Source organism: Actinomadura litoris (genome assembly GCF_009733595.1).
Taxonomy (GTDB): Bacteria; Actinomycetota; Actinomycetes; order Streptosporangiales; family Streptosporangiaceae; genus Spirillospora; species Spirillospora litoris.
In genome coordinates, this window is record NZ_WOFH01000001.1 from 339,983 (window position 1) to 395,977 (window position 55,995).

Below are 55,995 nucleotides of genomic sequence, written 5' to 3' on the forward strand. Positions count from 1 at the left end.
GACGTGCAGCAGGTGGTGCTCCATCGTCGTGACCGCGCCCGCGGAGGGGTCGACCGAGTGCGTCACCGGGTCGTCCAGGAAGCGGCGGACGAGCGTGTCGACGTTCCGGTCGAGCGTCGCGGAGAACAGCATCCGCTGCCCGCCGGGCGGGGTCTGGTCGAGGAGCCGGGTGACCTGCGGCAGGAAGCCCATGTCGGTCATCTGGTCGGCCTCGTCCAGCACGGTGACCGCCACGTCGCCGAGATGGCAGTCGCCGCGCTCGATCAGGTCGGCGAGGCGGCCGGGCGTGGCGACCAGGACGTCGGCGCCGCGTTCGAGCGCGGCGGCCTGCCGCCCGATCCCCAGCCCGCCGACGACGGTGACGAGGCGCTGCCGCAGCGCGTCCGCGTACGGGGTGAGCGCGGTGGTGACCTGCTGCGCGAGCTCCCGGGTCGGGACGAGCACCAGCGCGAGCGGGCGCCGGGGCGCGGCGCGCCGGCCGTCGAGGCGGGCGAGCGTGGCGAGCCCGAACGCGAGGGTCTTGCCGGAGCCGGTGCGGCCGCGGCCGAGGACGTCCCGTCCGGCGAGGGCGTTCGGGAGCGTCGCCGCCTGGATCGGGAACGGGTCGGTGACGCCCTCGCGGGTCAGCGCCGCCAGCAGGGCGGGCGGCAGTTCGAGCTCGGCGAAGGACGAGACCGGGGGCAGGACGGGACGGCGGGCGCGGGTGGCGCTTCGGGGCATGGAACCTTCCTCAGTGATGGCGCGTGTCGAGGAGTGCTCCGCTGCGCGGGACCGGCCGGAGGGCCGGGCGAAGAAATCTCAAGAACGAACCGGGAGACGATGGGCGCGGGAACGGCGCGGACGGGCCGAGGGCCCGCCCGCGCCGTGCCGTGCAGGGTGTCAGGCGGGGACGATGTTCTCCGCCTGGAGGCCCTTCTGGCCCTGGGTGACGTCGAACGACACCTTCTGGCCTTCCTGGAGCTCGCGGAAGCCCTGCGCCGCGATGTTGGAGTAGTGGGCGAAGACGTCGGCGCCTCCGCCGTCCTGCTCGATGAAGCCGAAGCCCTTTTCGGCGTTGAACCACTTGACGGTGCCGGTGGCCATGGTGATCTCCTTTTGGCTCAGTCCGGGTCCCACACCCTGTGGGCCCGCGGACGCCGCGATGGCCCATCCGGAAGATCCGAACAACAAAAATGCGCCTGAGGTGGAACCAGCAGGCGCACACAAATGTCTATGGGAACCGCAACGTCCCGGACACTACCACATGACCCCGGGCCCCCACCGCCGGAGCGTCATGGAAGTGCCGCCGGGACGCCTCGGACGCAACGAATTCGCCAAGCGGTCACCGATCGGGGCCCCGTCAGGGTCCGGACGGGCGCATACTAGCGCTGATGAGACCCCCGCGAGCCGCGCAGCGGCGACACCTGCCCACCAGTCCCTTCAAGCCACCGCCACCGGCTCCGCCCGCCAAGGAGTTCGCCGTGGAGGACCGCGTGACCCACGACAAGTACGGCCTCGGCCGCGTGGTCGAGGTCGAGCGCGACGCCGTCTTCGTCGACTTCGGCACCCGCAAGGTCCGGATCCCGGCGCCGTACGCGAAGCTCTTCCCGCTCTGAGGCCGGGCCCTTCCCCGTTCGGAGGTCCCGGCCGCCGGTACCGCGCCGCGCGCTCAGGAGAACGTCCCGGGCGCCGGGGCGAGCCCGGTCGCGCGGCGTTCCTCCGCGAGCTCGATCAGGCGCGCCGACATGTCGGCGAAGAGCATCAGGTCCCGCGCCACGGCCGTCGTGAACGGCGACGCGCCGGGCCGGTCGACGACGGCCAGCACCCCGCGGGTCGCCTCGCCCGTCTCCAGCGGGAGCATGAGGATGGGGCCCGGCGGAAGCTCGCTGAGCCCCTGGTCGACGGCGACCCGCGACGAGAGGGCCCGCCGTGAGCTGAACACGCGTCCGATCATCGACCGGCCGCGCCGGACGGTCAGCCCGCGCAGCCGGTCACCGCCGGCGCCGACCGCGACCTCGATCCGCAGCGTGTTGCCGCCGTCCTCGGCGGGCAGCGCGACGAACGCCAGCGGCGCGCGGGCCATGGCGCGGGCGTGCTCGGCGACCAGGCCGAGCGCCTCCGCGGGCTCGGCGCCGCCCAGGATCGCGGCCATGAGGTCGAACGACGCCGCGAGCCGGTGCCCTTCCTCGGCGGGCCGCGGGGCCCGCGCCGGCCGCCAGGTGATCGGCGGCACGCCCGCGGGCCCCGCGCCGTCCCGCGGCGTCGCGGGCGGGGGCACGGGGCCGTGCCCAGCCTCGCCGTGCCCAGCCTCGTCGTGCCTGGCCTCCTCGCGCCGGGCGTCGCCGTGCCGGGCCTCGTCGTCCGGCCGGGCCGCCTCGTGCGGCGTCCCGGTCCCCGGCGGGTTCAGGCCGCGGCCGATCCGCCGCCGGGCCCGGCGAGCCCGGCCGCCTCGACGGTGCGGTGCACGCTGAAGTACCGGTCGAGACCGCTGATCTCCAGCAGCCTCGCGAGGTGCGGGCGGGGGGCGGCGAGCACGACGGCGGCGCCCTCGCGCTCCGTCCGCCGCCGCGTGCCGACGAGCAGGGCGAGGCCGGAGGCGTCGCAGAAGGTCACGTCCGCGAGGTCGATGACGACGAGGGCGCCCGGGTCGCGCAGGGCGATCCGCAGGGCCTCCCGCAGCGCTGGCGCGGTGGCCATGTCAAGTTCGCCGCGGAGGGCGACGACGGTGGCTCCCGGGCGGCGCTCGCGGCTCAGCCCGGTGGGGGGTGCGGGACGGTCGGCGCTGGTCATGCTGGTGTCTCCGATCCGGAGTACGGGGCCGCCGGGTTCGGACGCCATGGCGCGGGCGGGGTCGCCCGCGTCCGGCCGAGATGGTGTCGAGGCGTCATGGGTGCCGGACCGATCCGGACCCTTCAGGAGGCCGCGTAGTGGCGAACCAGGGGGAAACGGGCTTGGCCGCCCGCGTCGAGAACCCCTTGTCCACAACCGAGCCTACGCCCTCCGGGCCGGCGGCGCGGGCCGCGCGGGGCGGGGCGGCCCGCGCGACCGGGAGGCCGCCCGTTTATGCTCACGCAGGCGGGACGCGGTTTCGGTGCCGCGTACGGCATGTTTCCTGGAGCGAGGAGAACCGGTGGAGTCTCGATGAGCGCGCCCGACACACCCGGCGCGGGGCGGGTCATGACCGTGACCGGACCGGTCGCACCGGACGCCCTCGGGCACACCGTCACCTCCGTCCACGTGGTGAGCGACCTGCCCGCCGGCGAGAACGGCGGGGACGTCGACGAGACCCCGGTCGGCCTCGGGCTGCTCGGCGCGCTCAGCCTGGGCGCCGCGAACCGCGACAACGCGCGGCTGACCGAGGAGGGCGCGGCCGCCGAGCTGGCCGACTTCGCCGCGCTCGGCGGCGGGACGGTCGTGGACGTGACCGGCGCCGGCCGCGGCCGCGACCCCCGGGCCCTCGCCCGGCTCGCCCGCGCCACCGGCGTGCACGTCGTCATGGGCGCCTCCGGCGGTGTCGCGGAGGAGATCGTCCGCGAGGTCGTGGACGGGGTGGACGGCGTCCGCGCGGGCGTGATCGGCAGGATCGGGATGCTCGACCCCGACCGCGCGGCGCACCGGGCCGTGGCGGCGACCGTCGGGGAGGCCGCGCGCGAGACGGGCGCGCCCGTGCTGCTGGACCGCGCCGCGACCTACGAGGCGACGCACCGCGTCCTCGACCTGCTCGACGGGGTGGACCCGGCGCGCGTGGCCGTGGGCGCCTGCGACGCGTTCGCCACCGACCACGAGGCCCTCGCCTCGCTGGCCGAGCGGGGCGTGTCCGTCCAGTTCGACCGGCTCGGGCGGCTCACGAACGTCTACACCGAGGTGGACGACCAGGACGTCGCCGCCGCCGTCCTCGCGCTGGCGGAGCGCGGCCACGCCGAGCGGGTGCTGCTGTCCCCCGGCGTGTCCCGCAAGATCGACCTGAAGGGCTTCGGCGGCGGCGGGTACGGGTTCGTCGTCCAGCAGTTCGTCCCCTTCCTGCGGTTCCAGGGCGCCGACGACGCGCTCGTGCACGCCCTGACCGAGGCGAACCCGGCGCGCTGGCTGACGATCACGGAGGAACGCCGATGACCATCCCCAACCTCGCCGGCCAGGTGCTCACGGTCGCGGGACCGGTCGACCCGTCGGCGCTCGGCCCGACGCTCATGCACGAGCACATCTTCCTCGACCTGCGCCGCCCGGCCCACGCGCTGCGTCCGGGCGAGGACTCCCCCGAGGCGCTGGAGCCGCTGACGCTGGCCAACCTGGCCCGGACGCGGCACGGCGGCGTCAACGCCGACAACGACGTCCTCGCCGACTTCGCGGAGATGCTCGCCGAGGTCGGGGAGTTCCGGCGCGCGGGCGGCGGCACGATCGTGGAGGTCACGAGCCTCGGGATCGGCCGCGACCCGGAGTCGCTGCTGAAGATGGCGCGGGCGAGCGACCTCAACATCGTGATGGGCGCGGGCTGGTACACCCCGACGTTCCAGCCGCTCGACATGGACGACCGGTCCGTCGAGGAGTTGGCCGAGGGCATCGTCCGCGACGTCGTCGAGGGCGCGGACGGCACCGGGATCCGGGCCGGGATCATCGGTGAGATCGGCGCCGAGACCGCGCCGCTGACGCCGAACGAGCTGAAGAGCGTCCGGGCGTCGGGCCGGGCGAGCCGGATCACCGGCGCGCCGATCTCCTTCCACGTCGGCGGGGTCGGCGAGGAGAAGTTCGCCGTCCTCGACATCCTGGACGAGGAGGGCGTCGACCCCGCGAACGTCGTCTTCGGCCACGCCGGGGACATGGCCGTCGACCTGGACTTCGCCCGGCGGATCCTCGCGCGGGGCGTGTTCATCGAGTTCGACTTCCTGACCTCGCCGGGCAGCCCGTGGGGGCATCTCGTGCTGATGAGCGACCACAAGGTCGCGCGCGGCATCGCGAACCTCGTCGCGGAGGGCTTCGCCGGGCAGATCGTGCTCGGCCACGACGTCTGCCAGAAGATCCAGCTCAAGCGGTACGGCGGGCAGGGCTACAGCTACATCCCCGACCACTTCCTGCCCGCGCTGCGGCGGCTCGGCGTCGGCGAGGACGCGCTGCACGCGATCATGGTGGAGAACCCCGCGCGCGCCCTGACGTTCACCGCGCCGGCCCCCTGACCGGGGTCAGGCGATCGCGCGCAGGCGGACGCCGAGCGCGCCCCGCGTGATCTCGCCCGCGGCGCGGGTGGCGAGCGTGCGGAGCGCTCGTCCGGGCGGGCCACCGGGGGACGCCGGGCGGGCGGTCCGTACGCTGGCACCGTGTCCGAGCAACGGATCTTCAGCCCCGGCGTCGACGCCGCCGCCGACGGCGACATCGGGTGGGTCACGGTGCGCAACCCGGCGCGGCGCAACGCGCTGTCGATCGCGATGATGGACGCGCTCGGCCGGGCCCTCGACCGCCTCGACGCCGACCCCGGGGTCAAGGTGATCGTCGTGCGGGGCGAGGGCACCGCCGCGTTCGCCGCCGGGGCCGACATCTCCGAGTTCGAGGCGGAGCGCTCCACGGCGGAGGCGCGCCGCCGCGCGGACGGCGCGATCACCGACCTGTTCGGCGTGCTCGACCGGCTCGCGACCCCGCTCATCGCCATGATCCACGGGCACTGCCTCGGCGCCGGGCTGGCGCTCGCGCTCGGCGCCGACATCCGGATCGCCGACGACCGGGGTCGGTTCGCGATCCCGGCGGGACGCCTCGGCCTCGCCTATCCCGTCCCGCTCGTCCACGCGCTGGTCCGGGCGGTGGGGCCGGGCCAGGCCGCCGAGATCCTGTTCACGGCGGCGCCGCTGGGGGCCGCCGAGGCGCTCCGGACGGGGCTGGTCAACCGCGTCGTCGCGCCCGGGGAGCTGGAGGAGGCCACCCGCGCGACGGCGGAGCGGATCGCGGCCAACGCGCCGCTGTCGGTGCGGGCGGCCAAGACGGCGATCAGGTCGGCGGCCGATCCGGCGCTGGCGGCGGCGGCCGAGCGGCTCGCCGAGGAGTGCGCGGAGTCCGGCGACGCCCGCGAGGGGCGGCGGGCGTTCATGGAGAAGCGCCCCCCGCGCTTCACCGGCCGCTGAACCCCCTCATCGGCGCCGGTGCGCCGATGACCCCCGAACGGCTGTCATGACAATTCCGTCAGCATGATCGAATAATGGAGGGGCCCGCCGAGGGGAGCGCGGGCCCGGCCGGTACGGGGGGTCGGGGCCGTTCCCAGGGTTCTCCGGTTCGGCGTTGGAGAGCACGGCGACGGGCATCGGACCGTCCCCCTGAGAAAGGGCCGTGACCCAATGTGCGAACGCTGCCGGACGTCTCTCCGAACGGTTCGACGGGCGGGCCGATGAGACTACGGGAACGCGTGCCCAAGATCGGGCCGACCCGCGAGGTCGTCGCCGCTAGGACCCTCGACAGGGTGACTCCGCTGCTCCGGACGGTCGGCGTGACACGTGTCGCCGACATCACCTGGCTGGACCGCGTCGGCATCCCCGTCTTCAACGCGATCGTGCCCCGCTCCCACGACCTCCTGTCGGTCTACAACGGCAAGGGGCGGACGCGGGACGACGCGCGAGCGTCGGCGATCATGGAGGCGGTGGAGCGGTTCGCCGCGTGGCAGCCGAGGACGCCGGACGTCGTCGCCTCCTGCGCCGAGCTGGAGGCCGCGGGACGTCCGGTGCTGAACCCGGCCGACCACAACCTGGCGCCGGGTCACGCCTACCGTCCGGACAGACCCATCTCCTGGGCCACGGGGTTCGACCTGCTCGGCGACGAGGAGGTCCTCGTGCCGCTGTGCCTCGCGGGCTACTACGTCGACTTCCACGAGCCGCAGCCCTTCTCCGTCAGCACGAGCAACGGGCTGGCGTCCGGGAACTCGCTGGAGGAGGCGATCTGCCACGCGCTGTGCGAGGTGATCGAGCGGGACGCGCTGACGCTGGCCGACCTCGTCAGCAACCGGCTCCGGCACATGGTGCGCGACAAGCTGGGCGACCGCGTCCCGCCCGGCGTCGAGGAGCGGCTGGAGGACCGGCACCCGAGCGTCGACCTGGACACGCTGCCGGAGTCGGCGGCCTGGTTCGCCGGGCGGATCGTGGACGCGGGGCTGCCGCTGGTCGTCCGCGACCTCACCTCCTCGCTCGGGATCGCCACCTTCGCGGCCGTCACGCACGAGAGCGTCGCCGAGACCTTCTCCCCCGGGCACTCCGGATACGGGACGCACCCGAACGCCGAGGTGGCGCTGGTGCGGGCGCTGACCGAGCTGGCGCAGAGCCGCGCGGTGGACATCCAGGGCATGCGCGAGGACATCACGCTGCCGCAGGAGCACAACGGCGAATGGGCCGAGCACGTGTCGCGCGGCGGGTCGGTGGACGGGTCGGTGTGGCCGTGGCGGGAGTCCGCCCGGCCGGTGCGCTTCGGCGACGTCCCCGACCATCCGAGCGACGACGTCGTCGCCGACATCGACCTGATGCTCGGCCGGTTGGAGCTCGACGGCCTGTACCGGGCCGTCGTCGTGGACCGGACGCCGCCGGGCTTCCCGGTGCACGTCGTCCGGGTGATCGTGCCGGGGCTGGAGTCCTGGGCGGTCGACCAGAGCAGGCTCGGCCGGCGGGCGGGCGCGTGCTGGGAGGCGGCGCTGAACGAGGCCCGCGGCCGCGGGCGGGAAGCGAGGACGGCATGACGCGCGCCGTGGTGTTCGCGGGGCCGAGCATCGACAGGGCCGCGATCGCGGAGCTGGCGCCGGTGGAGGTGCGCCCGCCGGTGAAGCGCGGCGACCTCGACGCGCTGCTCGCCGAGCCCGACCCGCCCGGCGTGGTCGGGATCGTGGACGGCCAGTTCCTGCACGGCCTGATGATCTCGCCCAAGGAGGTGCTGCGGGCCCTCGACCGGCACCCGCGCCCGGTGCGGGTGCTCGGGTCCTCCAGCATGGGCGCGCTGCGGGCCGCCGAGCTCTCGGAGGAGGGCATGGTCGGCGTCGGGCGGGTCTTCGAGCTGTACCGGTCGGGCGAGGTGGACGCCGACGACGAGGTCGCGATCACCTTCGACCCGGACACGCTGCGCCCGCTGTGCGAGCCGATGGTCAACATCCGGATCGCGGTCGCGGCGGCGCGGGACCAGGGGGTGGTCTCGGCGGAGGCCGCCGAGACCGTCCTCGCGGCGGCGAAGGATCTGTATTTTCCGGAACGCTCCTACGAACGGATCCTGCGGCTGCCCGCGGTGCGGGAGCGCGTCGGCGCGGACGAGCGGGACGCGCTGCGCGCCTTCCTCGACTCGCCCGCCGCGCCGGACGCCAAGCGGGAGGACGCGGTGGCGCTGCTGCGGCTCATGCACGGCCGATAGCGAGGGCCGACAGCGGGGGCCGGTGGCGACGACCGGTGGCGAGGCGGCTTCACACCAGGGGGATGTGCCAGTGTCGACTCAGCTCGCGGGCCCGGAAGCGCCCGCCCATTTCCTGCCCTGCCGGGCGATAGTGATCGAGATCGTGAGCACCACGCCGCTGCTGCGGCACGGCCTCGCCGAGCTGCTGCGGAAGGTCCCGGGGTTCCAGGTGCACGACGCCGACGCGCCGAGCCCGGAGCTCGGCGCGGGGACGCGGCCGTGCACCACGATCCTCATCACCGACGACGACGAGGACGCGCCGGACGCGCTGGTGGAGCCGATCCTGTCCGCCTCGCCCCGGTCGAAGGTGATCGTCCTGACCGACTCGGGCGACCACCTGTTCCTCGGCAAGGTGCTCACCTCGGGCGCGCACGCGTGCCTCGCCAAGCGCGTCCAGCTCGACGAGCTGGTCTCCACGATCATGACCGTGCACCGCGAGGACGGGCGGTTCGTCCTGTCGGCGCCCGTCGAGGCCGTGCGGCGGCTGCGGCCGGGGCCGGCCGGTCCCGGCGCGCTGACCAACCGGGAGACCGAGATCCTGCGGCTGGTCGCGGCGGGCATGCGGAACCGGCACATCTCCCGGCGGCTGTTCATCACCGAGGCGACCGTCAAGCGGCACCTCACCAACATCTACGGCAAGCTGGAGGTGACCTCCCGGGCCGAGGCGGTCCGGAAGGTCGTGGAGTCGGACCTGCTGCGCGACTAGCCGTCGGGCGGTCGGCCGTCAGGCGAAGGCGGCGCCCACGGACGCCAGCGCCGTGTGGACGCTGTGCCCTTCGGCGGCGGCCTCGACCTCGAAGACGCTCACCGACGTCGGCGGGTATCCGATCAGCTCGATCGCCCTGCTGACCTGGGCCGGGCCGCTCATGTGCTCGACGGTGTCCCACAGGTAGACGGCGCCCCAGACGCGGCGTTCGGGGTTGGCGAACCAGACCTTGAACCGCATGCCGGGGAGCTGCGAGTACGCCTCGACGGCGTAGTCCCTGAGGTAGGCGCGCAGGTCGTCGATGGAGACGTCCGACTCGGCCAGGTCCCAGACGACGAGCTGGAGGTACATCGCTTCGGCTCCTTGCGAGGGCTTACGGGAACGGGTGGGGGTGCGGGTTGGCATCGGACGGCTCCAGCGGCGCGTCCCGGTATCCGAGCCGGTGCGGCACGTCGCGCAGGCGCGGGATGCCCTCGACCCGGCGCTGGTCGTGGCCGAACGTCATCGGCAGCGTCCCGGGGATGATCACCTTGACGCAGGACAGGTCGAACGCGCGGTGCTCGGGCGTCGTCTGGTCGACGACGATCACGTCCAGGCCGGCGTCGAGGTAGCGGCGCGCCAGCTCCCGGAGGTCGTCGCCGAGGTCGGTGTGGCGGAGCGCGGCGGGACGCCGCATGTCCGCGAACCGGACCGTGCGCGGCGTGTCCACGAGGAAGTCGAGGCGGGAGAACGCCTCGCGCGTGCCGTAGAGGAGGGAGTGGTCGGCCATCTCCCTGACGCGGGAGGGGTCGTCCACCATCGCGCGGGCCCGGTCCCGCTCCGCCGGGTAGCGGCGGACGAGGTCGGACAGGATCGACCCCAGCTCGCTCAGCGCGTTCTCCACGGCCGACTCGGGATCGAGGTGCGATCCCGCCGCGCACACCGCCGCCGGACGGTCGTCCCGGGACGAGGGGTCGACGGCCATGACCCACGCGCAGGGGATGCCCTGTTCGAGCGTGGTGTCGAACGCCATGACGTCGTATCCGGTCTCCGCGCGGATCGCCTCCGCGATGAGCGGGACGGTGGGTCCGCGCGCCGAACCGAGGTCGATGCGCGGGACGGGCATGCGCGCGTACCAGGTCATCAGGAACGCGTCGCGCTCGGCGACCTCCAGGACGCCGTGCAGGATCGCCTCCTCACGGCACCCGCCGAGCGCGCACCCGTTGGAGATCTCGTAGACGAACCGGCCCTTCCCGGAAGCGTGCACGCGGTAGTAGGCGTAGGTCTCCGGCACGAGGATCGGCGCGTCCCGCCGGAACGAATATCCCCACACCCAGTCGTATCGGCGATCGGGGTCGAACGGCTCGTAGCCGGGCGGCTGCCGCTCGGGCGGGTAGAGACCCAGCTCCACCGGGTCCAACGCGCGGTCGCGGAGTTCGGTGTGGCTGCCGCGGACGGCGGTCCGCCTGCCGCCGGGGAACATGCCGCCGTGCCGCTCCAGCGCTTCGAGGATCGCGACGAGCTCGCTGCTCTCGTAGCTGCGGGTGCGGCCGTAGCCGCCCTCGGTCGCGCCGTCCCGCAGGCCCATCCACGCGGCGGCGATCACCGATCCGGCGTCGCTGTCGCGGGCCAGCAGCCGGATCAGCCCGCACTCGGCGTCCACGTACGTCGCGGCGAGCGCGTCCCGGTGCGCGGCCAGGTCCCGGACGCGGTAGCGGCCGGGCGCGAGCTTGCGCCTGGGCCGCGGCACGATCCGGGCCGCGTCCTCGGTGTCGTCGTCCAGGCCGCCGCACACCGGGCACATCGGGTCGGGCAGGAACGCGTGCCTGGTCACCTCCAGCGTCCGCAGGTCGAGGTAGAGCAGCGCGTCGGACGTCCGCGCGCGGCCCCGCGCCGACCGGTCGATCTCGTCGGCGACCAGCGCGGCGACGGTGTCGGCGGCGAGGCCGGTGAGCCACGCCGACGGCCTGCCGCCCAGCTCGTCCCGGTGGTCGGCGAGGACGGTGTCGTGCGCGCGGGAGTGCAGCCGGTTGGCGCGCCGCCGCTGCTCCGCGCAGTCGGCGCAGCCGGGTTCACCGGGGCGTTCGAACGGGCCGATCACCACGCGTCCCAGCTCGGCGCGGACCGGGATCCAGGGGATGTTCCGTTCCCGGCTCAGGGAGCGCGCCCGGGGATGGTCGGCGGTGCTCCAGGTGTCGGCCGCGCTGACGACCACCGAGGCGCCGCCTGGGCCGGTCACGCGCGTGTCGCGCGCGACGGCGTCCGCGAGCGTGCCCGCGCCGAGCAGCAGCACGTCAGGCATCGGCCATCACCACGTGGACCGTGTAGGGCATCACGGCGCTCACCTCCGGGTCGTGGTCGAGGGGGACGACGACGGGCTCGTGCCCGCGCGCGGCCAGCGCGGCCACGACCGTGTCGAGATCGCATCGGCCCGCCGGAGCCGGCCGGAGCGGGCCGTCCGCGGGCAGGGGCGGGACGGGCGGCGGGGCGTAATCGGGCTGCCCGTGCAGGCGCGACTGGTGGTCGAGGATCGCGGCGCCCAGGGCGTCGCGCAGCGCGCCCGCCATCGACAGGCCGCTCGCGCAGCCCCGCGCCGAGGCGCCGATCTGGCAGTGCACCGTCGGCGCCGGGAAGTCGCCGCCGAGCCGGTGGAGGGTGACGTCCTCGCCCAGCGCGTCCAAGATCGTCAGATAGCGCGAGGTGACCGGGTCGTGCGGGACGTCCGCCACGTCGACGCGCGGGGCGTCGCCGGGCGCCGCGTCGAGCGCCAGCCGCCGGACGCAGGCGAGGACGCCCGCCGTCACCGCGTCCCGCCGCGAGTACGCCGAGACGATCTCCGGCGGGACGGCGAACGGCACGTCCGCCGACCGCAGCGCGGGGAACGCCCTCGCCACCCGGACGAACCGCTCCCGCCCGCTCGCCGCCGCCCGCCCCGGCACGTACACCTCGCGCCAGGCGCCGTCGCGGAGCAGGGCGAGGGCGTGGAACGGGTCGTCCTCGCCGGGGAAGGCGGGCTCGCCGTCGGGGCCGGTGAGCCGGCGCGGGTCGATCATGAGCGAGCCGTAGGCGGAGAACGCGGCGAGCGCGGCGGCGAGGCGGGCGGCGGCGAAGCCGAGGCCGGCGCCGGTGGCGCGCGCCGGGCGGGCGCCGGGCCCGAGCAGCCCGACCGGGTCGGACACCTCCATCTCGCACACGTGCAGGGGAAGCTGGACGAAGTCGCGTTCCGTGGGCGGCCCGAAGACACCGACGTGGTCGTCGACGAGGCGGGCGGCCCGGCGGGAGAAGTCGTCCTCGTCCAGGCGGGCGTCGCCGCTCTCGGTCGGCGGCGGCGAGGTGGAGTCGAAGGGGTGCGGGACCACCGTGTGCGTCCGGCGGGCCAGCGTGCGCGGATCCAGCCGCGTGACGGTGCCCGGCTCCGGCCGTCCGACGCCGGTCAGCGACCGGAACACCTGGTGCATGAGCTGCGCGGAGGCGACCCGGCCCGGCACGCCGTCCCACGCGGCGGGTGCGGCGGGCCCGGGGCGGCGGGCCGCGCGGCGCAGCTCGATCGAGGTGGCGCCCGGCCCGTCGCCGACGCGCGGGCCCGTCGCGGCGCACCACAGCGAGCCGTCCAGGACGAGGCCCAGCACCAGGTCGGCGCCCGCCTCGGCGCAGGCCCGCTCCATCTCGGCGGCGGACGGCCCGCCGAGGTGCACGACGAGCCCGGCGCCCTCGACCGGCCCGCCCTCCACCACGCGGACGGACGCGATGCCCGACCGGCGCGCGGCGTCGGCCATGGCGGCGGCGGAACCTCCCGCGCCGACGATCAGGACCCGCTCGTCCTGGTAGGCCCGGAACGCCCGCTCGGCCCGTTCCCGCGTGTCGTGGAAGTAGCCGAGGAAGGAGACCTCGTCGCGCCGCCCGTTCACGGCGTCATCGGCGGGCTCCCCGTCCCGCTCCGGGACCTGTTTGATCGCCCCCCTGCGCACCAGCGCGGCCAGCAGCCCCCGCACCATCTCGCGCCGCTCGCCGGACAGGTTCTCCGTCAGCTCCGCCAGTGAATGGCGGCCGTTCAGATAGGGCGCCAGCCTGACCAGCAGAGGATGGACGGACGAGCCTCCGAAAATGACCGGCCCGTCGTGCGTCAGCATGTAGAGGCCGTCGCCGGAACGGGTGTAGTAGACGTCGGGACGCAGCAGCAGCGCCCCGGAATCCCGCGCCTCGCTCATGGCTTCTCCGTGTGGGTGGAGGCGGGACGGCTGCCGAGCATGAACTCACCGACGGCGCCCTCCTCGGTGAACCCGGTGCCGGTCACCGCGTTGAACGTCCGGGAGTCGCCGCCGCCGAGCCCGCACGGCGCCAGCCCCATGGCGGTCGCGACGAGGTACATCGTCTGGTAGAGCACGCCGACGTGCTTGAGGATCAGCGAGTACGGCATCTGCTCGTAGGCGCGCATCAGCCGGCCGAAGCGGGCGGTCACGACGATGAGCACCTGCGGGGCCGCGCGGACGAGCGTCCCCTGCCGCGCCGTGGCGAGCAGCCGGGCGGTCTCCGCGCCCGGCTCCCGGACGCGCCGCAGCACGTGGTCGTGGCCGTCGTAGTGGTAGGCGCCCGCGTCCAGCCCGGACGCCAGCCGCACGACCGGATACAGCTCCAACTCGTACGCGGACCCGCCCGACGGATAGGGCCGTCCGGTGAGATGCCCGCCGTTCTCGGATGAGACCGTACGGATCCGCGCGCACCGGTAGAGGAATTCGCCGAGTTCCTCCAGCGTGATCGGTGCGGCGTCGTCATGGACGCGCACCGACCGCCGATCCTCGACCACGGCGCTCAGCGTCGGATCGCCGTGCCGGAGTTCCGCCAGGTCGGGGCGGTAGAGCGGAATCGGCTCTCCCGGATAGGGCTCGCGCCGGAACGGCGGCTCCTCGTAGACGCCGTCCGCCCAGCGGGTCCGGCCGTAACCGCCCCCGAGACGGTCGCGGTCGCCCAGGCGGCTGCGCCGGTGGAACCACAGCTCGTGGACGCTCCATTGGCGGAGTCGCGCCTCGTCCTCGTCCTCGTCGCCGGTCACGGCCAACCCCGTCCGGAGCAGGTCGCGCTCCAACCGCCGCGCGGCGGGGCCGCCCGCCCCGACCCCGCCCACGACCCCGAACAGCGCGGGATCGTGCAGGTGGACGCGGCCCCACGACAGCGGGGACTCGACGACCAGGTGGCCGTCCTCCCGGTGGACGACCGCGAACCGCGACAGCACGGCCTTTCCGCCGGGCTCCGCGCGGGACTGCACGTTCGGGACCGCCTCGGGGCGGCCGGTGGGCTGCACCGCGTACAGCGGCACGCCGTCCCGCAGGACCTCGGTCGTCAGCCACCCGCCCTCCCGCAGCCTCCCGACGAGTTCGGCCTCACGGCCGTCCGCCGCGTCGGCGGCGCCGGTGACCAGGCGCTTCAGCAGTTCGCTTTTCCAGGGTTCGGCGGGGCCGAAGTCCTCGAAGCGGGAGCCGATCACGAGCCGGAGCCGCCCGTCGCGGGCGATCGCCCTGTAGACCCCGGCGACGAGCGCCAGCCGTTCGGTGAGCACACCCGGGGCCTCGGGCGAGCCGATCATCTCCGCACCTCCCCGACCGGGGTGCGGGCCAGTTCCGCGACCGAGACGCCGAGCGCGTCCTCGACCGCGCGGGCCGCCATGTCGCAGAGCAGGAACCGTTCGACGGGCTTCACGCCGAGCCGGGTCAGGTGGAGATAGGTGCAGTTCAGCATCAGCTTGTAGCCGAGGAACCAGTCGGCCGCCTTGACCTGCTCGTTCCACACGTCGCTGCCGAACAGCTCGCGGTGGAAGGGGCTGACCCTGGTCAGGTCGGTGATGCCCAGGGAGTCGGCGCCGGGCGGCGGTCCGTCGTCGGAGAGCAGGCCGTCCGCGACGGCGCGGTCGCGCAACGGCAGAAGGGTGTCGACCCATTCGCGGACGTGCGGGACGTGCCCGCCCCCGCCGTCGAGCGCGGAGGCCACCGCCCGCACGCGGCCGGTCAGCGCCGCCGCGTTCCGCCGGTAGTGCTCGTCCCACCCGGACGAGAGCCCCCGCCCCTCGGGAAAGCCGTGCAGGAACGCGTCGGAATGCGAGCGGTAGGAGATCGCCCCGCGCGCGAGCCCGACGCCCGACAGCGTGTGCGCGGTCGCGACCATCAGGTCGAACGCGGCCGCGAGCCGCTGCCGTCCGGCCGCGACGGCCTCGGTCATCGCGAAGGCCAGGCCGCTCGTGCCGGAGTAGAAGTCGGCCTTCAGCGCGTCGATGTCGAAGGTGCCGGTGAACCGGATCGTGTTGTCCCATCGCCAGGGCAGCAGGTCCTCGGTCTCCGACTCCAGCTCGGCCAGCCGCCGGTGCATCGGAAGGTGCTCCTCCGGCACGAGCCGCCGCGTGGACGGGCATTCCAGCAAGAACCCGCCCACCGACTCGGTGACGGCGGGTCGCACGACGGTCTCCAGCGCGTCCCGCTCGCACCGGACGCAGATCCGCACGTGCGGTCCGTGAATCCAGTGCCGGAGGAAGAACGCGGCCTCGACATCTCCCGCGAAACGCTGGAACGCGGGCCTGATCCCGTCGAGGATCAGCGCCTCCTTGTCGTCGGCGTAGTAGTAGATCCGGAAGCCGTACCACCGCATCGCCTCAGCTCCCCTTCTCGGTGATGGACTCCAGCGCCGCGACGGCGAGCCGCCGCAGCCCGATCTCCGCCGGGAGGTCGACGGCCAGCCGGTTGCAGACCAGGTGCGCGCAGATGTCGACGACGGTCAGCACGGACAGGTCGGCGACGACGCGTCCCGGCCCCTCCCACCCCGACGGGGGCGGGCGGAGCGCGCCGCGGTCCAGCTCCTCCTGGAGCGCGCCGCGCAGCGTCCGCACCGACCGCAGCCACTCGACCAGCAGCCCCTTCCCCGGGTGACCGGGATCGAGGGTCGTCAGCGCCCGCATCCGGCGCGCGACCGCGACACCCTTGTCCAGCCGCTCGGCGTCCGGCTCCGGCGGCGGAGCGAGCGGAGCCGCCGGGTCCTCGCGGCGCGGCGCCGAGCTGATCCACCCCACCAGCCGCGCGGGATCGGGCTCGCAGGTCAGCCAGGCGAGCAGCAGCATCGCGAACGCGGCCGTGGAGCGCTCCCCGGCCGAGGCGCCCGACACGAGCAGCCGCATCGCCAGCTCGCTCGAATCGGTGAAATGCCGCTCGACGGCCTCGATGGCCGCGCCGTACCCGTAGCGGTCGTGCTCCCGCCGGTACGGGACGGGGACGACGGTGTCATTCGGCTGAAGGGTCGCGAATCCCGGCTCGACCTCCTCCCAGGAGGCGAGCATCTCGGCCGTCCGCGCGTATTCGTCCTCGCCCATCGACGGCTCGGACGGGTGGTCGCGCAGATACGCGCCGACGTGCTTGGTGAAAGCCTGCTCGATCTCCTCCGGCGGCGTTCCCGCCGAGGGCAGCGCACGCAGCCGGACGTGCGGCCCGCCGTCCCAGTAGCGCAGGAAGAACCACCCGGCGATCCGGCCGCCGTCGGTCAACTCCCGGGCCAGCGGCGCGACCGCCTCCCTCAGCAGCCGGTCCTGGTCGCCCTGGTGGAAGGCGTGCAGGCTGACCCAGCCGTGCTCGCTTCCGTGCTCGCTTGCGTGCTCGCTCATCTCACGCCACCCCGCCGGAGATCTCGACCAGGAACTCCGACACGAAGCCCCCGGCCGCACCGGCCGCGGTCGGCTCCGGCAGCGCCTCCTCGAACACGATCACCGGTCCCGGCGTCTTCAGCATCCGTTCGAAGACGGCGACGAGATGCCAGATGGCGAAGTCGATGTAGACGGGCTTCCGCGATTTGTCGAGCACCCATTTTCCCCAGTTGTTGTCTTCGGCGTCGTCCTGCCAGAGGCCGTCCGCCCACATGCGCACATAGCAGCGGCCGGGAATCCCGTTCGCGCGCAGCCAGCCGACCAGCCTCACCAGGTGATCGGCGTCGGACTCGGCCTTGCGGCGCGCCGGGACGAGGCCGGTCGGGACGCTCCACCGCGCCCGCCGCAGCACGACCCGTCCCGCCTCCACGCGGGGCGCGGCGACGATCGAGGTCGGCGGCTCCCAGTCGGGCGCCAGCGGGGAGAAGCTCGGATGCAGGTAGTAACTCGCCCCGAAAGCCCAGGTCAGGAAGCGCGCGACGGGCGGCAGCAGGACGTCGGCCATCATCCCGAGGTGCAGCGGGACGACCCGCTCCCCCAGCCGCCGCGACACGAGGTCCGCCAGCCCGGTGCGCGGGTCGTGCACCATGTCCAGGTCGCCCAGGGGCAGCCGCTCGGACGCGGGCCGCGCGGAGACGGTGTGCGGATAGTCGATCTCGTATGCGGTCCCGGGGGCGCGGGCGTTCAGCGCGGACGCGAACGTCCCGCCCAGTTCCGCGAACACCGTGCCGGGCGGCGCGTCGAAGGGGCGCTCCGGCGGAACCGCGCCGCCCGCGAATCCGGTGAGCCGCCGGATGCGGCTGCGCCCGCGCCCGTACCCGGCGTGCGCGACGTTCAGCGTGATCAGGTCTCCGGCCCTCTGCACGTAGCAGCCCATCGAGACCGGCGCGCCGATCCACTCCGGGGAGCGCGCGGCGAGGGCGCGCAGCCGCGCGACCGGGGCGCGGACGACGCCGTCCGCGTCGGCGGGGACGAGCACCGCGCGGCGCGCCGCGTCGCGGATCCGGCCCAGCTCGCGCAGCCGCTCCAGCGGACTGCCCGCGAGCGCCGCGTCCCCCGCCATCGGCGACGCGCGCAGGAACCGCACCAGTTCCCGCGCCGCGCCGGGCGCTCCGTCACCCCGGTTCATCTCCTCGTGGACGGCGCGGAACAGCTCCAGGAACGGCACCCGCGCGCCCGCGCCGAACCGCTCCCCGCAGAACGCGCCGAGCGCGAGCCGCAGCGGCAGCGCCGGGTCGAAGACCGCCAGCCAGTGCCGGACGGCGTCCAGGTCGTCCAGCAGGGGCCGCCAGCCCTCCACCGAGCATTCGGCGGGCACGTCGCCGAAGACCGCGTTCTCATGGAAGACCGACTTGCTGAGCCCGGTGACCGGGAACGGCAGCCCGAGCCGCTCGACCAGCGCGGACGCCGCGTCCCGCAGCCGGTCCTGGCGGGCGCGGTGGCCCTCGACGTCCTCGACCGGGACGGGCGGCACCACCTCGCGGCGCAGCCGTTCGAGCAGCGGGACGACGTCGGCCGTCTCCTCGCCGCCGCGCGCCGCCCACGCCGACAGCTCGCGCAGCGGGTCGGCGGCCTGGTCGGCGACCGGCGGGTCGAGGATCAGCAGCCCGGCCTCCACCAGCGCGGCGAGGAACCCCTCCACCCGCTCGCGGTTCCGCCCGCCGGGGGCCAGCACGTCCGCCAGAGCGGCGAGCGTGCCGGGCGGCCCGGCCGCGAGGAGCCGCAGGCACGCGCGGACGGCGGGCGTCTCCGGCAGCGTCACGATCGGCTCGCGCGGCGGCGGGCCGGGGAAGGAGACCCGGCCGTCCGCGACGACCGCGCCCGGGTTGGCGCGCACGGTGAGCGTGGCGCGCAGCGCGGGCACCTCGCACAGCGCGCGGACGATGCTCCGCAACAGGAACCCGTCCAGCTCGACGACCCCGTGGACGGGCTGCTCGGCGAACTCCTCCCGCTCGCCCCACACCGCGAGGCCGCTGATCGTGAAGGTGCTGTAGGGGCTGGTCTTGGCCGCCGCCCGCGCGACGTACTTCACGAGCCGCGCCATCGTCTGCGGGCGCGGGCGCCTCCTCGGATCGTCCAGCCACTTGGCCAGCTCCCCGTACAGGGCCGGGCTGGCCTGCGACAGCGCGCGGCGCAGGCACGGGTCGGAGGCGACGCCGCGCAGCACCTGCTCCCGCTCGGCGACCTCGGCGGCGAGGACACCGGGCAGCCGCGCGGCGAGCCGGTCGGCCTCGTCGAACCGCGCCAGCCACTCCCGGACGCGGCGCGCCGCCTCCGGCCCGAGCGCGCCCTCGACCTCCGCGTTCCACTCCTCCGGCCGCGGCCGCCGCGACCGGAACACCGCCCGGCGCAGCCCGACCAGCCGGGGCTTCGGGCCGCCGTCCCCCACCGCGCCGATCTCGGCGAACAGGACGTCCGACAGCGCCGCGCCCTCGGCCGCCAGCCACGCGCGCAGCCGCGCCAGCTCGCGGGCGCACCGGTGGGCCTTCTCCGTGCGCAGCACGTCCAGGGCGGCGGCGGGCAGCCCCGCGCGCCGCAGCACCAGGGGCGCGTCGGCCCGCGCGCCGCCGTCGAGGGTGATCCCGCCGGATACCGTGCCGAGGTTCTCGCTCATGGCCCCTCCTGCCCGAGGCCGTGCCGCCGGCGCGAGGCCGGCGGCACGGCGGTGAAGGTTCGTCAGCTGCAGCAGCTGCACGTGGCGCTGCACGAGCAGAAGGGCAGCGAGGCCCCGTGCTCGGGCATGCCGTGACCGGCCGTCAGCGACTCGATGGTGAGCCCGCTCTCGGCGAGGTCGAACACGTCCATCGGTACGTCCTGGAGATCGAAATCGAGCTCCTCAGGAGCGTTCATGGGATTCTCCTTTCTTTCGTCTTCGTGGGCTGGAAGACCTTCCGGGACGAAACGTAAACGGCGGAGAGGCGCCGCCGACAGTGGCGGTGCGGAATTGCGGAACAACTCCGACGAAGGTGAAAGGCCGGCTACGACCACCGCGTACACCCGGGGTCGTAGCCGACTGCGCCCCGGTCGCGTGCCCCTTGCGGGAAAATGGCGGGGAAGAACATCATGGCGGCGATGAAGATTCGCGACGACGCCCGCGGAGGCGGACAATGAAAAGCGCACTCGGCCGCCTCTCCTCCCAGCCCGACGGCTTCGCCGAGCGGTGGCCCGACGAGCCGCGGGTGCACCACGGCGACCCGGCGGAGGCGGCGCGGCTGCTGAGCGTCGGCGACCTCGACCGGGTCATCGCCGACCAGGGCCTGCCCGCCTCCTCGGTCACGATGGCCAAGGACAACGTCATGGCGAGGCCCGGCAGCCTCACCGCGCCCGAGCTGGCCGCCTTCCCCGGCACCGCCGGGGCCGTGGACGCGCGCCGCGTCGGCGAGCGGCTCCGCTCGGGGCACACGCTGCTGGTGATGGGCCTGCACCGCACCTGGCGCCCGCTGAGCGAGTTCTGCCGGCTGCTGACCGCCGAACTCGGCCACCCCCTGTACGCGCACGCCTTCCTCACACCGCCGGGCAACCAGGGCTTCGCCCACCACTGGGACACCGAGGCCGTCTTCATCCTCCAGACCACCGGCCACAAGACCTGGGAACTGCACGAGCCGGTGCTGGCCGACCCGCTTCCCCGGCACCGCTGGGGGCGGACTCCCGTCCCGCCGGAAGAGCGGGAGCGGTTCGAGAAGGGCGAGCCCTTCCTGCGCGTCCGGCTCGCGCCCGGTGACGCGCTGTGGATTCCGCGCGGCTGGGTCCACAACGGCTACGCCGAGGACGACACGAGCCTCCACATCAGCCTCGGAATCCTCCAGCTCACCCGGCACTGGGTCATCGAGAGACTGCTCGACCTGGCCGCGGGCGACCCGCGGTTCCGGGCCGCGCTGCCGCCGGCGCTGAACGAGCGCGGCATCGACGAGGCGGCCGCCGAGGCCGCGCGGTGCTTCGCCGCGTGGCTGTCCGACCTCGACCTCGACCGCGCCGCCCCGGCGCTGCGCGCCGAGCAGTTGCGCGCCCAGGGCGGCCCGCGCAGGGCGTCGGTGACGGCGGCCGTGCGCGCACCCGGGGAGGGGGGCGCGGTCGCCGCCGTGCCCGGCGCGGTGCTCGCGACGGGCAAGGGCGACGGCGGCCTCGTCCTGCACCTCGGCGACCACGACGTCCAGGTCCCGGACGCGTTCGCGGGGACGGTCGAGGCGCTGCTCGGCGGCGCGCGCCTGGAGCCCGGCGAGCTGCCCGCGCCGCTCGTCGGGGAGCTGCTCAGGGAGGGCGTCGTCGCGCCCGCCGGGTGACGCTACTCGCGCAGGATGCCGTCGCGGCGCGCCTCCCGGTAGAGGTCGACCCGCGTCGGCGCCTCGCGTCCGGCCCTGGCGTACTTCTCTCTGGCCCGCTCCAGGTACTGCTTCACGGTATGCTCGCTGATCCCCATCTGGCGCGCGACCCCGGCGCGGGTGAGGCCGCCCAGCCACAGCCGCATCGTCCGCAGCTCCTGGTCGGAGAACCTCGGCTGCGCGAGCCCCGACGCGAGCCCCGACCCGAGCTCGGACGCGCCGAGCATCGCGGCGGCCTGCGTCGGCGAGGTGTAGGACTCGCCCGCCGCCACCGCGAGGATCGCCTCGATGAGGTGCCGCCGCCCCTCGCTGGTCTCCTTGGTGATGTAGGCGCGGGCGCCCGCCAGCTCCGCCCGGTAGATGATCTCGGGCTCGGAGTGCTGGGAGAACACCACGATCCGGCGCCCGCGCGCGGCCAGCTCCGCGATCTGGTCGAGCACCAGAGCGCCGTCGATGCGCAGGTCGATGACCAGCACGTCGGCCTTCGCGGCCGGTCCGCAGTCGACGTCGTCCAGGTGGGTCGCGGTGTAGATGATCTCGACGCGGCGGAGCGGGTCCTCGGAGATCCAGGTCTGGATCCCGGAGAGCACCACGTCCTGGTCGTCGATGACGGCGATGGTCACGTCCGGTGCCACGAAACCTCCACCCACAGCAGTTCTCCGTCGTGGTCGCTGGTGACGGTGACGTCGCCCCGCACCTCGAACCGGGGGACCGCCGCGTCGGTGCCCGCCAGCACCGACACGCTGACCCGGTCGGCGCCCTCGGGGACGATGGTGACGCGGGCGTGGCCGCGCGCCTTCGCCAGCACGGCCAGCGGGACCTCGGCGATCGCGGACGCCGTCCGCTCGTCGATCCCCATCCCGGTCAGCTCGCCCACCCGGACGACGTCGACGACCACCCCCCGCCGCATGACCTCGTCGATCCCCGGACGCAGCGCCTGGAGCAGCGGGTCGGGGATGTCCTCGTGCTCGGCGAGAAGCTGCCGCAGCATCGCCTCGGCGGTCGCGCACCGGCCCCGCACGGCGGGCTCGGCCGGATCGACCACGCCGGCGGCGAGGTCGCGCAGAATGGGCGCGATCAGCCGCCGCACCTCCTGGTAGCGGTCCTGGCGCGCCCGCGCGACCTCGTTGATCACGGCCTCGCGGCTCGCCATCCGCCAGCGCGCCGCCGCCGCGGTCGCCGCCATGCCGCCGCTGTAGCGGAACACCCGCGCCCCGGCGATCATCGCGAGCTGGATGCTCCCCGAGGCGTACAGCAGCGTCACGAACCCGGCGACGCTGTGCCGGTCGCAGGTGCCGGTGGCCAGCAGCACGGCGAGGACGGTCCCGCCGTTGGCCGCCTGGAACGCCACGATCCTGCTCACCGGCCGGTGCAGCAGGAGCAGCACGCCGATCAGCCCGGTCGTCGCCCACCCCCAGTTCACCTTCAGCAGCTGGGCGCCGGGGCAGTTGACCGCCATCGCCAGGCCGCTGACGAGGGCGACCGCGACCATCGGGCCGATGACGGCCGGGCCGTCCTTGCCGCGCAGCAGCGCGACCGCGCCGACGACGATGACCAGCAGTTGCAGCCCCCACACCGCCACGCCCACCGCCGGGGAGCGGTACTCGCCGAGGTAGACCAGCAGCGCGGCGCCCGCCGCCCCCAGATGCCACAGCGCGACCGTGATGACGGTCGCCACGTCGAACGCGCGGTGGAAGCCGGCCGCGAACGGGGCCGCCGCCACGGTGTCGCCGCCCGCCGAGCCGTGGTCGGCGGCGTCCGCGCCGTGGTCGCCGCCGTTCGCGCCGTTGACCGCGCCGTTGGCCGCGAGTCGGGCGAATATCGCCATCTCAGCCATGGGGCCACCGCAACGTGACGACGGTTCCCTCGCCCGGACGGGAATCCACCAGGCCCGTACCGCCCACCATCAGCATGCGCTCCCGGATCGACCCCCGGATGCCGTGCCGCCCGCCCGGGACGAGCGACGGGTCGAACCCGCGCCCCCGGTCGGCGACCGTGACCGTCATGACCCCGCCCGCCCGCACCTCGGCGCGCACCTCGGCCCGCGCGACGCCGGAATGGCAGGCGACGTTGCGCAGCGCCTCCCGCGCCGCGCCGGTGAGCGCCACCGCGACCGGCTCGGGCACCATGAGCGGCACGCCGCCGGTGGTGATGTCCGCCGCGACGAGCGAGGCCATCTCCACCGCCAGTCCCTCCAGCCGCTCGCCGAGGTCGACCGGCGGCGGCTCGCCGGTCAAGGGGGATACCGAGAACTCCTCCAGGACGTCCAGCGCGGCCTGCGCGTTGCGTGACAGCACCGGCGATCCGCCCTGGACGGCGCCCGAGGCGACCATGACCAGCGTGGCGAGCACCGAGTCGTGCATCTCCGAGCGGTGGTGGCGCTCGTCGGCCCGGCGCGCCGCCTCGACCATCGCCTGCCGCCGCTCCCGGTCGCGCTCGGCGACGATCGCGTCGGCCCGTCCGCCGCCCCGGCGCAGCAGCCACATCAGCGCGTTGACCACGACGGTCTGCACGAACAGGATCCGGACCTGGCTCGTCTCCGCCGGGACGCCGGTCATGTACGCGGCGGTGACGGCCACCGCCATCGCCAGCCCCGCGGGCTGCGACAGCGCGAGTTGCGCCACGTAGATCGAGGTGCTGGCCAGCATGATCGCCCAGGTGGTCTCGTCGACCACCGCGTCCACGGCCACGAGCCTGTCCTGGACGAGCAGCACCAGCGACACCGCGAACGTGTCGGCGGCCACCAGCCCGAACGTCAGCCCCCGCCCGACGGCCCGCGCGGCGAAGAACACCGCCCACGCCGCCAGCCCGCCGAGCACCCACGCCTGCCAGACGCGCGATACCCCGGCGCCCTCGCCGATCACCGCCGCGATGATCGCCGCGAGCACCCCGCCGCAGCGCAGCGAGATCGTGAACCGCAGCACCGTGCGCGTCAGCGCGTAGTCCGACGGCCCCGGCCTCGCCCTCGGCCGTTCACCGGCACCCGGCCCGACACGCCATGTAACCATCAGCCACGTCCGAACGATCGTCCTGATACCTACGCAGTAGGCCCACGGGGGGCATACGCAGTATGCCTCCTCGATGCGCGGTCTACGCGTCGATCATCGAACAAATGGCCACAATTGGCACCCGAGGTCCCGGTGATAAACCCCTGCCGAACCGTCCGCAACGGCCTCAGCCGGACTGGAGGGCGCAGGAGTCCAGGTAGGGGCCGAGTTCGCGGGCGACGGTCCGCAGCGGGCGGACGTCCCGCTCGGCCCGCGCCATCAGGATCGCGCCCTCCAGCGAGCCGACCATCAGCGTCGCGAGCCCGGCCGCCCGCCGGGACGGGACGCCCATCGCGGCCAGCTCGCGCGCGATCGGGCGGCGCCAGGCCGCGAACGCCTCGGCGGACGCGGCGCGCGTGGAGGCGACCGAGTCCGCGCAGTCGACGGTCGCCGCCGCGACCGGGCACCCCCGCTCGAAGCCCGCCGAGGTGAACTCCTCGACCCACTGCCCGACCATCGCCGCGAACAGCCGGGACGGCGTCGGGCGCGGCATCGCGGCCACGAACCGGGCGACGCGCTCGCTCGCGTAGCGCCCGGCCCACTCCACGGCCTCGTTCACGAGCTGCTCCTTGCCGCCCGGGAAGTAGTGCTGGAGCGATCCGCGCGGCGCGCCCGCGTGGACGGCGACGTCGCGCAGGCCCGTCGCGGTCACCCCGTCGCGGCGGATGAGCTGCGCGGCGCTGAACACCATGCGCTCGCGCGGCCCCCGCTCCCGCTCCGCCATGGCCGCCCCCGCCCGAGAAGAAAGTTCCGAAGGCTATTGCCGCCTTCACCTGGGCCATTATCATGACCGTTGTCATAACTCGCAAGGAGGCGGTCCGGATGGGCGTCGATCCCGCCGAGCGCGTGGGCTTCATCGGGCTGGGCGTCATGGGGCAGCCCATGGCCCTCAACCTCGCCCGCGCCGGAACCCCGCTGACCGTGTGGAACCGCACCCCCGCCAGGTGCGAGCCGCTGCGCGCGGCCGGAGCGGAGGTCGCGGCGGGCCCCGCCGAGGTGTTCCGGCGGGCGCGCGTGGTGTTCCTCATGCTGGCGAACGGGCCCGCGATCGACTCCGTCCTCGGACGCGGCGCCCCGGAGTTCGCCGCGAACGTCTCCGGCCGCGTCACCGTCCACATGGGGACGACGTCGCCGGAGTACTCGCGGGGCCTGGAGGCCGAGATCCACGCGGCGGGCGGCGCGTACGCGGAGGCGCCGGTCTCCGGCTCGCGCGGCCCCGCCGAGGAGGGGCGGCTCGTCGCGATGCTGGCGGGCGACCCGGCCGCCGTCGCCGCGACCCGCCCGCTGCTGCCGCCGATGTGCCACGAGACCCATCCGTGCGGGCCCGTCCCGAACGCGCTGCTCATGAAGCTGTCGGTCAACATCTTCCTGATCACGATGGTCACCGGGCTCGCCGAGTCGTTCCACTTCGCCGCGCGGCACGGGCTGGACGAGCGGCGGCTGCTGGACGTCCTGGACGCGGGCCCGATGGCGAGCACGGTGTCGCGCGCGAAGGGCGGCAAGCTGCTCGCCCGCGACTTCGGCGTCCAGGCGTCCATCGCCAACGTCCTGGACAACAACCGCCTCATCGCCGAGGCCGCCCGCGCCTCCGGCGTCGCCTCGCCGCTGCTGGACGTCTGCCACGCCCTCTACCGCGAGACGCTCGCCCTCGGGCACGGCCGCTCGGACATGGCGGCCGTCCTGCACGCGCTCGAATCCCGGACCTCCCTCACCGGACCGTGAAACCGGCGCGGCCTGTTACACCGTTCCCGACTCCCCGGCATCCCGGCCGTGTCATGTTTGGTCTCCCACATTTCATGTGACGGGTGGGAGGTTGCCGTGGCCGGCGACGACTCGTTCCTCTGGCACGCCGCGGAAAATGATCTGATGACCGGGATCGACATGTCGATCCCGCATTCGGCGCGAATCTGGAACTACTGGATGGACGGCAAGGACAACTATCCCGTCGACCGGGAGGCCGGCGACCGCTTCTCCGCGATCTATCCGGGAATCATCGACATGGCGCGGTCGTCCCGGTACTTCATCATGCGCGTCGTCCGCCACCTCGCCGCCGGGGGCGCGCGACAGTTCCTCGACGTCGGAATGGGACTGCCGAGCCACGACAACACCCACGAGGTCGCGCAGCGCGTCGCGCCCGACGCGCGGGTCGTCTACGTCGACAACGACCCGCTCGTCCTCGCGCACGCGCACGCCCTGCTGACGGGTCCGGACGCGGGCGGCACCGACTACTTCGACGGCGATCTCAACGACCCGGAGCGGCTCCTCGCCAAGGCCCGCGCGCGCCTCGACTTCACCCGTCCGGTGGTGCTCATGCTGATGAACGTGCTCGGCCACATCCCCATCACCGAGGACGACGGGCGGGCGCTGTCGATCGTCGCGGCGCTCAAGGACGCCCTGCCGCCCGGCAGCCACCTCGCGCTCCACGACGGCACCGACACCGACCGCGCCCACGTCCAGGCGTGGCGCCTTTACAACCGGGGCGGATCGGCGCCCTATCATCTGCGCGGCCCCGAGCGACTGCGGCGTTTCCTGGACGGGTTCCAGCTGCTTTCTCCCGGGTTCGTCCCGATCCCGCAATGGCGGCCCGACCCGAGCCCGTTCCGGACGGCCGGGCTGTGCGCGGCGTGGGGCGGCGTCGCGAGAAAGCCGATCACGGCGACCGGCGGCGACCCTGGGAAGGCGGTCATTTGACCGCGCCCTGACCCAATTCTAATCTCGCTGCAATGACGGCGCAGACGACCGAAGAGACCTTCACGTTCCAGGCCGAGGTGGCGCAGCTTCTCGACCTGATGGCCCACTCGCTCTACAGCAACAAGGAGATCTTCCTGCGCGAGCTGATCTCGAACGCCTCCGACGCGATCGACCGGCTGCGCTTCGAGCGGTTCTCCCACCCCGAACTCGCCGAGGACGGCGACGACGACCCGCGGATCCGCGTCGGCTACGACCGCGACGCCGGGACGATCACCATCTCCGACAACGGCATCGGGATGAGCCGGGACGAGGTGATCGGGAACATCGGCACGATCGCGCGCTCCGGCACCGCCGAGTTCCTGCGGAACCTGAGCGGCGACCAGCGCGGCGACTCCGCGCTGATCGGCCAGTTCGGCGTCGGGTTCTACTCGGCGTTCGTCGTGGCCGAGCGGGTCGTGCTGACGACGCGGCGGGCGGGCGCGGCGGCGGCCGACGGCGTCCGCTGGTCCTCCGACGGGCGGGGCGAGTACACGCTGGAGTCCGTCGAGCGCCCCGAGCGCGGCACCACGATCGTGCTGCACCTGCGCGACGGCGAGGACGAGCTGCTCAACGGCCACCGGCTGCGGACGATCGTCCAGCGCTACTCCGACCACGTCAGCGTGCCGATCGTGATGCCGTCCGAGGACGCGGACTCCACCGAGGAGACGACCGTCAACCAGGCGTCGGCGCTGTGGGCGCGGCCGAAGGGCGAGCTGACCGAGCGCGAGTACCACGACTTCTACCGGCACCTCAGCAACGACTTCACCGACCCGCTCGCCTACGTCCACGCCAAGGTGGAGGGCCGGTACGAGTACACGCTGCTGCTCTACGTCCCCTCGCAGGCGCCGTACGACCTGTGGGTCCCGCAGGCGCGGCGCGGGATGCGGCTGCACGTCCAGCGGATCTTCATCCTGGAGGACAGCGGCCAGCTCATGCCCGCCTACCTGCGGTTCGTGCGCGGCGTCATCGACTCCAGCGACCTGCCGCTGAACGTCTCCAGGGAGATCCTCCAGGGCAGCCGCGCGGTCGACCACATCCGCTCCAGCGCGGTCAAGCGGGTGCTGCGGCTGCTGAAGGACATGGCCGCGAACGAGCCCGAGAAGTACGCGACGTTCTGGCGGAACTTCGGCGCCGTGCTCAAGGAGGGCATCGCCGACGACTACGCCAACCGCGACGACATCGCCGAGCTGCTGCGCTTCACCACCACCCGCTCGGCCACGCAGGAGGCGGACGTCTCGCTGCGCGACTACGTGGGCCGGATGAAAGAGGGCCAGGACAAGATCTACTACCTGCTCGCGCCGACCCCGGCCGCCGCGTCCGCCAGCCCGCACCTGGAGGTGTTCCGGGAGAAGGGCATCGAGGTGCTGCTGCTCGGCGAGGCCGTCGACAACTGGGTCGTGACCGGCCTCGTGCAGGAGTTCGACGGCAAGCGGCTCCAGTCGGTCGCGCAGGGCGTCCCCGACCTCGGCGACCTGGAGGACGACGCGGAGAAGGAGGCGGCGGAGAAGGCCGGCACCGAGTTCGCGCCGCTGCTGGAGCGGCTGAAGGCCGAGCTGGACGGCCAGGCGCACGACGTGCGGGTGACGACCCGCCTGACCACCTCGCCCGCGTGCATCGTGGGCGACGAGGCGATCACCGACCTGGCGCTCGCGCAGCGGCTGCGCGGCTCCGGGCTGCCCAACCGGCCGGTGCTGGAGATCAACCCCCGGCACCCGCTGATCGAGCGGCTGAACCGCCGCCAGGACGACCCGCGCCTGGCCGACTGGGCGCACGTCCTGTTCAACCAGGCCGTGCTCACCAGCGGGGCGCTCGTCGAGGACCCGGCCGCGTTCGTCGGACGGCTCAACGACCTGCTCGTGGCGCTGGCGGCCGACGACACGCCCTGAACCCCGGGCGCGGGCCTCCGCCGGGGACCCCCCGGCGGAGGGTCAGCCCTCCACCCAGCCGTACTTCTTGGCGAAGGCGAGCAGCCCGCGCCGCAGCTTGACGATCTGCGCGCCGGTCAGCTCGGGGTCGTCGCGCAGCAGCAGCTCGGTCAGCTCCTGCGTGAACTCGTCCTGCGACAGGACGTCGCACAGGCCGTCGTCATCGTCCCTGTCCAGCACGGGGCCCCGGTCGAGCGAGCGCGCCGGGGGCCGGGACACCGGGTCGGCCTCCAGCGCGCGCACGGCGAACGCCTTCAGCCCCCGCTCCCCCTGGGTCACCTCGAACTCGACGGGCGTCCCCGGGGAGAACACCGCCTTGTCGTCGAGCAGCTCGTTGGCGTGGACGAAAACGTCCTCTCCGCCGCCGTCCGGCACGATGAATCCGTATCCGCGGAAATCGTCGAACCTGAGAACCTTGCCCGTCTGCGTCATGACCACCCCTCCGCAAAACACACGACGCCTGCCCGTCCACTACACAGCCGGAACCGTCCAGACGCCGAATCGGTGCTCCCCCGTTTACGCCGGCGCCGCGGTGCCCCCTGGAGACGCCCCCCGGGCATCACGCCGATATCCTAAGCCACCCTCCCGCCGTTCGAAGCGTTCCCTTCAATCGGGCTCTTCACTCAAGCGGGCGGTGATGCGGGGCGCACGGACGGTTCCGTTGTCGGCCGGTCGGGGCCGCAGAAAGCACCGGAGAATTCGCCCTTCCTCCAACACCTTCGGACGAATCACCGGCGGGCGCCGCCGGGCCCACCAAGATCCATTCTGCTCATCCGGCGGATGCCGGCATGCGGAGCCGGCATGCGGAGCCGGCACGGTAATGGCCGGCGCGGGATCAGGAGCGCTTCACCTTGCGCCAGGCGGCGGCCAGGTAGCCGCGAACGCGGTCGTTGACGCGGCGTGCGGCGGGGAACTCGGTGCCCAGCAGGCCCAGCCCGGCGAGGATCGCCACCACGCCCGGCCCCGGCAGCACCAGCATCACGACGCCCAGAACGATCAGGCCGAGTCCGGCCACGGCGACCGCCGCCTTGCGCAGCAGCCGCAGCGGCGTCCTCGCCTTGGCGGCCGGGACGACGTCGGCCCCGGCCGTCCGGTCGGACATGTGATCGGACATGTGATCGGACATGGTCGCGGTCATCTGGTATCTCCTTGATCGCCGGCCTTACCGTGTCCGACGATCGGGACGCCGCCATCGACCCCGGATGTGTCCAGTGCCACAGCCGCCGGCGCGAGGCCGCCGCGGACGGATCGACGGCGCCACGCGCCGGCACTGGAGCGCGGCCCCGAGGGCCTGAAGTCCGCGATCTACCAGGCCGCCGGCCAGGAGCAGGGCCGCCACCGGATGGGCGGCGGCCGGTGCGCCCCTAGCCCGCAGGGGCCGGGCGGGGCCGGAAGGGCTCCAGGCCCGGGTACCGGCGGCCGGTGATGATCTCCTCCGCGAGCAGCCGCCCGACGAGCGGGGCGAGGACGACGCCGCTGTGGCTGACCGCCTCGTGGTAGCCGGGCAGCTCGGGGACCGCGCCGATGCTCGGGAGCCCGCCCTCGGGCAGGACGCGCTGCCCGATCCTCGGCCGGACGACCGCCGCGTACGCCAGGTGCGGCAGCACCCGGGCGGCCCTCGCCAGCAGGTCCTGGGTCAGCTCGCGCAGGTCGGAGCCGTCCTCCAGGCGCCGGTCGACCGGGCCCGACCTGATCAGGACGCGGCCCGGCCCGTCCGGGCGGATCGACACCTCCGGCGAGTGGACGATGTGGCGCAGCGTCTCGCCGGGGATCGCGACGGTCAGCAGGAGGCCGGGGCCGCGGGTCAGCGCCAGCGACGTCCCGGCGCCGGCGGCGATCGCGGGGGCGCCCTGGCCCGCCGCGTTGACGACGACGTCGGCGCTGAGCACGCGCCCGCCCGCGGTGGTGACCGTCCAGCTCGCGGCGCCCCGGGCGAGGCCGATGACCGGTGTCTCCGGACGCACGACGGCGCCGTGCCGGGTCGCCAGCTCCAGCAGGTGGCGGGTGAGCGTGACCGCGTTCACCCAGCCCTCGGTGGGGGCGTGGAGCACGCGGGCGGGCAGCCGCGCCACCGGGCCGAGCCTGGTCTCCGAACGCCAGGCGAGGGGGTATCCCCAGGCTCGGTAGCGCTCGGCGCGGCGTCTCAGCTCCTGCTCGTCGTCGGAGAGCAGGACCGTCCCGCAGGGGTGGTACCAGTTCGACAGCGGGGTCTCGGCGGCGAGCCTGGCGTGCTCCTCCATCCCCGCGCCGTTGAGCCGGAAGTAGTCGTGCGGCTCCTTGTCGAACGCGCTCAGCCGGGAGAACGTGACGCCGGTCGCGCCCCGGGACGGACGGCCCGCCTCCACGATCTGGACGCTCGCGCCCGCCCGCGCCAGCTGGTGGGCGACGGCCGCGCCCATGATCCCCGCGCCGACGACGACCGCCTTCACCGCACCACCCGGGGGCGGTCGCGCCTTGTCAGCCGGGTCACCGAACCTATTCCGTTCACCGCCCGGATCATGACCGGGAGCGGCACATGTTTACGATCCGTACATGAATGACTACCATACGTGCATGATACCGAGGCGACGGCTTGACGCAAGACGTGACGGGAGAGGCGCCGGCGACCCGGGTGCCGGTGGGCTGGAGCGGCGTCCCGGGCGGGACGCGGCGTCCGGAGCGGACCCGGGCGCCGCGTGCGAGGTCACCGGTAGGGGTCGCCCTTGGCGAGCACGCGCCCGGCGAACTCCGTCAGCGCCTGGAGCGCGAGCCGGTAGGGACGCGGACCGTACGACACGCGCGCCACCCCGGCCGCCGCGAGGTCGGCCAGGGACGTGCCGGGGGCGTTGTTGGCGTTCACCGGCCCGGGGATGCCCGCGACCAGCGCCGGGACCGCGTCGATCGGCGCCCCGATCGGGTACACGCAGTCGGCGCCGGCCTCCAGGTAGAGGCGGCCGCGGGCGATCGCGTCCGCGACCGGGTCGGCCGCCTTGGCGACGAACGAGTCGGCCCGGGCGTTGATCACCAGTGCGTCGCCCGCCGCCGCGCGGACGGAGGCGAGGTAGGCGGCCTGGTCCTCGGGGCGCGCCAACCCCGCCGCGTAGGTGTCCTCAAGGTTGCAGCCCGCGGCGCCGATCGACAGGAGGCGGTCGACCAGTTCGGCGGGCTCCAGCCCGTAGCCCGCTTCCGCGTCCACGGTGACCGGCACGTCCGCCACGCGGATCACGCGGCCCGCGGCGGCGAACATCTCCTCCACGGGCGCGCCCTCGTGGTCGGGGTAGCCGAGCATGGCCGAGACCGCCGCGCTCGCGGTGGCCAGTGCGGGGAAACCGGCCTCCTGGACGGCGGTCGCGCTGCCCGCGTCCCAGACGTTCGGCAGGAGCAGCGGGTCACCGGGGCGGTGCAGGTCGCGAAGGCGCTGGGCGTGCTCGGTCATGATTCTCCTTCTGTCCTTTTTCAGGGGGACAGGTGAGGACGGTCGTCTGTGACGACCTTCGTGTACCCGTCCGTCCGGAGAACCGAAGCGGGGCCGACCGAAATTCCGCCGCGCGCCGCCGTGCCGCGCCCGTGCCCGAACCCGAGCCGCTCAGCCCCGGGCGAAGACCTTGTAGATCTTGACGGGCTTGGCGGGCTCGCCGTCCTGCGGGCTGCTCCCGCCCGGCTTGATGCCGCCCTTGACGATCCGGTCGAGCACGCCGAGGCCGTGCGTGACCTTGCCCAGGACGGTGTAGGCGGGCGGGATGTCCGCGCGGGAGTGGACGAGGAAGAACTGGCTGCCGTTGGTGTCGGGCCCCCAGTTGCCCATGGCGACCGTCCCGCGCGGGTAGGTCTCCTTGCCGGTCAGCTCGTCGTCGAACTCGTAACCGGGGCCGCCCTTCTCGGCGGCGTAGATGTCGCCGCACTGGAGGACGCCGAGCCGCGCCGAGTTCGTCAGCCGCCAGCACCGCGTGCGGTCGTAGAACCGCTGCCGGGTCAGGCTCGCGAAGTTGTGCACCGCGCAGGGCGCGTTCCCCCGGTCCATCCGGATGCTGACGGCGCCGAAGTTGGTGATCAGGACGACGTCGACCTTGCCGTGGGCGCGAGCCTTGGAGCGCGGCGCGCGCACGGGCTTGGCCGCCGGGTTGTCGGGCGTGGGCGTGAAGACGCACCGCACCTGCTTCCCGCCGTGCCCCGGCGAGGCGGGGGCCGCCTGCGCGGCGCCCGCCGGGACGAGCGCGGCGGCGACGGCTGCGGCCAGGGGGGCGGTGACTGTCCAGCGCGGTCTCATGCCGCCCCACGGTAGTGATCGTCCGCGCCGCCCGGTAGTGGCAAATCACGACGAAGCGCGGCCGCGCCCGGCCCGCCAAGACCCCTGCTCAGCGGGCCGGGATCCGCGCATGGCGTGCCGCTCCGGGCTGGGTTAGCGTCGAGGTGATCATTCATCCCCGCCTTGAGGGAGTGCGCATGCTGCCGTGGTCCGCCGACTTCGCCGGACGCCTGGAAGAGCACGTCGTCAGCAGCGAGCTGCTGCGCGGCAACCCGCTGAAGGACCCGCACGAGCGCCCGCTGCTGGTGTACGTCCCGCCCGGATACGACGACGACCCGTCACGGCGCTACCCCACCGTGTACGTGATCACCGGGTTCACCGGGCACGTCGGGATCTGGCGGAACCGGATGCCCTACCGCCGGCCGTTCCCCGAGACCGCCGACGCGGTGTTCGCCTCCGGTGAGGCGCCGCCCGCGATCGTCGTGTTCGTCGACGCGTGGACGGCGCACGGCGGCAGCCAGTTCCTCGACTCCCCCGGCACGGGCCGCTACCACTCCTACATCTGCGACGAGCTGGTCCCGTGGGTGGACGCGCACTACCGGACGCTCGACGCGCCCGAGCGCCGGGCGATCAGCGGCAAGTCCAGCGGCGGCTACGGGGCGATGATCACCCCGATGCTGCGCCCGGACCTGTTCGGGGCGCTCGCGACGCATGCGGGCGACGCGCTGTTCGAGTACTGCTACCTGCCCGAGTTCCCCAAGTGCGTCCGGCACCTGCGCGGGTACGGCGGCGACATCTGGCGGTGGTGGGAGGACTTCCACGGCCGGGCGTCCTTCACCAAGCCCGAGGACATGGAGCTGCTCAACCTCCTCGGCATGGCGGTCTGCTACTCGGCGCGCGAGGACGGCACCCCCGACCTCCCCTTCGACCCGGTCACCGGGATCATCCGGCCGGAGGTGTGGGAGCGCTGGCTCGCGTGGGACCCGGTGCGGATGGTGCCGGGCCACGCCGAGGCGATGCGGTCGCAGCGCGCGATCTGGATCGACGGCGGGACGCGCGACGAGTGGTTCCTGGACGTGGGCGCGCAGGCGTTCCACCGGGCGCTGCTGGACGCGGGCGTGTCCGAGGACGTGATCCATTTCGAGCTGTTCGACGCGGCCCACGGCGGCATCGACTACCGCTACCCGCTCGCGCTCTCCTGGCTCTGCCGGCGCATCGCGCCCTGATCCCGAAACCAGAAATCGCCCTTCATAACCCGACAGACGCCGAACCGATATGAAATTGAAACCGGCGCCACGGGCCGCGCCGGTCGGGGAAGTCCAACGGCGGGACGGGGTTCCGACGCCCCGCCCGCCTCGGCGGTTCCAGCACGCGGCGGGCCGGACGGGAAGGCCGGCCCGCCGGTCGCCCCTGTCCAGGAACGTTTTACGGGCCATCCATTAACTTGCTCTGAAATTTTGAAAATCCAGTACCAAATGGATTCATTGACTCTTTTCACACGCCGGGGTGCACTTCGGGACAGCTCATCCGGATGAGTTCCCAGTCCTCGCTCGACGGACAGGGGTGTCGCGGAGCGTTCCAGGAGGGACGCGCCCGTGCCCCGCCCCGCCCGGGCACGTGGAAGGAGCACCCCTGTGAGACACCAGACCGCGTTCGGGGCGGCGGCGCTGGCCGCGAGCCTCGCCGTGGCGATGTCCGCCCCCGCCACAGGTGCGACCACCCGCACCACCCCCGCGGCCCCGGCCAAGCCGGACCCCCGCGCCGTGGCCGCCGCCTCGGCCGACACCTTCGTCGTCGCCAAGCCGGCCGCCTTCCGCACCGCCCCCAAGGACCGGATCATCCGCACGGGCGTCACCTCCGGCCTGCGCGGGCTTCAGCACGTCCAGTACCAGCGCACCTACGACGGCCTGCCGGTGTACGGCGGCGACTTCGTCGTCACGACCAACGCGACCGGCGGCATCCTGAGCACCTCCGTCGACCAGAGCGAGCGGCTGGACCTGCGCACCAAGGCGACGATCACCGCCGCGCAGGCCGCGAAGGCCGCGCGGGCGAAGGTCAGCGAGATCGGCACCGTGTCGTCGCCGCGACTGATGGTGCTGGCCGAGGGCTCGGGACGGCTGGTCTACGAGACGGTCGTGAGCGGTCACCAGAAGCGTGCCGAGACCAAGCTGCACGTGATGGTGGACGCCAAGTCCGGGAAGGTCGTCAAGACCTGGGACGAGGTCCGCGACGTCGCCGACGACCAGAGCAACTACCACGGCACCGTCGACCTCAGCACGGCCGCCACCTCGATGACCGACCCGCAGCGTCCCGGCCACCAGTGCGGCGGCCAGGGCGGTTCCGCCTACACCGGCACCGACAGCGCCTGGGGCAATGGCAGCGGCACCAATCTGGAGACCGCGTGCGTGGACGTGCTGTACGCGGTCCAGAAGGAATGGGACATGCTCAAGGCATGGCTCGGCCGCAACGGCACCGACGGCAACGGACGGGGCTTCCCCGCGCGCGTGGGCCTGAGTGACGTCAACGCCTACTGGAACGGCAGCTACACCAACTTCGGCCACAACCAGGCCAACAACAAGCAGGCCACCTCGGTCGACGTCGTCGGCCACGAGAACGGCCACGCCGTCTTCACCAACACCCCCGGCGGCGACAGCGGCGGCAACGGCAACGAGAAGGGCGGGATGAACGAGTCGGCCGGCGACATCTTCGGCGCGCTGACCGAGCACTACATCAACGAGCCCGCCCAGTACGACCCGCCGGACTACCTGGTCGGCGAGGAGGTCGACCTGGTCGGCCAGGGCCCGATCCGCAACATGTACGACCCCGGCCAGCTCGGTGACCCCAACTGCTACTCCTCCTCGATCCCGCGCACCGAGGTGCACTCGGCGGCCGGCCCGCAGAACCACTGGTTCTACCTGCTGGCCGAGGGCTCGAACCCGACCAACGGGAACCCGACGAGCCCGACCTGCAACAACTCCACCGTCACCGGCATCGGCATCCAGAAGGCCGGCCAGATCTTCATGGGCGGCCTCAACAAGAAGGTGACGAACTGGAGCCACGCCCGGGCCCGCGTCGAGACCATCAACGCGGCGATCGAGCTGTTCCCGAACTCCGGCGCCGAGTGCGTGGCGGTCAAGGCCGCGTGGAGCGCCGTGGACGTCCCGCAGCAGGGCGCCGAGGCCGCCTGCGCGCCGCAGGCCCCGGACTTCTCCGTCGCGGTGAACCCCGCGTCCGGCAGGGCCGACGCGGGCGGATCGGCGAACGCGACCGTCACGACCCAGACCACCGGCGGCGGCGCCCAGCAGGTCGCGCTGTCGGCGACCAGCACCCCGGCCGGTCCGACGGCGACGTTCTCGCCCGCGTCCGTCTCCTCCGGCCAGTCGTCCACGATGACGGTGAGCGTCCCGGCGGGCACCGCCGACGGCACCTACAAGATCACCGTGCTCGCGGACGGCGCGTCGGTCGACCGCACCGCGACCTACACGCTCACGGTCGGGGCGGACCAGCCCGGCACCGTGTTCGCCGACGACTTCGAGGCCAACGGGAGCTGGACGGCCAACCCCGCCGGTTCCGACTCCGCGACCGCCGGGAAGTGGGAGCGCGGCGCCCCGCAGCCCACCAGCTACAGCGGGACGAACCTCCAGCTCGCCGCCGCCGGCGGCAGCAACACGCTGGTGACCGGGCCGCAGGCGGGCAGTGACGCCGGGACCTACGACGTCGACGGCGGCGTGACCACGATCCAGTCGCCGGAGATCACGCTGCCGTCCGGCACGCTGGCGCTGAAGCTGTCCTGGTACTTCGCCCACCTCAACAACAGCGGCACCGACGACTACTTCCGGATCAAGGTCGTCGGGACGCAGACCACGACGGTCGTCCAGCAGACCGGCGCCGCGGCCAACCGCGCCGGTGCCTGGAAGAACGAGACGATCGACCTGTCGGCGTTCGCCGGCCAGAAGATCCGCATCGTGGCCGAGGCCGCCGACAACGGCTCCGGCAGCCTCGTCGAGGCCGGGCTGGACGACATCAAGATCACCAAATCCTGACCGCCCCCCGCCCGCGGCCCGTGACGGGGGCCCGCTCCCCCGTCGCGGGCCGCGACATAAGGGCCTGGTCACCCGCAAGCTCAGTGTGACCACCGTCCGACACGACGTGACCATCGGAGAGACCATGAGACCCCGGATCACGGCGGTCGTGGGGGCGTCGGCCCTCGCGCTGGCCGCCTTCGTACCCGGCGGCTCGGCCTCGGCCGCGCCCGCCGCCCACGCCGCCCCACCCGCACCAGCCGCCCACGCCGGGGCGGCGCTGAAGTCGCCCGACATCCCGCTGGCCAATGTCAAGGGGCACCTGGCCCAGCTCCAGTCCATCGCGACCAGGAACGGCGGCAACCGCGCCCACGGCCGCGCCGGGTTCAAGGCGTCGATCGACTACGTCAAGGGCCAGTTGGACACGGCCGGCTACCAGACGCAGGTCCAGTCGTTCAGCTACAACGGCGCCACCGGCTACAACCTGATCGCCGACTGGCCGGGCGGCGACGTCAACAACACCCTGATGACCGGCGCGCACCTCGACAGCGTCAACGCCGGCCCCGGCATCAACGACAACGGCTCCGGCTCGGCCGCGAACCTGGAGGTCGCGCTCGCGGTCGCCCGCGAGAAGTACCAGCCGAAGCGGCACCTGCGGTTCGGCTGGTGGGGCGCCGAGGAGCTCGGCCTGATCGGCTCGACCCGCTACGTGGACACGCTGCCCGCCGCCGAGCGGTCGAAGATCAAGGGATACCTGAACTTCGACATGGTCGGCTCCCCGAACCCCGGCTACTTCGCCTACGACGGCGACGGGTCGAGCGGGGGCGGCGGCCCGGCGGGCTCGGCGGAGATCGAGCGGGTGCTGCGCGCCTACTTCGCCACGATCAACGTGCCGGTCGAGGACACCGCCTTCGACGGGCGCTCGGACTACGGCCCGTTCATCCAGTACGGGATCCCGGCCGGCGGCCTGTTCACCGGCGCCGAGGACTACAAGACCGCCGCGCAGGCGCAGAAGTGGGGCGGGCAGGCGAACACGCCCTACGACCGCTGCTACCACTCGTCCTGCGACACCTCGTCCAACATCAACGACCCCGCGCTCGACCGCAACTCCGACGCCATCGCCTACGCCGTGTGGACGCTGGCCGGGGACGGCGGCCAGGAGCCGGGCGGCGAGACCGTCTACTCCGACGGCCTCGAATCCGACACCGGCTGGACGGTGAACCCCGGCGGCACCGACACCGCGACCGCGGGCCGGTTCGAGCGCGGCGCCCCGCAGGCGACCACCTACAGCGGGACGAGCCTGCAACTCACCGCGCCCGGCGGCAGCAACGCGCTGGTGACCGGCGCGCAGGCCGGGACCGACGCCGGGTCCAACGACCTCGACGGCGGCACCACGACCGCCCAGTCGGGCCCGATCGCCCTCCCGGCGGGCGCGAAGACGCTGTCGTTCGCCTGGAACTTCGCCCACCTCAACAACAGCGGCGCCGACGACTACCTGAGGGTGCGCGTCGTGGGCCCGAACGGGTCGGCGACCGTCCTCGACCAGACCGGCGCGGCGGCCAACCGCGCGGGCTCCTGGCAGACCCAGACCGCCGACGTCTCCGCGTACGCGGGGCAGTCGGTCCGCATCGTCGTCGAGGCCGCCGACAACGGCTCCGGAAGCCTCGTCGAAGCGGGCCTGGACGACATCAAGATCACCAAGTGAGACGGTGTCCGCCCAGGTCAACCGGTAATTTCAGGGGATTTCAGACCTTGACCGACAACTATTGAAATTCCAGTACCAAATGGATTTGTTGACATCAACCAGCTCGCACGGTGAGCTTCTGGAACCAGCTCACCCGGTTGAGTTCAACGTCCACCAGCACCCCAACGGCGTGGGGCCCCAGACCCGCGCCAAGCGTCCTGTGCCCCCGCAACGGACGCTCGCGGATGCGGCCGCCCCCGCCCGGCCGCATCCGCGATCAGCCGACCTCGCGGGTCCACTCCTAGTCAACGCCGGGCGACAGCGGCGCCCGCGGCGACTCCCACAAGGACCTCCGCGGGCCAAGCGCCCCCGGCCCATGTAAGGAGCACCGCTGTGAGACACCAGACCGCGCTCGGGGCTGCGGCGATCAGCGCCGGCCTCGCCGTGGCGATGTCCGCCCCCGCTTCGAGCGCGAGCGCCACGCCCGCGCCGCCCACCCCCTCCCCCAAGGCGGCCGCAGCCTCCGCCGACCGGTTCGTGTCCGCCGGTCAGGCACCCGTCCACGCGTCCCCCCAGGACAAGATCGTCCGCCGTGGCGTCACGTCCGGGACCGGAGGACTCCAGTACGTCTCCTACGACCGCACCCACGCCGGTCTGCCCGTCCGCGGCGGCGACTTCGTCGTCGCCACCGACGCCGCGGGCAAGGTCCTCAGCACCTCGACCACCCAGACCGGCGAGCTGACGGTCTCCACCACCCCGTCGCTGACCGCGGCCAGGGCCGCCGCGATCGCCCGCACGCAGATCACGCGGCCCAAGAGCACGACGACGCCGACGCTGTCCGTCCTGGCCGAGGGCAACGGGCGACTCGTGTACGAGACGGTCGTCCGCGGCTTCAACCGCCCGCCGGGCTCCTACGGCTTCGGCCCGCACGGTTCCTACGGGTTCCGCCCCGGCGGTTCCTACGGCTTCGGCCCGGGCGGCTCCTACGGCTTCGCCGGCCCCCCAGGCTCGTACGGCTTCGCGGGTCCCCCCGGCTCGTACGGCTTCGCCCCCGCCGGCTCCTACGGCTTCGCCGGGCCTCCCGGTTCCTACGGCTTCGCCGGGCCTCCCGGCTCGTACGGCTTCGCCGGCCCCCCTGGGTCCTACGGCTTCGCCGGCCCGACCGGCTCCTATGGCTTCGCTGGCCCGCCCGGGTCCTACGGTCTCGCGGGCCCGCCCGGCTCGTACGGGCTCGCCGGCCCCAAGGGCTCGTACGGCTACGGCCCGCGCGGGTCCTACGGGTTGGCCGCGCTGCCCGAGCGTCCGTCCAGGCTGCACGTGATGGTGGACGCGAAGACCGGCAAGGTCGTCCGCACCTGGGACGAGGTCGTCGACGTGAACGACGACCAGTCCTACTACCACGGCGGCCGCACCAAGCCGACCCACATCGACACGTCCGGCTCCAACGGCCGGTACACGCTGAGCGACGCGCGCCGTCCGGGGATCAGCTGCGGCGCCGAGAACGGCACACCGCTCAGCGGCACCGACGACGCGTGGGGCAACGCCGACGGCACCGACCTGGAGACCGCCTGCGTCGACGCCATGAAGGCGGCGCAGGCCGAGTTCGACATGGTCAAGGCATGGCTCGGACGCAACGGCCTGGACGGCAACGGGCGCGGCTGGCCCATGAAGGTCGGCCTCCGGGACGTCAACGCGTACTGGGACGGCAGCTCCGCCTACTTCGGCCGCAACCAGCATGGCACGCGCCAGGCGACCCCGACCGACGTCGTCGCGCACGAGCTCGGCCACGGCATCTTCCAGTCCACGCCCGGCGGCTCGGGCGGCAGCAACGAGAAGAGCGGCCTGAACGAGTCGACCGGCGACATCTTCGGCGCCCTCACCGAGTGGTACCTGAACGAGCCGAGGGTGGACGAGAAGTTCGAGGGCACGGTCGCCCTCCTGAACTACGACCCGCCGGACTTCGAGGTCGGCGAGGAGGTCGACCTGGTCGGCTCCGGACCGATCCGGAGCATGTCCGACCCGACCACGGCCTCCCGCAGCCACCCCCTCTGCTACGGCCCGGACGTGCCCCCCATGGAGCCGCACGCGGCGGCCGCCATCCAGAACCACTGGTTCTACCTGCTGGCCGAGGGCTCCAACGCCAACGACCCCAAGAACGGACGGCCCAACAGCCCGACCTGCAACAAGATGGTGGTGACGGGCGTCGGCCTCAAGAAGGCCGGACAGATCTTCATGGCGACCCTCAACATGAAGACCTCCAACTGGACGCACACCGCCGTCCGCAAGGCCTCCCTCCAGGCCGCCCTCAACCTGGCGAAGTCCGGCGCGCTGACGTGCACCGACTTCACCCGCACCCGGGACGCGTGGGAGGCCGTGCGCGTCCCCCGAGCCAGCGGCGAGCCCACCACCTGCACGGGCTGACCGCGGACGGCCGTACGGGGCGATCTCGGCCCGTCCCGTGCGGCCGTCGTTCCCACGGGGACCCGCCCCCCGCCGGGCCCTCGGCGCCACCCTGTCCTCGGCGCCGAGGGCCCCTCAACATCTGGCCGCATGACAGGCCACCCTGGATCAACGGGTGAGCCGCCGGGCGACGTCGAGATGCGGCTCGGCCACCGTGCGCGGCACGAACAGCTTGCACACGCGCCCGTGAATGGTGCAGTTCCACCACCCCGACGAGACGTCGTCACTGTGCGCGGCACCGACGATCTCACGGGTCTTGATATCGGCGACGATGAAGGCTTCCTCATCACCGATGAACTCATACTTGCCGTCGATCTGATACCTGTCATCCACCGGCTCGGGCCTTTGTGGTGTGAACCAGAGCGCCGTCCAAGGATTGGGCACGATCACGCCTTTCCTACGAAGTGGGCGTGGCGTTCCGGCCGCCGCGCCGTCCGCACGGAGCAAAAGCACGGCGGCGCGGGGTCCACGGGGGGCAGGACCCCGACGCCGCCGTGGTGAATGCGACAGCCCAGCCGCCGCACCCACGCCTGTGTCATTCATGGGCCCACACAACCGAGCCGCTGTCCCCATCCAGCCGCGCCTCCCCCACCACGCGAACGTCGCGATACACCCCGGCCACCAGGCTCAGCTCGACCTCGCGAACAATCCCGACCGCGCCAGGAGCACCCTCGCGGAGGGCGGCGTCAACCTCCCGAAAAGCGCGCTCCCGCGCATCGGTGACACCCCCCATGCCGAGGGCGGAGGTCCTGACGTCCCATGCGTAGATGGCGGGTGCCCTATGCCCATGTGTGGCCATGAGGGCGTCCGCTTGATACTTGGCGACCGTCTGCGACTTGGCCATAACGGAACGCTAAAGGGGGCCCCGACCACCGAGGGACAGGGTTCCTGTCCCTTGCGTCAGACGAGTACGCCGATGCGGTCCGCCAGGTCACGGGCGGCACGGCGCAGGTTGGACGGGCCTTCTGCCAGCTCCAGCGTCATGCGCTTGGCGAAGCCGTTGTAGCGGATCGTCTCGGGCGCGGCAGCGAAGGCGTCGTTCAGCGCGCCGAGCGTCGCGTGCCCGTCCCCGGCGAGTTGCCAGGCGCGTGCGACCTCGATCAGGTGTCGCCCCTTACGCGGTTGCGACGGGATCGCCGCGTCCGCGAAGCGGGTCGCCTGTCGGCGGGCCTCACCGCCCTGGCGCGCCTCGACCGCCACCGTGACCGCGTGTGCTCCCATGACGACCCGCGAGAACGAGGTCATCGGCTCGTAGAAGCCGCTGGGCAACCGGCGGGCGATCTCGTCGGCGCGCTCCCACCAACCCCACGCCGTCCCACGCTGGCCCGCACGGGCCGCCGTGTACGCGGCCTCGTGGTGCAGCGCCCCCCACAGGGCGCGCAGCTCCGTGGTGGCCGTCCCGATATGCGGTTCGAGCAGTTCGAGGCCCTGGCGGTTGACCCCTTCGGCGGCATCGAAGTCGTTCACGTCGCGGTGCGCCTGAACCGCGAGCCACACCGCCCCGGCGAAGGCGCTCGGGTCCTCGGATTCCTCGGCCGCCATGATGCCGCGCTCGGCGACGCGCCAGAGCAGATCGGACGCGGGCTGGTAGGCGAGGAAGAACTGCGCGAGGTTGTACACACCGGCGAGGAGCGCCAATGCCCGACGCCGGTCCGCACCCTCGTACGCCCGGACGGCGCGCCTGGCGTCCCGGATCAGATCCGGCAGGAGTGCGCCGAGGACCGTCCGGTGGTCAGGGGCGGCATGCCGTGCCCGCCACGCCGCGTCGAGCCGCGCCCGGAGGTGGCCGAGGGGCGGCGGCCCGTCCCCGATCGGCACGACCACGGCGTTGATCGCGTCCCGGACGGCGGGGAGGGCCGGATGGCCGGGGCCATGGAACATGGTGACCGGTAGCGCGCGTCCGCCCGTGAGTTCGGCGATGTCCCGGACTTTCAGGGCCTCCGCCAGCGTGAGCAGCATGGGCAGCTTCGGCTGCTGGATCTCACCGCGCTCGACCGCCTTGACCCACCGGACGCTCTTTCCGACCAGCCCGGCGAGGACCTCGCGCGACATTCCGCGCTTCCGCCGATAGAACTGGATTTTCTGACCGACCGTCGGACCTTGATCTGCGGGAGGAGAACCACCATCGCGCACAGGCCCCGCACCTTCCGTGAGACGTCGCGACCTCAGAGTAAGCCGCCCATCCTCGTCCCGTCACGGAATCACGGGGAGGGCGCGGTGGGTAGGCCGGGCCATAGCGTCGCGTGCTTGGCGAAGCTGGCGAATGTGGGGTTATGCGGGCTTTTTCGCCTGGGGTTGGTTGCGGTCGAAGAGGGCGGCGGCGCCGAGCAGGAAGATCTGGGTGATCATTCGGTCGGGCCTGCGCTGCTTCCAGGCGGTGGCCAGCAGACCTCGGTGGGCGGCCAGGTGGAGGGCGAGCGTGTCGTGGCCGAGGTTGTGGGCCCGGCCGAAGTGGCGGTAGGCGGCGGCGAGGTCGCGGGTCGCCAGTGCCGCCCGGCCTTGGGCCATCTCGGAGTCGTAGCCGCCGGTCACCGTTCCTCCTGAGGGGTCACAGGCCCTGGACCAGTAGCTGGAACGCCTCGTCGATGAGGGCGTCCAGCGGACGCGGGTCGACGCGGCCTCGGTTCTCGGCCACCTGCAATGCCGCGAAGGCGGCGCCGACGAGCATGGCCGGGTAGAGGCCCTCGGATCGGGGTGGGCCGATCCGCTTTGCGATCTCGGCGGCCAGGGCCGCCATCGTGGTGTCGACCTGGTCGAGGTTCATCCTGGAGAACAGTTCGGGGTGGCGCCGGTACAGCTCCTGGAGCAGTTCCCATTCCTCGCCCAGATGCGCGAAGTCGGCCGCGTGCGCCATCGCCTTGATGACCTCGCGCATCGCCAGAGCGGGGGGCTCGGTGGAGGGTCGGGCCCGCAGTTCGGCGACGATCTCCTCGGTCGTCCACTGGTGCGGCTCGATCGAGAACGCCTGGTCCTTGGTCGTGAAGTAGTTGAAGAACGTCCGCGGCGAGATGTCGGCCGCCTCGCTGATCTCCTCCACGGTCACCGCGTCGGGCCCGCCCCGCTCCAGTGCCAGCCGGACGGCCGCGCCGCGGATCGCCACGCGACGCGCGACGCGGCGCCTTTCGCGTCGCCCTTCTCCCGCCTCCATGACTTGCAGAGTATGCAAAAAGTGCATGCTCTGCAAATACGGGTCAGGCGGGGGTCAGGGCCTGGGTGGAGGAGGCGAGGATGCCGGCCAGGGCCGTGCGGGCCTGGGTCAGGTCGGCTATGCGGGTGTCCATCTCGGTGAGCTGGGTTCTGATGTGGTCGAGGACGCATGCCTGGAGTTCGGTGCCGTCGCCCACGAAGCAGGGCATGAGTTCGCGGATGACCTTGGTGGTGAGACCGGCGGCCAGGAGGGTGCGGACGCGGGCGACGGCGGCGGGGGCCTCGGGGCCGTAGTGGCGGTGCCCGCCCTCGCTGCGGCGCGAGGTGAGCAGTCCCTGGGCCTCGTAGTAGCGGAGGAGGCGTACGTCCACCCCGGTGGCGCGGGACAGATCTCCGATCTTCATGTGACTGACCTCACCTTGAACCTGACATTGATTGCACGTTTTAGCGTTGGTCGCATGACATCGACATCAGCACCGGTCTCGCTCTACGGATTCCTCACTCCCAAGGCGGGGCACGCCGACGTCCTCAGGAAGCTCCTGCTGGACCTCGTCGCGCCCTCCCGGGGGCACGAGGGCAGCCTTCAGTACCACATCCACGAGCAGGAGGACGGACGGTTCTTCCTCTACGAGGTCTGGCGGTCGCAGGAGGACCTCAACCGGCACAACGCGACGCCGTTGCTGCGCGAGTTCATGGCCGAACTGCCCGAGCACCTCGACGGGGACGTCGAAGCCTACTTCGGCGCGATGATCAGTACCTATCCGGCCGCCTCAGGGGGTGGTCAGGGTAATTGAGCCGTTGTCCGTGCGGGTGGTGATCGAGCGGGGGGCGGCGGCGTCCTTGGGGACGTTCTCCTGGACGTCGCCGTTCTCCGTTTCGGTGGTGACCTTGTAGGTGGCGTGCGGGACGGTCAGCTTCACGTCGCCGTTGTCCGTCGTCACGTCCACCCGTTGCGGGGGCGTCGCGAACAGGAGGGCCACCTTGCCGCTGTCGGTCCTGGCCGAGACCTGGGGGGAGCTGGTCGCGGTCGCATGCAGGGCGCCGTTCTCGCTGCGCAGGTCCAAGGGGGCCGAGGCGCCGTTGACCCTGATCGCGCCGTTGGTGGTGTGGACGCGCAGCGGGGTGGTGAAGCCCTCGGCTGTGATCGTTCCGTTCTGGCCCTTGATGGCGACCGCCGTCCCGCGCGGGACCAGCACCTGGTAGCGCACCGCGCAGTCCGTCAGCGCGCCGCAGTCGGTGGCCAGGGTCAGCCGGTCGCCCGACAGGCCCCATTTCGCGGACGGGCCGCCGCCGACCAGCGTCCAGCGGTCGAAGCGCCGCGTCACCTGGACGCCTTCGACGTCGGCCGGACGGATGTCCAGGTCGCCCCGGTCCTTGGTGATCGTGAGGCTGGAGCCGACGGGGCCGAAGTCGCGGTGCTCGGGGGACGCGTCGTCGGCCGAGGCGCCGCAGCCCGCGAGGAGGACGAGCAGGAGCGGCGCGCCCAGGAGCGGCGAGCGGTGCGGCGGGATGGTCAACGGGCCTCCTGGTCGATACCGAAAGTATTCAGTACTTTGAGTATGCTACGGTCCGGTCATGAGCGACAACCCAGGGCCCGCGCGGCGCGTCCCGCGCGAGGAGGTGCGGCGGCGGCTGCTGGACGAGGCGGTGCGCGTGTTCACCGAGCGCGGCTACGACGACGCCCGGATCGAGGACATCGCGCACGCCGCCGGGTTCACCAAGGGCGCGGTCTACTCCAACTTCGGCGGGAAGCGGGAGCTGTTCGCCGCCGTCCTCGGGCAGGGGGCCGAGGACGAGCTGGCCACCGTGACCGCCGAGATCGACGCCGCCGGTGACACCCGCGCGGTCGTCGAGCGGGTCGCCGCGCTGATCGCGTCCCGGATCGTCACCGACACCGGGCACGGCCAGCTCGGCCTGGAGTTCGCCGCGCGGGCCGCCCGGGACGCGGAGACCCGGGCCGTGCTCGCGCCGATGCGCCGCGCGCAGCGCGACACGGCCGCCCGCGCCGTCGCCGAGCTGACCGGCGCGCGGATCCCCGCCGAGTTGGCCGGGCTGATCCTGCACTGCCTCACCAACGGCCTGGTGAACGAGCATCTCGCCGACCCCGAGGCGGTCACCGAGGACGTCATCGAGCAAGCCTTCGCGGCCGTGCTCACCGCCCTGCTCCCCCCGGCCTGAGAGGACCCCCGTTGGCTACCCTGCTCCACCGGCTCGGCCGTACCGCGTTCCGGTGCCGGCTGCGCTTCCTGACCGGCTGGCTGGCGCTGCTGTTCCTGGTCGGGGGCGCCTTCGCCGCCTACGGCTCGCACCTGGACAGCGAGGCCACCATCCCCGGATCGGAGTCCCAGGAGGGCATCGACCTGCTGGAACGTTCCCTGCCGGAGGCGACCGGGGTGACCGCGCAGCTGGTGTTCGCGGCCCCGCCCGGGAAGACCGTGGACGACCCCGCCCACAAGGCCCGCATCCGGGACGCGGTGCGCGAGGCACGCTCGGCCCCGCAGGTCGCCGAGGTCACCGACCCGTTCAAGACCGGGAGCATCTCGGCCGACCGGCGCACCGCGCTCGCCCAGGTGCTCTACCCCATCAAACGGGACGTGCTGGAGGACTCCAGCGTCACCGCCCTGGAGGACATCGCCGCCACGGCGAGGTCCGGCGGCCTGCGCGCCGAGGTCGGCGGGACGGTCTACAGCACCGCCGGCATGGAGGCCGGCGTCGGCGAGGCGATCGGCGTCGGCGTCGCCTTGGTCGTCCTCGTGCTCACATTCGGCTCGCTGCTGGCCGCCGGGCTGACACTGCTGACCGCCGTCGCCGGGCTCGCGATCGGGCTGCTCGGGCTGATGCTGGTCTCCAACGTCGCGACGATCTCCGACACCGCCCCGAGCCTCGCGCTGATGGTCGGGCTCGCCGTCGGCATCGACTACACCCTGTTCATCGGCTCCCGGCACCGGTCCCAGCTCGCCGAGGGGATGGCGGCCGAGGAGTCGGCGGCGCGGGCCGTCGCGACGGCGGGCGGCGCCGTCGTGTTCGCCGGGCTCACCGTGATCGTCGCGCTGGCCGGGCTGAGCGTGGTCGGCATCCCGTTCCTGACCGTGATGGGCCTGGCCGCCGCGCTGACCGTGCTGATGGCGGTGGCCGCCGCGATCACGCTGTTCCCCGCCCTGCTCGGCCTCGCCGGGGAACGGCTGCGCCCGCGCCCCGGCTCGCGCGCGGGCCGTCCGGGACGCGCCGGAGCCGGCGGCCTGCGATGGGCCCGGCTGGTGACGCGCCGCCCGCTGGTCACCATCCCGGTCGTGCTGCTGGCGCTCGGGGCGATGGCGCTTCCGGCGCTGCGGCTCGACCTCGCGATGCCCGACAACGGCACCGCGGACCCCGCGTCCACCCAGCGCAAGGCCTACGACCTGATCTCGGACGCGTTCGGCCCCGGCAGCAACGGCCGGCTGCTGATCCTCGTCCAGACCCGCGGGGGCGACCCGGTCCGGGCCGCCGACCGCGTCGCGGGCGGGCTCGACATCCGCGGCGTGAAGTCGATCGGCGATCCCGAACGCGGCGGGGACGGCCGCACGGCGGTCGTGAACCTCGTCCCCGAGCAGGGCCCGCGCAGCGAGGCGACCCAGGGGCTGGTCCGCAGGATCCGCGCCCGGACGCCCGCGCTCGGCGCGGCGGCCGACGCCCGGGTGCTGGTCACCGGCTCCACGCCCGCCGCCATCGACGTGTCCGACCGGCTCCGCGACTCGCTGCCGCCCTTCACCGCCGTCGTGGTCGGGCTCTCGCTGCTGCTCCTGCTGCTGGTGTTCCGCTCGGTCCTCGTCCCGATCAAGGCGGCGGCGGGCTTCCTGCTGTCGGCCGGGGCCGCGTTCGGCGCGGTCGTCGCCGTCTTCCAGTGGGGCTGGCTCGCCCGGCTGTTCGGCGTCGCCACCACCGGGCCGGTCTTCAGTTTCATGCCGATCGTCGTGATCGCCGTGCTGTTCGGCCTGGCCATGGACTACCAGGTCTTCCTGGTGTCGCGGATCCGCGAGGAGCACGTCCACACCGGACGCCCGCGCGAGGCCGTGCTGACCGGCGCGCGGCACACCGGCCGGGTCATCACCGCCGCCGCGCTGATCATGTTCGCGGTCTTCGCGAGCTTCGTCACCACCGACGACCTCACGCTCAAGCCCATCGCGCTCGGCCTGGCCGCCGGGGTGCTGGCCGACGCGTTCCTGGTGCGGATGACGCTCGTCCCGGCCGTCCTCGCGCTGACCGGGAAGGCCGCCTGGTGGATCCCCCGCCGGCTCGACCGGATCCTCCCCGACCTCGACATCGAGGGGGCGAGGCTGGGGCGGCCCGCCGCCCACGCCGACCCCGCCGCGGAGCCGGTGGCGCCGTCCAGGTAGGCCGGCCTGCGGTTTTGTCGGTGCGGGAGGTAACAATGAAGGCATGTGCCGCAGTATCAAGACGCTCCGCCCGCCCTTCGCCGAGGAAGTCACCGACCAGGACGTCCGGGCCGCCGCGCTCCAGTACGTCCGGAAGATCTCCGGCTTCCGCGCCCCCGCCGCCCACAACGCCGAGGCGTTCGACCGCGCCGTGGAGGAGGTCGCCCAGGCCACCGCCGCCCTGCTGGGCTCGCTTGAGGTCAGGGGGAGCCGCGCCGCGTCCTGACCTCCGCCGCGGCGGCGAACCGCGCCATCCTGATCGGCCGCCAGCGGAGACGACGGCACCGCCCGCGAGCCGAGGGGGCTCGCGGGCGGTGCTCTCGCTTCGGGTCGGGCGGGCTACTCGGCGGCGACCAGCTCGGCGATCTGGACGGCGTTGAGCGCCGCGCCCTTGCGCAGGTTGTCGCTGGAGCAGAAGAGCGCGAGGCCGTTGTCGACGGTCTCGTCGCGGCGGATCCGCCCGACGTAGGTCGGGTCCTGACCGGCGGCCTGGAGCGGGGTCGGGACGTCGGCCAGCACGACGCCGGGCGCGCCCGACAGCAGCTCGCTCGCCCGCTCGGTGCCGATCGGGCGCTCGAAGCGGGCGTTGATCTGGAGGGAGTGGCCGGTGAAGACCGGGACGCGGACGCAGGTGCCCGACACGCGCAGTCCGGGGATCTCCAGGATCTTGCGGCTCTCGTTGCGGAGCTTCTGCTCCTCGTCGGTCTCGGCGAGGCCGTCGTCGACGATCGAACCGGCCATCGGCAGCACGTTGAACGCGATCGGCGCGACGTAGACCCGCGCGTCGGGGAACTGGACGGCGGCGCCGTCGTGGGTGAGGCGGTCGGCGCCCTCGACGACCTTGGACGCCTGCTCGTGCAGCTCGGCGACGCCCGCGAGCCCGCTGCCGGACACGGCCTGGTAGGTGGCGACGACCAGCGCGGCGAGCCCGGCCTCGGCGTGCAGCGGCCGCAGCACCGGCATGGCGGCCATCGTCGTGCAGTTGGGGTTGGCGATGATCCCCTTCGGCCGGTTCGCGGCCGCGTGCGGGTTGACCTCCGACACCACGAGCGGGACGTCGGGGTCCATCCGCCAGGCCGAGGAGTTGTCGATCACGACGGCGCCGGCGGCGGCGACCTTGGGCGCCAGCTCCTTCGAGGAGCCCTTCCCCGCGGAGAACAGGACGATGTCGAGGCCGGAGAAGTCGGCGGTCGCGGCGTCCTCGACGGTGATCTCGGCGCCGTCGAACGGGAGCCTGCGGCCGGCGGAGCGGGCGGAGGCGAACAGGCGCAGCTCGTCCAGCGGGAACCCGCGTTCGGCCAGGATGCGCCGCATCACGCTCCCGACCTGCCCGGTGGCCCCGACGATCCCGATCCTCATGCCGCTCCCTCTGGTAAGTCACTCGACCTGGGCGAACGAGTCTGCCCAAGCCTCTACGGGACGTCCATTCAATATCCCTTCCCGTCGACTCTAAGCGCTGCTCACACGTGGCGCTAACCCCCGGCTACCCGGTCCAGCCGAGGGCGGCGCGCGCCCGGTCGTGCGCCTGGACGTGCTCGGTCAGCACCCGGGCGAGGATCTCGTCGATCGCGCCGAGCCGCTCCTCGATGGTGGCCAGCTCGCGTTCGGCGCGCTCCAGGCCGCTCTCCTTGGTGAAGGGCGCGACGCCGCCGTTCAGCGCGGTCAGCAGTTCGCGGTCGGCCTGGCGGTAGGCGCGCAGCGGGAGCAGGACCTCGTCGCGGCGGGTGCGGAGCCGCTCGAAGCCCTCGGCCGCCGCGGCCAGCTCGGCGCGGGCGCTCTCGGCGGTCTCCTCGGCGCCGCCGAGCCGCTCGCGCAGCTCGGTCAGCTCGGCGTTCGCGGCGGCGGCGTCCCGCACGGCGGCCGCGACCCTCGGGCCGAGCAGCGCGAGCTGCTCGCGGGTCACGCGCAGCAGGGTCCCGGCGGACTCCTCCAGCGCCCGCTCGGCCTCCCGTGCCGGGCGCGCGGCCTCGGCGTCGAACGCGGCGGCCTGGTCGCGCAGCGCCTCGACCTCCCCGGCCAGCTCGCGCAGCCGGCGCAGCTCGGCGAGGCGCTCGCGGAGCCGGTCGTGCTCGGCGGTGAGGTCGGCCAGCTCCTCCCGCGCCTCGCCCAGCTCGTCCAGCGCGGCGCGGTCGGCGGCGAGGCGGCGCCGCGCGGCGGCCAGCTCGTCGTGCCGCTCCCGCAGGTGGGCGTCCACGGGCGCGCCCGGCGAGGCCGCCTCCACCAGCGCCGGGACGGCCTCCCGCACGGCGCCGAGCGGTTCGAGCGCGTCGTCCAGCGCCACGACGGCCTGGAAGGCGGCCACGTCGTCGTCGAAGCCGGCGGCGAGCGCCCGGCCGGACCAGTCCGCCGCGAGGCGCAGCACGGTCAGCGCGGCGACCGGGCCCTCCTCGGCGAGCGCGGCGGCGATGCCGGCCTTCACGTCGTCGATGGTCATCGGGGCGACTCCCTGTGGATCATCTCTCCCCGGTCCCGTCCGGGTCGATCGGGTAGTGGCGGGGCTCGCCGCCGGCCGCCGGGGCGAGGACGAGCACGCCGGGGCAGGCGTGGGACGGGCGCAGCCCGACGCGGTAGTGGCCGGGCGCGAGGCCGGGCAGCCTGACCGGCACGTCCCGCCCGTCCACCTTCACGGCGAACAGCTTCGGGCCCTCGGCGGGGACCTCGACCAGCACCGCGTAGCCGTCCTGGACGGCGAACTCCGCCGACGGGTCGAGCGGCACCTCCCGGACCTCCAGCAGCCCGTGCCGGAGCCGGTGCAGCGGCAGGACGACCGACGGGCGCTCGGGCCCCGCGACCGCCATCCCCCCGGCCGCGATCCGCAGCGCGCCCCGGACGGCGGCGGCCGGGCCGAGCACCATCGGCGGCTCAGGCGGCGCCAGCTCGTCCATCAGGACCCGGCTGACCAGGGGGAACACGCCGAACTTCCCCGAGACCGCGATCGCCCGGGGCGGCGCGGAGCCGGCGAGGGCGCGGGCGACGACGCTCCGCAGCGCCGTCGCGGTGGCGGAGAAGGCGGAGATCAGCGTCCCGGCGGTGACGTCGGCGTCACCGACCCGGTAGACGGGCGCGTCCCGGTAGCGGGGATGCGACCACGCGCGCGGCAGGACGACGGCGGCGCGGCGCCCGTGCCGCGCCCGCGCGCCCTCGAACAGCTCCGCGAACCCGGCGGTGGGGCCGACGGCGGTCGCCGACGACGCGGCGGGGGCGGCGGACACGGGCAGGCTCGGCGCCGACGCGGCGACCGCGGTATCGAACGCGCGTCCGCCGCCCTCGGCGACCGCGACCGATGTGACGCGCAGGGTGCCGCCGGCGGCTTCGCACAGCGCGGCGCCGGTCGTGCGGGCGCCGAGGTCGCAGACGAGCACCGAGCCCTCGGCGGGGCGGCCCGCCCGCGCGAGCGCGTCGGCGGCGACGCAGGCGGCCTGGCTCAGCCAGGCGACGTCGGGCCAGCCCAGCTCCTCCAGCAGGGTCCAGCGCAGCCGCTCGTAGGCGCGGATGCCGTAGGGCGTCCCGTCCAGCCATGACTCGGGGACCGTGACCGTCGTCCGGCCGATCGTGCCCGGAGCCCGCTTCCTGCCCGACTCCAGCAGCTTGGACAGGAAGATCGCGAGGTCGCCGCGCGGCGTCGGGCGCGACTCGACGACGGGCACGCCGCTCCGCTGGGAAAGCGCGATCCTCGTCGTCGCCGTTCCCACGTCCAGCGCGACCGCCACCGGCCCCGTCATCCGTCGCCCGACTTGCCGCGCCGTCCGAGGCCGAACAGCCCGCCGCGGCCTGACTTGGCGAGCCGCTCGATGGTGGCCTTGCACTCCTCCAGGCGGGTACGGACCTGCGGGGGCATCTCCCAGAACGGCGCGTGGGAGCTGACCGCCTCCAGCAGCCGCAGCTGGTAGCTGATCTCCTGGCTGGCGTGGCCGGCGAGCGCGTCGGCGAAGTCGCGGGCCACGGCCGACCCGAGCGCGCCCTGGGCGATGGCCTCGACCAGCAGGCGCGCCTGCTTGTCGGCCCACTGGTAGTTGCTGCCGTCCACGTTCGAGCCCCAGACCCGCAGCACGACCGTGTGCGCCTCGGCGCCCTTGAGCAGGCGGCCGGCGGCGGCCACGGCCTTGATCGCGGCGGTGGCGTTCGCCACGTTGGCTTCGAGGGGGCGCATGGCGCGCATGTAGAAGTCGGCGACCGTGTCCACGTCGGCATCGGAGGCGAGCCGTCCCAGCCCCTCCAGCGCGGGCGCGCCCAGCGACGGCGGCGGCGGGCCGGGCGGGGGCATGCCGTCCGACGCGAAACCGTCCGAGGCGTACCCGTCCGAGGTGAAGCCGTCCGGCGTGGCGCCGAGGGCGGGAGCGAACACCGGCTCGAACCTGCCCTGGTTCTCCCGGAGCAGCCTGCGCAGCTCGACGAACGCGGGCCTGCCCTCCAGCGCGGGGTCGGACGGCTCGGTGTCCAGGACCGTCCGCAGGATCGTCCAGTCCAGCCCCTCGTCCTCGACGATGACGGCCCTGACCAGGTTGATCACCGTGTCCGCGCGGGCCGGGCCGCCCGCCCAGGGACGCTGGTCCCGCAGCGCCGAGGCCAGCTCCCGGATGAACGTCGCCGCCATGCCGCGGTCCTGGCGGACCCGCTGCCAGGCCCAGACGAAACCGCTGTGATACGTGGCCGGGTCGGGGAGCAGCACCGCCTTCTTCAGGTGCACGCAGGGCGCCCCGACGGTGAGCAGCACGACGTCCGCCGCGCCCCATCCACCGGGCTCCTCGGACTCCATCTGGCTCAACGTCTTCTTGACGAACTCGCGGGCCGCCAGGCTGATCTCCGGCTGCCCCTTCATCCAGCCGATCAGCGCGGGCATGACGGGTTCCAGGCGGCCGAGCCGCCCGGCGACCTGGACGAGCGCCGCCGCCCATTCGGGCGCGCCCTTCATCAGGCCGCGGAAGTCCTTGAGGGAGATCTCCCTCCCGGCGAGCAGCTCGCCGAAGCCCGGCAGCGCGTCGCTCCGCCCGGACCCGAGCCAGCGGACCCACGCCCGCACCCGGTCGGCCCCGCCGGGCTCGGCCACGAGCAGCCGGGCGGCCAGCCGGCTCTCGTTGGTCAGCTCCGCCAGCAGCTTGGAGTTCGCCCACGCCGGGGCGGACGGGTCGACATGGTCGCGGATCAGGTCGGCGGCCATGTCCAGCGCGGCGCGGTGCTTGGCCGCCCCGCCGGTGAACCCGGGGACGCGGAGGGCCTCCACGACGCCCGCGAGGAACTGGTCGGTGAGCCGCCGCTCCCGGGCGAGCCTGACGTAGTCGGAGACGCGCTTGTCGGGCTCCTCCCGCCACAGCAGCCTCGCCGCCGCGTCCACCAGCGCCTCGATCAGCTCCGAGCCGCCGGTCGCGGCGACCTGGTCCCAGCGCTCCCCGATCAGCTTCAGGTCGCCCGGCTCCGCGGCGCGGATCAGGTAGGCGAGCACGCGGCCCTGCGCGCTGGGCGAGATCTCGTCGCGCCGGGGGCTCAGCAGCAGCCGCCGCGCGTCCTCCTCCTTCCCCTGGCGCCTCTCCTCGGCGTAGCGCGCGACCTGCTGCGGCCACTCGACGTCCGCGAGGTGCTGGACGGCGCTCCTCTTGTCGCTGAAGTCGCACGGTTCGGCGCCGCCCGCGAGGTATCCGACGAGCCAGGGCAGGTCCCGGCGGCTCAGCAGCCGGTCCAGCCACTGGAGGTAGTGGCCCGCCGTCGGGGACGGCGGGATGCGCTCGCCCTGGTTCCGCCAGCCCACCTCGTTCGCGTTGTCGCGGGCGCGGCGCAGGAACGCGAGCCGGATCTTGTTGGCGGACCCGGTCGCCCAGGTCGCGCCCGTGAAGTCGGCCCGGTACCCGTAGGGGAGCAGCGCGGCCACCGCGTCCAGGAACGCGAGCCTGTCCTGGAGGGACGCCTCGCCCGCGCCGACGATGTCGACCCGGCCGTCCAGCAGCAGCGCGGCCGTCCCCATGACCTTCTTCCGGTCGAACCGGTCGATGTCGCGGGCCAGGTCGGCGGCGGAGTACTCCGACGGGGAGAGCGTGACGAGGTCGCCCTCCGGGCCGTCCATCGGCAGTTCGAGGCGGTTCAGCTCGCGGTAGAGCGCCGCATAGGAGACGGGCGTCGCCTGCACGTCCCGGTAGGGGACGCAGATGTACTTGGTGAACGCGACCGGGCGGCCCGAGCCGTCCCGGTGCTCGGTCCAGTCCTCGATCGACATGCCGAGGTAGCGGTCCGGCGCCTCACCGACCCAGCTCACCGTCACCCAGGGCAGCGCGCCCTCGCCGGTGCGGTGCGCGGGCGGCGTCCCGAGCCCGTACTGGCGCAGGATCCGCCCGAAGCTCGCCTTGCTGAACGGCTCGCGGCTACAGTTCAGCACGCCGTAGTCGTCACTGCTGCCGGGCCGCTTTCCCGAAAGCGCCCAGCCGGCGGTCACCTGGACCATTGCGGTGTCTCTCCGTCGAGCCTGTTGCCGAGCCACAGCATCGGCTCCACCACGTTGATCGGCCACACCTTGCCGCGGATCTCGACGCTGCCGTCGGCGCTCTTGTTGATGTTCCAGTAGTCGTTCTCGGTGAACCGGTCGGACTCGCCCATGTAGAAGCCGACGGCGGACGTCGCGTAGTAGCGCACGCGCTCGTGGTGGAAGTACTTCTGGATGCTGTTGAGGACGAGGTCGGCGTTGCCCACCTTGGAGTCCTTGCACAGCTCGGAGAAGAAGTGCCCGGCCGAGTCCTCGCGGACGCGCGGGAGCATCTGCGGGCTGTCGTCGTAGGTGAGGTACCCGCCGACCCGCGCCCGCCGGAACACCTCCGGCGCGTCGAACTTGGTGACGCAGACGGCGAGGTGCTGCGGCAGCTTCGCGTCCTTGGAGCCGCGGTCGCGGAACACCTGGCGGGACAGCTTGAGCAGCGTCCGCTGGAAGTAGCTGTAGGAGTCGCCCTCGCGGCGCTCGCGGGTCGGGTCGAACAGGTAGACGATCCCGTCGCAGCCCGCGAGGTGCTCGATGATGCGGTCCTCGTCGGAGTCGCCCTGCTCCTCCTCCTGGTCGTCGTCGAAGCCGAGGTTGTCGTCGCCGCCGGAGGGCGCCATCGCCTCACCCGGGACGGACTTGCTCGCGTGGACGGCGCCGGGCGAGTCGAGCAGGTCGATGTTGACCTCGATCGGCACGTCCCGGAACTTCTTCCCGAACCGCTTGCCGGTCGGCTGCTGGGTCGTGCCGCGCAGCGTCCAGCTCAGCGCCTCGGAGAACCTCGTCGCGGCGGGGAACCGGCGGTGCTGGGTGAGCATCCCGGTCTGGGTGTCG

At 73.5% G+C, this 55,995-nt stretch carries 53 protein-coding genes (2 of these 53 only partly in view); 19 read left to right on the forward strand and 34 right to left on the reverse strand.

Annotated elements, in window-relative coordinates; all coding sequences use genetic code 11:
• A protein-coding gene (locus GNZ18_RS01550) for a DEAD/DEAH box helicase (protein WP_156214253.1) crosses the window boundary here: on the reverse strand, positions 1–720 show its 5' portion. The gene continues 666 nt to the left of window position 1, outside the view; the window shows 720 of its 1,386 coding nt (coding positions 1–720); it begins with the start codon at positions 718–720; its stop codon lies off the left edge, out of view.
• A gap of 159 nt (positions 721–879) precedes the next feature.
• Positions 880–1,083 carry a cold-shock protein gene (locus tag GNZ18_RS01555; protein WP_067460243.1) on the reverse strand — a complete coding sequence of 68 codons (204 nt, stop codon included), beginning with the start codon at positions 1,081–1,083 and terminating at the stop codon, positions 880–882.
• 287 nt (positions 1,084–1,370) lie between these two features.
• Between GNZ18_RS01555 and GNZ18_RS01560 the strand changes: the two genes are divergently transcribed.
• Positions 1,371–1,595 carry a hypothetical protein gene (locus tag GNZ18_RS01560; RefSeq protein WP_156214254.1) on the forward strand — a complete coding sequence of 75 codons (225 nt, stop codon included), beginning with the start codon at positions 1,371–1,373 and terminating at the stop codon, positions 1,593–1,595.
• Positions 1,596–1,648: 53 nt separating this feature from the next.
• Here GNZ18_RS01560 and GNZ18_RS01565 read toward each other — a convergent pair whose 3' ends face one another.
• Together GNZ18_RS01565 and GNZ18_RS01570 are read right to left on the reverse strand one after the other, a co-directional pair.
• On the reverse strand, positions 1,649–2,257 hold the full coding sequence (locus tag GNZ18_RS01565) for a GAF domain-containing protein (RefSeq protein WP_156214255.1): 609 nt from the start codon (positions 2,255–2,257) through the stop codon (positions 1,649–1,651).
• 125 nt (positions 2,258–2,382) lie between these two features.
• Positions 2,383–2,769, reverse strand: a complete 387-nt coding sequence (locus GNZ18_RS01570) for an STAS domain-containing protein (RefSeq protein ID WP_156214256.1) — start codon at positions 2,767–2,769, stop codon at positions 2,383–2,385.
• A 351-nt stretch (positions 2,770–3,120) separates the two neighbouring features.
• Here GNZ18_RS01570 and GNZ18_RS01575 point away from each other — a divergent pair, with 351 nt between their 5' ends.
• Both GNZ18_RS01575 and GNZ18_RS01580 read left to right on the forward strand, forming a co-directional pair.
• On the forward strand, positions 3,121–4,092 hold the full coding sequence (locus tag GNZ18_RS01575; protein ID WP_173390598.1) for a phosphotriesterase family protein: 972 nt from the start codon (positions 3,121–3,123) through the stop codon (positions 4,090–4,092).
• Positions 4,089–5,147, forward strand: coding sequence for a phosphotriesterase family protein (locus GNZ18_RS01580; RefSeq protein WP_156214258.1), 1,059 nt, complete (start codon positions 4,089–4,091; stop codon positions 5,145–5,147). The genes GNZ18_RS01575 and GNZ18_RS01580 overlap by 4 nt, the downstream gene beginning before the upstream one ends.
• Positions 5,148–5,153: 6 nt before the next feature.
• On the opposite strand, the gene GNZ18_RS40680 is transcribed toward GNZ18_RS01580, so the two are convergent.
• Complete coding sequence (locus GNZ18_RS40680; protein ID WP_173390599.1) at positions 5,154–5,300, reverse strand: hypothetical protein; 147 nt, start codon at positions 5,298–5,300, stop codon at positions 5,154–5,156.
• On the opposite strand from GNZ18_RS40680, the gene GNZ18_RS01585 reads away from it, so the two are divergent.
• From GNZ18_RS01585 to GNZ18_RS42965, 4 genes are all read left to right on the forward strand, one after another.
• The gene (locus tag GNZ18_RS01585) at positions 5,289–6,083 is read left to right on the forward strand and encodes an enoyl-CoA hydratase-related protein (protein WP_216651118.1); all 795 of its coding nucleotides are present in this window, start codon (positions 5,289–5,291) and stop codon (positions 6,081–6,083) included. The two genes, GNZ18_RS40680 and GNZ18_RS01585, sit on opposite strands and share 12 nt — an antisense overlap.
• 260 nt (positions 6,084–6,343) lie before the next feature.
• Positions 6,344–7,675, forward strand: coding sequence for a YcaO-like family protein (locus tag GNZ18_RS01590; protein WP_156214259.1), 1,332 nt, complete (start codon positions 6,344–6,346; stop codon positions 7,673–7,675).
• Complete coding sequence (locus tag GNZ18_RS01595) at positions 7,672–8,334, forward strand: TfuA-like protein (RefSeq protein ID WP_156214260.1); 663 nt, start codon at positions 7,672–7,674, stop codon at positions 8,332–8,334. Before GNZ18_RS01590 ends, GNZ18_RS01595 begins: the two co-directional genes overlap by 4 nt.
• Before the next feature lie 70 nt (positions 8,335–8,404).
• Positions 8,405–9,079: a response regulator transcription factor gene (locus GNZ18_RS42965; protein WP_156214261.1), complete on the forward strand. Its 675-nt coding sequence runs from the start codon at positions 8,405–8,407 to the stop codon at positions 9,077–9,079.
• 18 nt (positions 9,080–9,097) lie between these two features.
• On the opposite strand, the gene GNZ18_RS01605 is transcribed toward GNZ18_RS42965, so the two are convergent.
• From GNZ18_RS01605 to GNZ18_RS01640, 8 genes are all read right to left on the reverse strand, one after another.
• Entirely contained in the window at positions 9,098–9,430 is a 333-nt protein-coding gene (locus GNZ18_RS01605; protein ID WP_156214262.1) for a hypothetical protein, read from the reverse strand.
• A 22-nt stretch (positions 9,431–9,452) separates the two neighbouring features.
• On the reverse strand, positions 9,453–11,360 hold the full coding sequence (locus GNZ18_RS01610; RefSeq protein ID WP_156214263.1) for a TOMM precursor leader peptide-binding protein: 1,908 nt from the start codon (positions 11,358–11,360) through the stop codon (positions 9,453–9,455).
• On the reverse strand, positions 11,353–13,266 hold the full coding sequence (locus tag GNZ18_RS01615) for a hypothetical protein (RefSeq protein WP_156214264.1): 1,914 nt from the start codon (positions 13,264–13,266) through the stop codon (positions 11,353–11,355). Before GNZ18_RS01615 ends, GNZ18_RS01610 begins: the two co-directional genes overlap by 8 nt.
• Complete coding sequence (locus GNZ18_RS01620) at positions 13,263–14,639, reverse strand: SagB/ThcOx family dehydrogenase (RefSeq protein ID WP_156214265.1); 1,377 nt, start codon at positions 14,637–14,639, stop codon at positions 13,263–13,265. The genes GNZ18_RS01615 and GNZ18_RS01620 overlap by 4 nt, the downstream gene beginning before the upstream one ends.
• Complete coding sequence (locus tag GNZ18_RS01625; RefSeq protein ID WP_156214266.1) at positions 14,636–15,691, reverse strand: thiopeptide maturation pyridine synthase; 1,056 nt, start codon at positions 15,689–15,691, stop codon at positions 14,636–14,638. Before GNZ18_RS01625 ends, GNZ18_RS01620 begins: the two co-directional genes overlap by 4 nt.
• Positions 15,692–15,695: 4 nt before the next feature.
• Positions 15,696–16,694, reverse strand: coding sequence for a lantibiotic dehydratase C-terminal domain-containing protein (locus GNZ18_RS01630; protein ID WP_156214267.1), 999 nt, complete (start codon positions 16,692–16,694; stop codon positions 15,696–15,698).
• A gap of 1 nt (position 16,695) precedes the next feature.
• Positions 16,696–19,347, reverse strand: coding sequence for a lantibiotic dehydratase (locus GNZ18_RS01635; protein ID WP_156214268.1), 2,652 nt, complete (start codon positions 19,345–19,347; stop codon positions 16,696–16,698).
• Between the two features lie 62 nt (positions 19,348–19,409).
• Positions 19,410–19,583: a thiomuracin/GE37468 family thiazolyl RiPP peptide gene (locus GNZ18_RS01640; RefSeq protein ID WP_156214269.1), complete on the reverse strand. Its 174-nt coding sequence runs from the start codon at positions 19,581–19,583 to the stop codon at positions 19,410–19,412.
• Between the two features lie 257 nt (positions 19,584–19,840).
• On the opposite strand from GNZ18_RS01640, the gene GNZ18_RS01645 reads away from it, so the two are divergent.
• A complete protein-coding gene (locus GNZ18_RS01645) occupies positions 19,841–21,013 on the forward strand; it encodes a JmjC domain-containing protein (RefSeq protein WP_156214270.1) in 1,173 nt (390 codons plus the stop codon).
• Positions 21,014–21,015: 2 nt separating this feature from the next.
• Here the strand turns inward: GNZ18_RS01645 and GNZ18_RS43505 are convergent, their stop codons facing one another.
• The 4 genes from GNZ18_RS43505 to GNZ18_RS01665 all read right to left on the reverse strand — a co-directional run bounded on the left by GNZ18_RS43505 (position 21,016) and on the right by GNZ18_RS01665 (position 24,823).
• A complete protein-coding gene (locus GNZ18_RS43505; protein ID WP_156214271.1) occupies positions 21,016–21,687 on the reverse strand; it encodes a response regulator transcription factor in 672 nt (223 codons plus the stop codon).
• The gene (locus tag GNZ18_RS01655; RefSeq protein WP_156214272.1) at positions 21,672–22,889 is read right to left on the reverse strand and encodes a hypothetical protein; all 1,218 of its coding nucleotides are present in this window, start codon (positions 22,887–22,889) and stop codon (positions 21,672–21,674) included. Before GNZ18_RS01655 ends, GNZ18_RS43505 begins: the two co-directional genes overlap by 16 nt.
• Positions 22,882–24,060, reverse strand: coding sequence for a sensor histidine kinase (locus GNZ18_RS01660; protein ID WP_156214273.1), 1,179 nt, complete (start codon positions 24,058–24,060; stop codon positions 22,882–22,884). The genes GNZ18_RS01655 and GNZ18_RS01660 overlap by 8 nt, the downstream gene beginning before the upstream one ends.
• Before the next feature lie 166 nt (positions 24,061–24,226).
• A complete protein-coding gene (locus tag GNZ18_RS01665) occupies positions 24,227–24,823 on the reverse strand; it encodes a TetR/AcrR family transcriptional regulator (RefSeq protein WP_156214274.1) in 597 nt (198 codons plus the stop codon).
• A gap of 98 nt (positions 24,824–24,921) precedes the next feature.
• Here GNZ18_RS01665 and GNZ18_RS01670 point away from each other — a divergent pair, with 98 nt between their 5' ends.
• The 3 genes from GNZ18_RS01670 (at position 24,922) to htpG (ending at position 28,715) form a co-directional block, all read left to right on the forward strand.
• Positions 24,922–25,821, forward strand: a complete 900-nt coding sequence (locus tag GNZ18_RS01670; protein WP_156214275.1) for an NAD(P)-dependent oxidoreductase — start codon at positions 24,922–24,924, stop codon at positions 25,819–25,821.
• Positions 25,822–25,965: 144 nt separating this feature from the next.
• The gene (locus GNZ18_RS01675) at positions 25,966–26,790 is read left to right on the forward strand and encodes an SAM-dependent methyltransferase (protein ID WP_156214276.1); all 825 of its coding nucleotides are present in this window, start codon (positions 25,966–25,968) and stop codon (positions 26,788–26,790) included.
• Between the two features lie 32 nt (positions 26,791–26,822).
• Positions 26,823–28,715: a molecular chaperone HtpG gene (gene htpG, locus GNZ18_RS01680; RefSeq protein WP_156214277.1), complete on the forward strand. Its 1,893-nt coding sequence runs from the start codon at positions 26,823–26,825 to the stop codon at positions 28,713–28,715.
• A gap of 42 nt (positions 28,716–28,757) precedes the next feature.
• On the opposite strand, the gene GNZ18_RS01685 is transcribed toward htpG, so the two are convergent.
• The 5 genes from GNZ18_RS01685 to GNZ18_RS01705 all read right to left on the reverse strand — a co-directional run bounded on the left by GNZ18_RS01685 (position 28,758) and on the right by GNZ18_RS01705 (position 33,000).
• Complete coding sequence (locus GNZ18_RS01685; RefSeq protein WP_156214278.1) at positions 28,758–29,186, reverse strand: cold-shock protein; 429 nt, start codon at positions 29,184–29,186, stop codon at positions 28,758–28,760.
• A 403-nt stretch (positions 29,187–29,589) separates the two neighbouring features.
• On the reverse strand, positions 29,590–29,892 hold the full coding sequence (locus tag GNZ18_RS01690; RefSeq protein WP_214616250.1) for a PGPGW domain-containing protein: 303 nt from the start codon (positions 29,890–29,892) through the stop codon (positions 29,590–29,592).
• Between the two features lie 226 nt (positions 29,893–30,118).
• On the reverse strand, positions 30,119–31,183 hold the full coding sequence (locus GNZ18_RS01695; protein ID WP_156214279.1) for an NAD(P)/FAD-dependent oxidoreductase: 1,065 nt from the start codon (positions 31,181–31,183) through the stop codon (positions 30,119–30,121).
• A gap of 254 nt (positions 31,184–31,437) precedes the next feature.
• Positions 31,438–32,169 carry an isocitrate lyase/PEP mutase family protein gene (locus GNZ18_RS01700; RefSeq protein ID WP_156214280.1) on the reverse strand — a complete coding sequence of 244 codons (732 nt, stop codon included), beginning with the start codon at positions 32,167–32,169 and terminating at the stop codon, positions 31,438–31,440.
• A 150-nt stretch (positions 32,170–32,319) separates the two neighbouring features.
• Positions 32,320–33,000 carry a peptidylprolyl isomerase gene (locus GNZ18_RS01705; RefSeq protein ID WP_156214281.1) on the reverse strand — a complete coding sequence of 227 codons (681 nt, stop codon included), beginning with the start codon at positions 32,998–33,000 and terminating at the stop codon, positions 32,320–32,322.
• 176 nt (positions 33,001–33,176) lie between these two features.
• Between GNZ18_RS01705 and GNZ18_RS01710 the strand changes: the two genes are divergently transcribed.
• The 4 genes from GNZ18_RS01710 (at position 33,177) to GNZ18_RS42970 (ending at position 41,106) form a co-directional block, all read left to right on the forward strand.
• Positions 33,177–34,205 carry an alpha/beta hydrolase gene (locus GNZ18_RS01710; protein WP_156214282.1) on the forward strand — a complete coding sequence of 343 codons (1,029 nt, stop codon included), beginning with the start codon at positions 33,177–33,179 and terminating at the stop codon, positions 34,203–34,205.
• A 408-nt stretch (positions 34,206–34,613) separates the two neighbouring features.
• Positions 34,614–37,022: a M4 family metallopeptidase gene (locus tag GNZ18_RS01715; RefSeq protein ID WP_312874244.1), complete on the forward strand. Its 2,409-nt coding sequence runs from the start codon at positions 34,614–34,616 to the stop codon at positions 37,020–37,022.
• A gap of 124 nt (positions 37,023–37,146) precedes the next feature.
• The gene (locus GNZ18_RS01720; protein WP_156214283.1) at positions 37,147–38,706 is read left to right on the forward strand and encodes a M28 family peptidase; all 1,560 of its coding nucleotides are present in this window, start codon (positions 37,147–37,149) and stop codon (positions 38,704–38,706) included.
• Between the two features lie 372 nt (positions 38,707–39,078).
• A complete protein-coding gene (locus GNZ18_RS42970; RefSeq protein WP_156214284.1) occupies positions 39,079–41,106 on the forward strand; it encodes a M4 family metallopeptidase in 2,028 nt (675 codons plus the stop codon).
• 147 nt (positions 41,107–41,253) lie between these two features.
• On the opposite strand, the gene GNZ18_RS01730 is transcribed toward GNZ18_RS42970, so the two are convergent.
• The 6 genes from GNZ18_RS01730 to GNZ18_RS01755 form a co-directional block, all read right to left on the reverse strand.
• On the reverse strand, positions 41,254–41,535 hold the full coding sequence (locus GNZ18_RS01730; protein ID WP_156214285.1) for a hypothetical protein: 282 nt from the start codon (positions 41,533–41,535) through the stop codon (positions 41,254–41,256).
• 145 nt (positions 41,536–41,680) lie between these two features.
• Positions 41,681–41,989 (reverse strand): hypothetical protein, encoded by a 309-nt coding sequence (locus tag GNZ18_RS01735; protein WP_156214286.1) that lies wholly within the window; start codon positions 41,987–41,989, stop codon positions 41,681–41,683.
• Between the two features lie 56 nt (positions 41,990–42,045).
• Positions 42,046–43,278, reverse strand: a complete 1,233-nt coding sequence (locus tag GNZ18_RS01740; protein WP_312874245.1) for a helix-turn-helix domain-containing protein — start codon at positions 43,276–43,278, stop codon at positions 42,046–42,048.
• A gap of 138 nt (positions 43,279–43,416) precedes the next feature.
• Positions 43,417–43,677: a DUF3703 domain-containing protein gene (locus GNZ18_RS01745; protein ID WP_156214288.1), complete on the reverse strand. Its 261-nt coding sequence runs from the start codon at positions 43,675–43,677 to the stop codon at positions 43,417–43,419.
• Positions 43,678–43,693: 16 nt separating this feature from the next.
• Positions 43,694–44,293, reverse strand: a complete 600-nt coding sequence (locus GNZ18_RS01750; RefSeq protein ID WP_173390600.1) for a TetR/AcrR family transcriptional regulator — start codon at positions 44,291–44,293, stop codon at positions 43,694–43,696.
• A gap of 43 nt (positions 44,294–44,336) precedes the next feature.
• Entirely contained in the window at positions 44,337–44,696 is a 360-nt protein-coding gene (locus GNZ18_RS01755; RefSeq protein WP_156214290.1) for a MerR family transcriptional regulator, read from the reverse strand.
• A gap of 54 nt (positions 44,697–44,750) precedes the next feature.
• On the opposite strand from GNZ18_RS01755, the gene GNZ18_RS01760 reads away from it, so the two are divergent.
• A complete protein-coding gene (locus GNZ18_RS01760; protein ID WP_156214291.1) occupies positions 44,751–45,086 on the forward strand; it encodes a putative quinol monooxygenase in 336 nt (111 codons plus the stop codon).
• Here GNZ18_RS01760 and GNZ18_RS01765 read toward each other — a convergent pair.
• Positions 45,063–45,809: a DUF4097 family beta strand repeat-containing protein gene (locus GNZ18_RS01765; RefSeq protein WP_156214292.1), complete on the reverse strand. Its 747-nt coding sequence runs from the start codon at positions 45,807–45,809 to the stop codon at positions 45,063–45,065. The genes GNZ18_RS01760 and GNZ18_RS01765 overlap by 24 nt on opposite strands.
• A gap of 58 nt (positions 45,810–45,867) precedes the next feature.
• Between GNZ18_RS01765 and GNZ18_RS01770 the strand changes: the two genes are divergently transcribed.
• The 3 genes from GNZ18_RS01770 to GNZ18_RS01780 are packed head-to-tail and all read left to right on the forward strand — an operon-like array spanning position 45,868 to position 48,930.
• Positions 45,868–46,470 (forward strand): TetR/AcrR family transcriptional regulator, encoded by a 603-nt coding sequence (locus GNZ18_RS01770; protein ID WP_156214293.1) that lies wholly within the window; start codon positions 45,868–45,870, stop codon positions 46,468–46,470.
• A gap of 11 nt (positions 46,471–46,481) precedes the next feature.
• Complete coding sequence (locus GNZ18_RS01775) at positions 46,482–48,665, forward strand: MMPL family transporter (RefSeq protein ID WP_156214294.1); 2,184 nt, start codon at positions 46,482–46,484, stop codon at positions 48,663–48,665.
• 43 nt (positions 48,666–48,708) lie between these two features.
• The gene (locus GNZ18_RS01780) at positions 48,709–48,930 is read left to right on the forward strand and encodes a DUF2277 domain-containing protein (protein ID WP_156214295.1); all 222 of its coding nucleotides are present in this window, start codon (positions 48,709–48,711) and stop codon (positions 48,928–48,930) included.
• Positions 48,931–49,043: 113 nt separating this feature from the next.
• On the opposite strand, the gene GNZ18_RS01785 is transcribed toward GNZ18_RS01780, so the two are convergent.
• The 5 genes from GNZ18_RS01785 to GNZ18_RS01805 form a co-directional block, all read right to left on the reverse strand.
• A complete protein-coding gene (locus GNZ18_RS01785) occupies positions 49,044–50,063 on the reverse strand; it encodes an aspartate-semialdehyde dehydrogenase (RefSeq protein WP_156214296.1) in 1,020 nt (339 codons plus the stop codon).
• Between the two features lie 124 nt (positions 50,064–50,187).
• A complete protein-coding gene (locus GNZ18_RS01790; protein WP_156214297.1) occupies positions 50,188–51,138 on the reverse strand; it encodes a hypothetical protein in 951 nt (316 codons plus the stop codon).
• Positions 51,139–51,157: 19 nt separating this feature from the next.
• The gene (locus GNZ18_RS01795) at positions 51,158–52,426 is read right to left on the reverse strand and encodes an acetate and sugar kinases/Hsc70/actin family protein (RefSeq protein ID WP_156214298.1); all 1,269 of its coding nucleotides are present in this window, start codon (positions 52,424–52,426) and stop codon (positions 51,158–51,160) included.
• The gene (locus tag GNZ18_RS01800) at positions 52,423–55,134 is read right to left on the reverse strand and encodes a hypothetical protein (RefSeq protein ID WP_156214299.1); all 2,712 of its coding nucleotides are present in this window, start codon (positions 55,132–55,134) and stop codon (positions 52,423–52,425) included. Before GNZ18_RS01800 ends, GNZ18_RS01795 begins: the two co-directional genes overlap by 4 nt.
• Positions 55,122–55,995, reverse strand: partial view of a hypothetical protein gene (locus GNZ18_RS01805; RefSeq protein WP_156214300.1) — the 3' portion only. The gene runs 230 nt beyond the window's last position; 874 of the gene's 1,104 nt are visible here — the last part of the coding sequence; its start codon lies beyond the right edge, outside the window; it ends in the stop codon at positions 55,122–55,124. The genes GNZ18_RS01800 and GNZ18_RS01805 overlap by 13 nt, the downstream gene beginning before the upstream one ends.

Coding starts and splice junctions, on each gene's coding strand:
- GNZ18_RS01555 (WP_067460243.1), bottom strand. CDS start 1,083: ATGGCCACCGGCACCGTCAAGTGGTTCAACGCCGAAAAGGGCTTCGGC.
- GNZ18_RS01560 (WP_156214254.1), top strand. CDS start 1,371: ATGAGACCCCCGCGAGCCGCGCAGCGGCGACACCTGCCCACCAGTCCC.
- GNZ18_RS01570 (WP_156214256.1), bottom strand. CDS start 2,769: ATGACCAGCGCCGACCGTCCCGCACCCCCCACCGGGCTGAGCCGCGAG.
- GNZ18_RS01575 (WP_173390598.1), top strand. CDS start 3,121: ATGAGCGCGCCCGACACACCCGGCGCGGGGCGGGTCATGACCGTGACC.
- GNZ18_RS01580 (WP_156214258.1), top strand. CDS start 4,089: ATGACCATCCCCAACCTCGCCGGCCAGGTGCTCACGGTCGCGGGACCG.
- GNZ18_RS01590 (WP_156214259.1), top strand. CDS start 6,344: ATGAGACTACGGGAACGCGTGCCCAAGATCGGGCCGACCCGCGAGGTC.
- GNZ18_RS01595 (WP_156214260.1), top strand. CDS start 7,672: ATGACGCGCGCCGTGGTGTTCGCGGGGCCGAGCATCGACAGGGCCGCG.
- GNZ18_RS01605 (WP_156214262.1), bottom strand. CDS start 9,430: ATGTACCTCCAGCTCGTCGTCTGGGACCTGGCCGAGTCGGACGTCTCC.
- GNZ18_RS01610 (WP_156214263.1), bottom strand. CDS start 11,360: ATGCCTGACGTGCTGCTGCTCGGCGCGGGCACGCTCGCGGACGCCGTC.
- GNZ18_RS01615 (WP_156214264.1), bottom strand. CDS start 13,266: ATGAGCGAGGCGCGGGATTCCGGGGCGCTGCTGCTGCGTCCCGACGTC.
- GNZ18_RS01620 (WP_156214265.1), bottom strand. CDS start 14,639: ATGATCGGCTCGCCCGAGGCCCCGGGTGTGCTCACCGAACGGCTGGCG.
- GNZ18_RS01625 (WP_156214266.1), bottom strand. CDS start 15,691: ATGCGGTGGTACGGCTTCCGGATCTACTACTACGCCGACGACAAGGAG.
- GNZ18_RS01630 (WP_156214267.1), bottom strand. CDS start 16,694: ATGAGCGAGCACGCAAGCGAGCACGGAAGCGAGCACGGCTGGGTCAGC.
- GNZ18_RS01635 (WP_156214268.1), bottom strand. CDS start 19,347: ATGAGCGAGAACCTCGGCACGGTATCCGGCGGGATCACCCTCGACGGC.
- GNZ18_RS01640 (WP_156214269.1), bottom strand. CDS start 19,583: ATGAACGCTCCTGAGGAGCTCGATTTCGATCTCCAGGACGTACCGATG.
- GNZ18_RS01645 (WP_156214270.1), top strand. CDS start 19,841: ATGAAAAGCGCACTCGGCCGCCTCTCCTCCCAGCCCGACGGCTTCGCC.
- GNZ18_RS01655 (WP_156214272.1), bottom strand. CDS start 22,889: ATGGCTGAGATGGCGATATTCGCCCGACTCGCGGCCAACGGCGCGGTC.
- GNZ18_RS01660 (WP_156214273.1), bottom strand. CDS start 24,060: ATGGTTACATGGCGTGTCGGGCCGGGTGCCGGTGAACGGCCGAGGGCG.
- GNZ18_RS01665 (WP_156214274.1), bottom strand. CDS start 24,823: ATGGCGGAGCGGGAGCGGGGGCCGCGCGAGCGCATGGTGTTCAGCGCC.
- GNZ18_RS01670 (WP_156214275.1), top strand. CDS start 24,922: ATGGGCGTCGATCCCGCCGAGCGCGTGGGCTTCATCGGGCTGGGCGTC.
- GNZ18_RS01675 (WP_156214276.1), top strand. CDS start 25,966: ATGACCGGGATCGACATGTCGATCCCGCATTCGGCGCGAATCTGGAAC.
- htpG (WP_156214277.1), top strand. CDS start 26,823: ATGACGGCGCAGACGACCGAAGAGACCTTCACGTTCCAGGCCGAGGTG.
- GNZ18_RS01685 (WP_156214278.1), bottom strand. CDS start 29,186: ATGACGCAGACGGGCAAGGTTCTCAGGTTCGACGATTTCCGCGGATAC.
- GNZ18_RS01690 (WP_214616250.1), bottom strand. CDS start 29,892: ATGACCGCGACCATGTCCGATCACATGTCCGATCACATGTCCGACCGG.
- GNZ18_RS01700 (WP_156214280.1), bottom strand. CDS start 32,169: ATGACCGAGCACGCCCAGCGCCTTCGCGACCTGCACCGCCCCGGTGAC.
- GNZ18_RS01705 (WP_156214281.1), bottom strand. CDS start 33,000: ATGAGACCGCGCTGGACAGTCACCGCCCCCCTGGCCGCAGCCGTCGCC.
- GNZ18_RS01710 (WP_156214282.1), top strand. CDS start 33,177: ATGCTGCCGTGGTCCGCCGACTTCGCCGGACGCCTGGAAGAGCACGTC.
- GNZ18_RS01720 (WP_156214283.1), top strand. CDS start 37,147: ATGAGACCCCGGATCACGGCGGTCGTGGGGGCGTCGGCCCTCGCGCTG.
- GNZ18_RS01735 (WP_156214286.1), bottom strand. CDS start 41,989: ATGGCCAAGTCGCAGACGGTCGCCAAGTATCAAGCGGACGCCCTCATG.
- GNZ18_RS01750 (WP_173390600.1), bottom strand. CDS start 44,293: ATGGAGGCGGGAGAAGGGCGACGCGAAAGGCGCCGCGTCGCGCGTCGC.
- GNZ18_RS01755 (WP_156214290.1), bottom strand. CDS start 44,696: ATGAAGATCGGAGATCTGTCCCGCGCCACCGGGGTGGACGTACGCCTC.
- GNZ18_RS01760 (WP_156214291.1), top strand. CDS start 44,751: ATGACATCGACATCAGCACCGGTCTCGCTCTACGGATTCCTCACTCCC.
- GNZ18_RS01770 (WP_156214293.1), top strand. CDS start 45,868: ATGAGCGACAACCCAGGGCCCGCGCGGCGCGTCCCGCGCGAGGAGGTG.
- GNZ18_RS01780 (WP_156214295.1), top strand. CDS start 48,709: ATGTGCCGCAGTATCAAGACGCTCCGCCCGCCCTTCGCCGAGGAAGTC.
- GNZ18_RS01785 (WP_156214296.1), bottom strand. CDS start 50,063: ATGAGGATCGGGATCGTCGGGGCCACCGGGCAGGTCGGGAGCGTGATG.
- GNZ18_RS01790 (WP_156214297.1), bottom strand. CDS start 51,138: ATGACCATCGACGACGTGAAGGCCGGCATCGCCGCCGCGCTCGCCGAG.
- GNZ18_RS01795 (WP_156214298.1), bottom strand. CDS start 52,426: ATGACGGGGCCGGTGGCGGTCGCGCTGGACGTGGGAACGGCGACGACG.
- GNZ18_RS01800 (WP_156214299.1), bottom strand. CDS start 55,134: ATGGTCCAGGTGACCGCCGGCTGGGCGCTTTCGGGAAAGCGGCCCGGC.